The 52553-nt window shown below is 37.5% G+C and carries 46 protein-coding genes and 1 pseudogene; 38 read left to right on the top strand and 9 right to left on the bottom strand.

Translation table 11 applies throughout. From position 1 onward, the window contains the following. The first annotated feature begins 154 nt into the window (after positions 1-154). The 17 genes from KI210_RS06550 (at position 155) to KI210_RS06630 (ending at position 21204) form a co-directional block, all read left to right on the top strand. Positions 155-2419 carry an LPXTG cell wall anchor domain-containing protein gene (locus tag KI210_RS06550; protein ID WP_212781091.1) on the top strand — a complete coding sequence of 755 codons (2265 nt, stop codon included), beginning with the start codon at positions 155-157 and terminating at the stop codon, positions 2417-2419. 455 nt (positions 2420-2874) lie between these two features. Further along, on the top strand, positions 2875-4215 hold the full coding sequence (locus KI210_RS06555; protein ID WP_212781092.1) for a family 4 glycosyl hydrolase: 1341 nt from the start codon (positions 2875-2877) through the stop codon (positions 4213-4215). Between the two features lie 68 nt (positions 4216-4283). Then, positions 4284-6155 carry a PTS sugar transporter subunit IIBC gene (locus tag KI210_RS06560; protein WP_212781093.1) on the top strand — a complete coding sequence of 624 codons (1872 nt, stop codon included), beginning with the start codon at positions 4284-4286 and terminating at the stop codon, positions 6153-6155. A gap of 73 nt (positions 6156-6228) precedes the next feature. After that, entirely contained in the window at positions 6229-7017 is a 789-nt protein-coding gene (locus tag KI210_RS06565; protein WP_212781094.1) for a MurR/RpiR family transcriptional regulator, read from the top strand. A 3-nt stretch (positions 7018-7020) separates the two neighbouring features. Beyond that, positions 7021-7518 carry a hypothetical protein gene (locus KI210_RS06570; protein ID WP_212781095.1) on the top strand — a complete coding sequence of 166 codons (498 nt, stop codon included), beginning with the start codon at positions 7021-7023 and terminating at the stop codon, positions 7516-7518. 18 nt (positions 7519-7536) lie between these two features. Further along, positions 7537-8028, top strand: a complete 492-nt coding sequence (locus KI210_RS06575) for a PTS sugar transporter subunit IIA (protein WP_212781096.1) — start codon at positions 7537-7539, stop codon at positions 8026-8028. Positions 8029-8214: 186 nt separating this feature from the next. After that, the gene (locus KI210_RS06580; RefSeq protein ID WP_212781097.1) at positions 8215-8940 is read left to right on the top strand and encodes a hypothetical protein; all 726 of its coding nucleotides are present in this window, start codon (positions 8215-8217) and stop codon (positions 8938-8940) included. A 172-nt stretch (positions 8941-9112) separates the two neighbouring features. Next, a complete protein-coding gene (locus KI210_RS06585; protein ID WP_212781098.1) occupies positions 9113-9421 on the top strand; it encodes a helix-turn-helix domain-containing protein in 309 nt (102 codons plus the stop codon). A 126-nt stretch (positions 9422-9547) separates the two neighbouring features. Further along, on the top strand, positions 9548-13921 hold the full coding sequence (locus KI210_RS06590) for an Eco57I restriction-modification methylase domain-containing protein (protein WP_212781099.1): 4374 nt from the start codon (positions 9548-9550) through the stop codon (positions 13919-13921). Continuing rightward, on the top strand, positions 13921-14592 hold the full coding sequence (locus KI210_RS06595; RefSeq protein ID WP_212781100.1) for a DNA methyltransferase family protein: 672 nt from the start codon (positions 13921-13923) through the stop codon (positions 14590-14592). The genes KI210_RS06590 and KI210_RS06595 overlap by 1 nt, the downstream gene beginning before the upstream one ends. A gap of 420 nt (positions 14593-15012) precedes the next feature. Next, the gene (locus tag KI210_RS06600) at positions 15013-15822 is read left to right on the top strand and encodes a hypothetical protein (RefSeq protein WP_212781101.1); all 810 of its coding nucleotides are present in this window, start codon (positions 15013-15015) and stop codon (positions 15820-15822) included. Positions 15823-16077: 255 nt separating this feature from the next. Then, positions 16078-16878, top strand: coding sequence for an SDR family oxidoreductase (locus tag KI210_RS06605; protein ID WP_212781102.1), 801 nt, complete (start codon positions 16078-16080; stop codon positions 16876-16878). 12 nt (positions 16879-16890) lie between these two features. Then, the gene (locus KI210_RS06610; protein ID WP_212781103.1) at positions 16891-18717 is read left to right on the top strand and encodes a BglG family transcription antiterminator; all 1827 of its coding nucleotides are present in this window, start codon (positions 16891-16893) and stop codon (positions 18715-18717) included. A 1-nt stretch (position 18718) separates the two neighbouring features. Beyond that, entirely contained in the window at positions 18719-19222 is a 504-nt protein-coding gene (locus KI210_RS06615; RefSeq protein ID WP_212781104.1) for a transcriptional regulator GutM, read from the top strand. Positions 19223-19239: 17 nt separating this feature from the next. Then, the gene (gene srlA / locus KI210_RS06620; RefSeq protein ID WP_212781105.1) at positions 19240-19788 is read left to right on the top strand and encodes a PTS glucitol/sorbitol transporter subunit IIC; all 549 of its coding nucleotides are present in this window, start codon (positions 19240-19242) and stop codon (positions 19786-19788) included. A 25-nt stretch (positions 19789-19813) separates the two neighbouring features. Beyond that, complete coding sequence (gene srlE, locus KI210_RS06625; protein WP_212781106.1) at positions 19814-20818, top strand: PTS glucitol/sorbitol transporter subunit IIB; 1005 nt, start codon at positions 19814-19816, stop codon at positions 20816-20818. An 11-nt stretch (positions 20819-20829) separates the two neighbouring features. Continuing rightward, the gene (locus KI210_RS06630; RefSeq protein WP_212781107.1) at positions 20830-21204 is read left to right on the top strand and encodes a PTS glucitol/sorbitol transporter subunit IIA; all 375 of its coding nucleotides are present in this window, start codon (positions 20830-20832) and stop codon (positions 21202-21204) included. Positions 21205-21288: 84 nt separating this feature from the next. Here KI210_RS06630 and KI210_RS06635 read toward each other — a convergent pair whose 3' ends face one another. From KI210_RS06635 to KI210_RS06645, 3 genes are all read right to left on the bottom strand, one after another. Then, positions 21289-21780: a sigma-70 RNA polymerase sigma factor region 4 domain-containing protein gene (locus tag KI210_RS06635; RefSeq protein ID WP_212781108.1), complete on the bottom strand. Its 492-nt coding sequence runs from the start codon at positions 21778-21780 to the stop codon at positions 21289-21291. 248 nt (positions 21781-22028) lie between these two features. Continuing rightward, positions 22029-23264 (bottom strand): alcohol dehydrogenase catalytic domain-containing protein, encoded by a 1236-nt coding sequence (locus tag KI210_RS06640; protein ID WP_212781109.1) that lies wholly within the window; start codon positions 23262-23264, stop codon positions 22029-22031. Between the two features lie 112 nt (positions 23265-23376). Beyond that, positions 23377-24342: a sugar-binding transcriptional regulator gene (locus KI210_RS06645; protein ID WP_212781110.1), complete on the bottom strand. Its 966-nt coding sequence runs from the start codon at positions 24340-24342 to the stop codon at positions 23377-23379. A gap of 166 nt (positions 24343-24508) precedes the next feature. Here KI210_RS06645 and KI210_RS06650 point away from each other — a divergent pair, with 166 nt between their 5' ends. The 6 genes from KI210_RS06650 (at position 24509) to KI210_RS06675 (ending at position 29420) form a co-directional block, all read left to right on the top strand. Further along, on the top strand, positions 24509-25309 hold the full coding sequence (locus tag KI210_RS06650) for an SDR family oxidoreductase (protein ID WP_212781111.1): 801 nt from the start codon (positions 24509-24511) through the stop codon (positions 25307-25309). A 4-nt stretch (positions 25310-25313) separates the two neighbouring features. Further along, positions 25314-25727, top strand: coding sequence for a PTS sugar transporter subunit IIA (locus tag KI210_RS06655; RefSeq protein WP_212781112.1), 414 nt, complete (start codon positions 25314-25316; stop codon positions 25725-25727). Next, on the top strand, positions 25727-26218 hold the full coding sequence (locus KI210_RS06660; RefSeq protein WP_212781113.1) for a PTS sugar transporter subunit IIB: 492 nt from the start codon (positions 25727-25729) through the stop codon (positions 26216-26218). Before KI210_RS06655 ends, KI210_RS06660 begins: the two co-directional genes overlap by 1 nt. Positions 26219-26229: 11 nt before the next feature. Further along, on the top strand, positions 26230-27039 hold the full coding sequence (locus KI210_RS06665; protein WP_212781133.1) for a PTS mannose/fructose/sorbose transporter subunit IIC: 810 nt from the start codon (positions 26230-26232) through the stop codon (positions 27037-27039). 23 nt (positions 27040-27062) lie between these two features. After that, positions 27063-27893 carry a PTS system mannose/fructose/sorbose family transporter subunit IID gene (locus KI210_RS06670; RefSeq protein WP_212781134.1) on the top strand — a complete coding sequence of 277 codons (831 nt, stop codon included), beginning with the start codon at positions 27063-27065 and terminating at the stop codon, positions 27891-27893. A 369-nt stretch (positions 27894-28262) separates the two neighbouring features. Then, the gene (locus tag KI210_RS06675) at positions 28263-29420 is read left to right on the top strand and encodes a GNAT family N-acetyltransferase (RefSeq protein WP_212781114.1); all 1158 of its coding nucleotides are present in this window, start codon (positions 28263-28265) and stop codon (positions 29418-29420) included. 401 nt (positions 29421-29821) lie between these two features. Here KI210_RS06675 and KI210_RS06680 read toward each other — a convergent pair whose 3' ends face one another. The 4 genes and pseudogenes from KI210_RS06680 to KI210_RS06695 form a co-directional block, all read right to left on the bottom strand. After that, positions 29822-31393 (bottom strand): hypothetical protein, encoded by a 1572-nt coding sequence (locus KI210_RS06680; protein ID WP_212781115.1) that lies wholly within the window; start codon positions 31391-31393, stop codon positions 29822-29824. 253 nt (positions 31394-31646) lie between these two features. Continuing rightward, positions 31647-32519, bottom strand: coding sequence for a hypothetical protein (locus KI210_RS06685; RefSeq protein WP_212781116.1), 873 nt, complete (start codon positions 32517-32519; stop codon positions 31647-31649). A gap of 61 nt (positions 32520-32580) precedes the next feature. Continuing rightward, positions 32581-32742: pseudogene (locus tag KI210_RS06690) on the bottom strand (site-specific integrase); the annotation flags it as partial. A gap of 536 nt (positions 32743-33278) precedes the next feature. Further along, entirely contained in the window at positions 33279-34034 is a 756-nt protein-coding gene (locus KI210_RS06695) for an IclR family transcriptional regulator (protein WP_212781117.1), read from the bottom strand. 143 nt (positions 34035-34177) lie between these two features. Here KI210_RS06695 and kduD point away from each other — a divergent pair, with 143 nt between their 5' ends. The 5 genes from kduD to KI210_RS06715 all read left to right on the top strand — a co-directional run bounded on the left by kduD (position 34178) and on the right by KI210_RS06715 (position 38010). Beyond that, a complete protein-coding gene (gene kduD / locus KI210_RS06700) occupies positions 34178-35005 on the top strand; it encodes a 2-dehydro-3-deoxy-D-gluconate 5-dehydrogenase KduD (protein ID WP_212781118.1) in 828 nt (275 codons plus the stop codon). Between the two features lie 35 nt (positions 35006-35040). After that, entirely contained in the window at positions 35041-35619 is a 579-nt protein-coding gene (locus KI210_RS09100; RefSeq protein WP_281412874.1) for a PTS transporter subunit IIC, read from the top strand. Next, positions 35616-36167 carry a PTS transporter subunit IIC gene (locus KI210_RS09105; RefSeq protein WP_281412875.1) on the top strand — a complete coding sequence of 184 codons (552 nt, stop codon included), beginning with the start codon at positions 35616-35618 and terminating at the stop codon, positions 36165-36167. Before KI210_RS09100 ends, KI210_RS09105 begins: the two co-directional genes overlap by 4 nt. Positions 36168-36393: 226 nt before the next feature. Beyond that, complete coding sequence (locus KI210_RS06710; RefSeq protein ID WP_212781119.1) at positions 36394-37356, top strand: sugar kinase; 963 nt, start codon at positions 36394-36396, stop codon at positions 37354-37356. 27 nt (positions 37357-37383) lie between these two features. Further along, positions 37384-38010 (top strand): bifunctional 2-keto-4-hydroxyglutarate aldolase/2-keto-3-deoxy-6-phosphogluconate aldolase, encoded by a 627-nt coding sequence (locus KI210_RS06715; RefSeq protein WP_212781120.1) that lies wholly within the window; start codon positions 37384-37386, stop codon positions 38008-38010. Positions 38011-38753: 743 nt separating this feature from the next. Here the strand turns inward: KI210_RS06715 and KI210_RS06720 are convergent. Next, positions 38754-39506 (bottom strand): DeoR/GlpR family DNA-binding transcription regulator, encoded by a 753-nt coding sequence (locus KI210_RS06720; protein ID WP_212781121.1) that lies wholly within the window; start codon positions 39504-39506, stop codon positions 38754-38756. Between the two features lie 155 nt (positions 39507-39661). Here KI210_RS06720 and KI210_RS06725 point away from each other — a divergent pair, with 155 nt between their 5' ends. From KI210_RS06725 to KI210_RS06755, 7 genes are all read left to right on the top strand, one after another. Beyond that, positions 39662-40525 (top strand): class II fructose-bisphosphate aldolase, encoded by an 864-nt coding sequence (locus KI210_RS06725; protein ID WP_212781122.1) that lies wholly within the window; start codon positions 39662-39664, stop codon positions 40523-40525. Between the two features lie 308 nt (positions 40526-40833). Continuing rightward, positions 40834-41031 carry a DUF1659 domain-containing protein gene (locus KI210_RS06730; RefSeq protein WP_212781123.1) on the top strand — a complete coding sequence of 66 codons (198 nt, stop codon included), beginning with the start codon at positions 40834-40836 and terminating at the stop codon, positions 41029-41031. Positions 41032-41190: 159 nt separating this feature from the next. After that, the gene (locus KI210_RS06735; protein WP_212781124.1) at positions 41191-41577 is read left to right on the top strand and encodes a hypothetical protein; all 387 of its coding nucleotides are present in this window, start codon (positions 41191-41193) and stop codon (positions 41575-41577) included. Further along, the gene (locus KI210_RS06740) at positions 41561-44755 is read left to right on the top strand and encodes a hypothetical protein (protein WP_212781125.1); all 3195 of its coding nucleotides are present in this window, start codon (positions 41561-41563) and stop codon (positions 44753-44755) included. The genes KI210_RS06735 and KI210_RS06740 overlap by 17 nt, the downstream gene beginning before the upstream one ends. Continuing rightward, positions 44742-45695 (top strand): hypothetical protein, encoded by a 954-nt coding sequence (locus tag KI210_RS06745; RefSeq protein ID WP_212781126.1) that lies wholly within the window; start codon positions 44742-44744, stop codon positions 45693-45695. Before KI210_RS06740 ends, KI210_RS06745 begins: the two co-directional genes overlap by 14 nt. A gap of 38 nt (positions 45696-45733) precedes the next feature. Then, positions 45734-47080, top strand: coding sequence for a hypothetical protein (locus KI210_RS06750; RefSeq protein WP_212781127.1), 1347 nt, complete (start codon positions 45734-45736; stop codon positions 47078-47080). 132 nt (positions 47081-47212) lie between these two features. Then, complete coding sequence (locus tag KI210_RS06755; RefSeq protein ID WP_212781128.1) at positions 47213-48046, top strand: hypothetical protein; 834 nt, start codon at positions 47213-47215, stop codon at positions 48044-48046. Positions 48047-48147: 101 nt separating this feature from the next. On the opposite strand, the gene KI210_RS06760 is transcribed toward KI210_RS06755, so the two are convergent. Beyond that, on the bottom strand, positions 48148-48819 hold the full coding sequence (locus KI210_RS06760; RefSeq protein WP_212781129.1) for a prepilin peptidase: 672 nt from the start codon (positions 48817-48819) through the stop codon (positions 48148-48150). Between the two features lie 208 nt (positions 48820-49027). On the opposite strand from KI210_RS06760, the gene rpsL reads away from it, so the two are divergent. Genes rpsL through fusA form a run of 3 tightly spaced genes read left to right on the top strand, consistent with a single transcriptional unit; the run spans position 49028 to position 52041 of the window. After that, entirely contained in the window at positions 49028-49435 is a 408-nt protein-coding gene (gene rpsL / locus KI210_RS06765; RefSeq protein ID WP_212781130.1) for a 30S ribosomal protein S12, read from the top strand. Between the two features lie 18 nt (positions 49436-49453). Continuing rightward, on the top strand, positions 49454-49924 hold the full coding sequence (gene rpsG, locus KI210_RS06770; RefSeq protein ID WP_212781131.1) for a 30S ribosomal protein S7: 471 nt from the start codon (positions 49454-49456) through the stop codon (positions 49922-49924). Between the two features lie 23 nt (positions 49925-49947). After that, complete coding sequence (gene fusA / locus KI210_RS06775; protein ID WP_212781132.1) at positions 49948-52041, top strand: elongation factor G; 2094 nt, start codon at positions 49948-49950, stop codon at positions 52039-52041. Positions 52042-52553 lie beyond the last annotated feature (512 nt).

Below are 52553 nucleotides of genomic sequence, written 5' to 3' on the forward strand. Positions count from 1 at the left end.
GATGTTTTTGTGGTCATTAACATTCTATCAAACAGGTCCAAATGGACTTTTTTATTTTTCTAAAGTGTTCAATTTGATTTTACAATCGGCGTTTTTTTTTTTTATTGTAATATGATGGTGTGTTTTTATTAACCATAATGGAGGAAAAGATACAATGGAAAAGAAATTAATAACTGAACTGGCAGTTCTGGGATCTGCCGGCCTGGCTTTAGCTTCTACCACTGGACAAGCTAAAGCTGCAACTAACGATAATCAATCAGATGCAGCAAATGCTGAAGCGAGTCAAAAGACGACTTCATCTTCAGATGCTTTAGCCAAAGCAAAAAGTGACTATAAAAAAGCACAAGCTGATGTTTCTAGTGCAGAAGCCCAAGCTAAGTCTGCTTCTAAGGCAGAATCATCTGCTCAAGCAAGCTACGACCAAGCTGTTGACAATTACAATCAAGCTTCTGCAGACGTTGAACAAACCGTAAGCAGTTCCGATGTGCAAAATGCGCAAAATGATGTTAGTCAAAAGCAACAAGCGGTTGACAACGCCCAAAAATCTGCTGATCAGGCGCAAGCTGACGTACAGAAAAAGCAACAAACCGCAGATCAGGCACAACAAGCCGTTAACACGGCTCAACAAACGGCTGATGCCAGTGCTCAGGCACAAAAGACTGCTCAAAACAAAGTTGACGATCTAAAGAAGCAAACCGCAGAAGACCCTACTGCGATTGCTGATTCGCAACTAATTCACTACTCGTCACCAGCTGACCAACAATATTACCAAGATCAGTTGAAAAACAATGTTGATTTTTTACAACTAAAAGATCCATCTCAAAAAACCGCCCTTCAACAGACCAGTGTAAGGCAAGCTATTTATAACATAGATAACTTCAAGGCCTCTGAAGCAGACGAACACCGAATGCTTCATCTTGATAAGCTTACCAGTGAAGAAAAAACTGAACTTAATAATTTTGTCTTGCGGGCAATCAACAGTGCTAGAAAAGCAGCAGGATCAAAAGAATTGGCGACTAACTCAACAATTCAAGCAATGGCGCAAGACATCGCAGACGGCTATAAAGCGGATAACTGGAAGTATGGGCAAGGTCATGATACAAAAGCCATCTACAAAGTAACCAAAAATTATGGTGTACAAGGTACGCCAGAAATGCAAGGTGTTGAAAACTTAGCTACCTTATTTGTTGCACCTGGTTTTTATATAACAGATCCTACTATAGAATATGAAAACGGCAAAGCTGCAATGGGTGGCACAGGACGCCAATTAACTCCTAACAACCCTTACTACATGTCAATGGCTTCCGCTAAGCGCTTAATTTATTCTGGTATTCTCAGCTTTCTTTTCAATGGCGACGAATGGGCTCATGCTCGTTCTCTTGTGTTTGGATTTAACGGTAACAATGGCTTGGCAGGTGTCAGTGTTGAAACCTACAATACACCTGAAGATTCGCTTTCCCCAGAAAATCTTCGCCTTCACGTCATTTCCTTGGACGACACGTTATTAGACCATGATGCCCATGGCAAGATTGAAAGCTCAATGGCTAATGTTGAAAAAGTTAGTGGTACGCCTGACGTATCAGCAGAAGAACTTGCAAATTACCAAAATGCCAAGGCACAACTGGCTTCCGCAGAAACAGCTTTGGCAACCGCAACTGTTAATGCTTCCAATGCTAATGCACAACTTGAAAAAGCTAAAACTGCCCTATCCTTTGCTAAGCAAGAATTAGCTAGTGCAACTTCAAACTATGATGCTAAGGTCACTGCACTTTCACAAGCAAAGACTGCTTTAGAAAATAGTCAAAAGACGTATGCTCAACTGAAGGACGCCTACGAAAACCCAATTGCTAATAAGGCTAAACGTGAAGAAGCCAAGAAGCAAGCTAAGGCAAAAGTTGATGAAGCTAAGAAAGTGTTAGATAGTGCCAAGAGTGCATTGAGCGCAGCTAAAGCCAATCTTGCTACCGCTAAATCTAAGCTTTCTAAGGCTAAGAAGAACCTTAGTGTGGCACAAAGCGTTTATGACCAATACAACAAGCAAAAAGCAGACAAGAAGAAGTCAACCTCCAAGAAGACTTCAGCAAAGACCAGTTCAAAGAAGAAGTCAACTGCTAAGAAGTCTTCAGTAAAGACCGATTCAGCAAAGAAGACCACAACTGCTAAGGAACCTCGTGCTGAGAAGTTGGTCGTTACGCCGACTGAAAAGCAGGTTGCAGTTAAGCCTGTTGTAAGTCGTGTCGCAAGCAATGCCGGCAAATCAGCTAACTTTGCAATGCCTAAGCGAGTTGTAAATTCTAGTGAAGAATTGCCTCAAACTGGTGCAAAGACTAACCGTGGATTTATCTTTTTAGGCTACTCATTGATTTTAGCTGCTTTATCTGCCTTTGGCTTTGAAGCTGCTAGAAAGCGTAAGCATTAATTTAGATAGTATTTAAAAATATCGTCATGTCGAATTTGTTAATTTTCGATATGGCGGTATTTTTGTTGGGCAATAAGTTATCTGTAGAAAAACCCCAGACTTTACGATCTGGGGTTTCTTTTGTCTCATTATTCTTTTGATATTTTGGGCTAAACCAATCGCATTTTCCTTGTTTCAAAATCTGAAATATCTCGCAAAAGTAAATAAACAGCTTAACATGCACAGTTTTTGGCTAAAAAATCCCCCAATATCAATATTTAGTGCCCATTTATTGACCTCTGACTCGCTGTTCAGTTCTGAAATATATTTCACTATTTGAAATATTGTCCCAAGCTCCGAAATAGCCGTTCCATCAACTATGAAAGCGGATACAAAAGATTTGATTAATGGTATAAATATAACTGTAAGTTAGCTGACTTGAGTTATAGGAATTAATTATTAAGGAGTAAAGAGACATGGCTAATGACAAACGTTATTCGGTTGTAATTGCTGGTGGGGGCAGTACTTTCACGCCAGGTTTTGTTTTGAACTTGATCCAAAACGAAGACAAGTTCCCATTAAGAAAGTTGAAGTTCTACGACAATGACGCAGAACGGCAAAAGAAGATTGGGGATGCTTGTGCCATTATCATCAAGGAACGGGCACCGCACATTGAATTCGAATACACGACTGATCCTAAGGAAGCCTTCACTGATGTTGACTTCGTCATGGGCTCAATCAGAGTTGGTAAGTACAAGATGCGGAGCTTGGATGAAAAGATTCCTTTAAGATACGGCGTCAATGGTCAGGAGACCACCGGACCCGGGGGCATGGCTTATGGTTTGCGTTCAATTCCTGCAATCCTGCAAATTATTGACTGGATGGAAGAATACTCACCAAATGCTTGGATGATTAATTACTCCAACACGATTGCGATTGTTGCTGAAGCTTGTCGGCGCTTCCGTCCAAACTCAAAAGTCATCAACATCTGTGATATGCCAATTGACATCATGACCAGAATGGCTCAAATTTGCGGCTTGAAGGACTTCCATGATATTGACTTCAACTACTATGGCTTGAACCACTTTGGCTGGTGGAAAGAAGTTCGTGACAAGAAGACTGGTAAAGACTTAATGCCTGAACTTAAGAAGTATGTTGCCAAAGACGGCTACTGGGTAGGTGGCGACTTTGACAAGGATACTGAAGCTAGTTGGGAAGAAACCTTTAAGAAGGCTGCTGACTGCTACGCTCTTGAACCAGAAACCTTGCCAAACACTTACATGCAATACTACTACTTCCCTCAATATGAAGTTAAGAATGCTAACCCAGAGCACACTCGGACCGATGAAATTCTTGAATATCGGCAAAAGATCGTCTTTGGTGAATGCAAGCGGATCGTTGAAGAAGGTACGGCAAAGAACAACATGTGGGACCGTAACGCAGTTCACTCAGAATACATTGTTGATATCTGCCACGCCATTGCCTACAACACCCATGAAAAATTCTTAGCCAACATTCCAAACAATGGTGCAATTGCCAACATGGATCCAGATTCAATCGTTGAAGTTCCTTGCTACTTTGGTGCTGATGGGGTTCAACCAATGGCCACCGGTATGGCAGGACGCTTCCAACGCGGCATGATGATGGAACAACAAACTTGTGAAAAACTGGTTGTAGATGCTTATGAACAAAAATCATACGACAAGATGCTGCAAGCCTTTGCTTTGAACAAGACGGTTCCAGATGCTTCAGTTGCCAAGAAGATCTTGGATGACATGATTCCTGTTAACAAGCCATACTGGCCTGACTTGAAATAATCTACTAGAAGCTTTGAACGAGGGATGGGGCACAGAAGGGTGTCTCATTCTTTTATGAGGTGATAAAAATGATGCAAAAGCTTCAGAGATTTGGGGCTGCGATGTTCGTCCCAGTTCTCCTATTCTCATTTGCCGGTATTGTTGTCGCTTTAGGGAGTTTATTCAACAATGCCACTATTTTCGGCTCACTCGCTACTCCAGGTTCAACTTGGTATAACGTGTGGGACACTATTTCTGCCGGTGGTTGGACGGTGTTCAACCAAGAAGCAATTCTGTTCGTGGTTGGTTTGCCAATCGGACTTGCTAACAACTCTAAGGGCCGGGCAGCGATGGAGTCAGTTATTACTTATTTGACTTTTAACTACTTTGTTGGTGCTATTTTAAGCCACTGGGGAGCTGCTTTTGGGATTCCTAACTATGACAAGATTCAAATTGTTGCCAATGCTACCAACCATGGTTTGACTAACATTGCTGGGATCAAGACTTTGGATACCAGTATCGTTGGTGCCTTGGTAGTTGCCGGAATTGTTGTTTGGCTGCACAACCGTTACTTTGACAAGAAATTGCCAGAATGGTTGGGGACTTTCCAAGGTTCAACCTATGTTTATGTTCTTGGCTTCTTTGCCATGATTCCGCTGGCCGTTTTAACTTGCTGGCTATGGCCTAAAGTTCAAGCTGGCATTACTGCCATGCAAGAATTCATGGTAGCTAGTGGCTACATTGGTATTTGGCTGTACAACTTCTTGAACCGGGTCTTGATTCCAACTGGTTTGCACCACTTGGTATACATTCCATTCCAATACGGTCCAGCTGTTGTTGCTGGTGGTTTGCAACCATACTGGTTAAAGCACTTATCAGAATATGCTGCCAGCACCAAGCCATTGAAGCAATTAGCTCCACAACTTGGCTTCCAACTTTACGGTAATGAAAAAGTCTTCTTAGTACCGGCAATTTGTTACTCATTCTACGTAACTGCTAAGAAGAACAAGAAGAAGCAAACGGCTGCTTTGCTGATTCCAGCCGCTTTGACCTCAGCTTTAGCTGGGATTACGGAACCAGTTGACTTTACTTATCTGTTTGCTGCACCGCTGCTGTGGATTATCTACTCCTTGCTGTCAGCAACCATGAACACGATCATGAACGCCTTCGGTTTGGTTGGTAACATGACTGACGGTGCGATTGGGATCGCTGCTCAAAACTGGATTCCATTATGGGCTAACCACTGGAAGGTCTATGTCATGGAATTCATCGTCGGGATTGCCTTCGCTATTCTTACCTTCTTTATATTTAAGATCATGATTGAAAAGAACAACTACATCACTCCTGGTCGAGAAGCTGATGACGAAGATGTTCACCTGCTCAACAAGAAGGAATACAAGGAAAAGAAAGCTGCTCAAGCAGAAGCTGAAAGTGACCCATACATTGGCCGGGCTAGAGCTTACCTGGAACTTTTAGGTGGGGCTGACAACATTGAAGAATTGTCATCATGTGCCACTCGTTTGCGGGTAACGGTTGCAGATCCTAATAAACTGGGCTCAGATGCTCAATTTAGAGCTAACAAGGCTGTCAATGTGGTACACCACGGCAAGGCCATTCAGGTTATTGTTGGTTTGGACGTTGCCCAAGTCTTGGAAAAGATGCAGGGCATCATTAAGGACCAATCAGGCAAGGATATAACCAGTCAAGATGATGATAACCCAGTGATTGAAAAAGCTACTGCTTACGTTGACTTGCTAGGTGGAGCTGGCAATATTCAAGATATCATCGCTTGCTCAACTCGGGTTCGCGTTCATGTTGTTGATACTGCTAAGGTAGCCAGCGACGAAAACTTCAAGAAATTTGATGTTTATGAAGTTCAGCGGCGTGATGACCAAGAAATCGACCTGGTAACCGGCCTGGATGCCGATCAGGTTGTGGAAGAAATGAAAGGGCTTATATAAATTGGTATAGGAACTATGTTATTATTCTATTAGGCAATTTTTGTGTGACAACCAATAGAATAAGGACATGGATATGGCAAATTTGAGATCAATGGTATATCGAAATAGTGACAAGCTCAATTCCTCTGAAAAAGAAGTCTTGCAGTTTGTCATGGCTAATCCCGAAGAGTGCAGCAAGTTAAGTTTGGCCGCACTAGCCAAAAAGCTGTATGTCTCAGAATCGGCGATCTTCCGTTTATGCAAAAAGATTGGCTTGAGTGGCTATAGTGAACTCCGCTTTGGTCTGGAGGATATGGCACAAGCAGCTAAAAATGCCGCTTCGATGAATTCCAATTTTCCTAAAGAACTTAAAAATGCCAGTGAAACTGCTATTAAATATTTTGAGACGCTAGATTTAGATGGCTTATACACCGACCTGGAAGCCGCCCCGATGATTTATCTCTATTCGACTGGCTGGCAGCAAGAATTGATCGCACAATACTTGCACCATGAATTATTTATGATTGGTAAAAATGCTACTATTTTGCCATCGGCTTTAGATGAATTAAAAATTGCCAGCAGCCGAGCTAAGGCCCATGATGTTTTCTTTATTATTAGTTTTTCGGGCGATAACCAGGAAATAAATGATGAAATTGCGCACATGGAATTGACCAACAGTCAGTTTAAATATGTGTCCTTCACCAATTTGCGCCAAAATAAGCTTTCTTATTTAGCTCAATACAACTTATATTTTCCTGCCATTACCTATGCCAGCAGCAATGCTTTGCCCAATGGTTATGCAGCATTTGCGCCAGCCTATATATTAATTGACTTGTTTATCAGCCAATATTTAACCTGGCGACAGAAGAACGGAAAGGATTAGATTATGTTGGCAGCAAGCAAACGTAAATTTTCAGGATTTTTAGATCGCATTGCAGCCGGTGCTAAACTGGATGCTAAAAGATTGCTCAAAACTTACGCTTACGTCCTAATGGCGATCCCTCTGGCTTTCTTTCTGCTGATTGCAGTGCAAAACGCAGCGCTTAAACGCAGCTTCAGTCAGATGCTTACGAAATCGCCAGTTAGCGCAGTGGGAGTGATTATTGCGATTGTCGATTTTATCTTGGGTTACTACTTGCTGCTGTCAATTGATAAGGTGATGAAAAACCGCCTGACTTACCGTTTCTTCATGTGGACGCAATTGATCAGCCAGCTTTTGGTGGGCAACTTATTCTGTGCCTTTTTCGCCGGACTGGGAATCCACCAAGGCAAGCAGTTGGAAGATGATGGCAAAATTCCTAATCGTACAATTGAAGCAGTTGCGATTGTCTGCAGCTTGCTCTTAATTGTCTGCTTCACTCTTATCTTAGTAATCAGTTTATAGAAACCGAGGTTTATACAGATGTTTAACTTTTTCAAGAAAAAGCCGAAAGATGACGGCACCAAAATCGCAGCAGCAGTTGATGGCCAATTAATGCCAATTACTGATGTCAAAGACGACGTCTTCAGTACGAAAATGTTGGGGGACGGCTATGCGATTAAACCAGCCAGTGACGATGTTTATGCACCCGTATCAGGGAAGATTTCAACCTTGTTTCCTACCAAGCACGCCGTTGGCATTACAACTGATCAAGGACTCGAAGTTTTGGTGCATTTGGGACTTGATACGGTTGAATTAAAGGGTGAACCGTTTGAAGCGGCTATTCAAGAAGGGCAAACAGTAAACCAAGGCGATAAAATTATAACCATGAACCGTGCGCTTATCGCGGACAAGGGCTATGACGACAGCGTAATTGTGGTTTATACCAACATGGACTTGTTGAATTCAGTCAGCGCTGTTGCTGCCAAGACGGTGGCGCACGGAGATGAAATCCAGACTATTGAATATAAGTAAATCTTGATCCCCTCTACAGGATTTAAACTTAGAGCAAACCCCAGACTTTACGGTCTGGGGTTTGTTTTGGTTTCTTTAGAAATTCGCTGGTAGAGAGCGATACTTCGATCCTTATTTGTTTTGGTAGAATAATATTTATACAAAAATAAAAAGTGAAATAAAAAGTACGACACAGGAGGAAGTCGGATGGAGGAATTGTATCAGAAATATCGAAAATGGTATTTATTGCTAGTTTTTGCTGCTGCGGCCTTTTTGATCTATAGACAGGTTTATTTGATTTTTGATATGTGGAGGAATAGATCGTTTGTAATAATTTGGGGTTACTGGGGAGCTGCTATCATATTTCTGGTTGTTTGCGGATTGATCACAATGACAGTGATTTTTGTAAGCCTTTTGAGGGCAATAGTCCTTGCTGAGACAGCAAAAATTAGCTATACGGATGATGGCTTTGAAATTGTTGAGGATGAAGATGTTGAGGAAGAAGAGGGGCTCAAAATTAGCAAGGAGCAGATCGGCCTTCTGATAGCTGTTCCTTTATTATTATTTTGTGCGGAATCGTTTTTTCTTTTAAGGCCAACTATATTTGCCGAAAGTTCAAACATCAACAGCAATTTACAAGGTGTGGTACAGGCAATGCATTCAGATGAACAGCTAACTTTTGCCTATTATGCTAGTTCACCGGAAGCCCACTCGCTGATCTCCAGCAGTTTTATTGCCCGCATTCCCAGTATGGAGATGATTAACTTGGATCGCTTGTCCAAAGCGGAAGCGGCCAAAATAACGAAAAAGCAAAAGAAGGCACCAGCGTATTTTATTTATGATCGTAAAATATATCCAGTAGCAAATAAACAAGAGGTTGATGCTGCCTGCGATAAAGCATTGTTAGATGGGTGGCTATTAGAATACTATTGAGTGAACAATTTAGTGGAGATAGGTATTGCTGCCGATTAGGTTAGTTTGCAATATAAAGATAAAATTAAAATATTTAGCTATAAAATGATAAAATAGTTTGCAAAATACTTGAAAAAGGTGGAGGTAACCGACTAGAATATACTTACAAGCCAATAGAAAAGAGGCAAAGAGAATGCCAGAAACAAGACCGAATCCATTCATAAAAATTAAAGCATTTGCTGATAAAGCGGGAATTACCATTTCCAAGCTGGCTGAACTGGCGGATGTGGATGAAAGTTATATCAGATCCAATGACTGTACCTATAAAGAGTGCATTCGCATTGCTGACGTTCTGGGGGTCGATATTAAGGATTTTGACTATACGTATGAGCATTACGTTAGTATCGACCAGCATGAGTTTAAAGAAGAAGAATTCCTCCGTTTTGCCGATCAATATGTGGCAAACGAAGAGGAAGAAGAGAAGCATAAGCAAGTAGAATAAATAAAGTCGCCTGGAAGGGCGACTTTTTTGATATTGATTTGTGATTTAAAGTATTGAGAGAGCATATCTTAACCCCGTATAATAGTACATAACTACTATTCTTTTAGGGAGTAAGAGGATGAAGTAATGAAGAGTAATTTTGAATTCTTAAATGATGCTCAAGACTTGCGTGTTTTATATGGCACAGCAAAAAATGTAGAAGAACTATATACAGAGGGAAATTTCAGCGATGAATTTGAATCTATTCGTAAAATCACTGAATATGTTGCACGTAAAATTTTAGATTTAAATTATGTTGATGTTCCTCCCCAAACAACTCTCGATGCTTGCTTAACCACGATAAAGCAAGAAAAAATGGCAGAGAATAGTGTGCTAAATATTTTTTACGAGTTAAATAAATCCGAAAATCCAACAATGCACACGTATAGTAAAAATGAATCTCTTAAGGGATTAGAAGATCTACATAAACTCTTGGTTTGGTTTGCTAAAAGCTATGACATGATTAAAGATTTGCCTGCAGCTTTTGTAGAGCCGGTAAGAAAAGATTATTCTACTTCAGAACGAAAAATAATATATGTTCAAACTGCAGATAATTCTGATGGAATGTGGCCTGCATATGATGGAGCAGAAAAAATTGGGGATGCATCAATTAATGGATTTGAAATTGATGCTCGGCCAAATAGTCATGATTTACAAGAAGTAGCTCGAAGAAGAATTCAACAGTACATGGGAACGGCCGGTGTGCCATTTAAGGTACAGTGGGCTGAATTAGCTTATCGTCAAAGTGATAATACTTGGTTTAGGGATTACGATGTCCATGAAGTTCTGCGGAGATCTGGCATAAATAAGAAGGAATTAGGCCAAGGCCAGGAATGGTACGAGACTGATGTTGAAACTGCTAAAAAAGCTATCGCTGCAGTAAAAAATGGTCAAAGTGCAATTGATACTCCGATAAACACTCAAAATGTTCCAAAAAAGATTGTACTCAGACCGGAGCAACAAGAAGCAGTCAGAAAGACTCAAAAAGCCTTTAAACATGGTAACAAGATGTTATGGAATGCTAAAATGCGCTTTGGTAAGACCATGTCATCTTTAAATTTAGTTAAAGAAGAACATTATCGTCACGTTTTGATTATGACTCATAGACCGGTGGTTGATGAGGGATGGTTTGACGATTTTAAAAAAATTGGTATGCCAGAAGCAGGGTATTTATATGGCTCAAAAAAGGCTGGCGAAGATTTTAACTATTTATTACACAGTAATAGGCCATTTGTTTACTTCGCTAGTTTACAAGATTTACGTGGATCTGAACTTATTGGTGGTAAGGCTGGGGATAAGAATCGCGACTTGTTTAATACTCACTGGGATTTAGTTATTATTGATGAAGCTCATGAAGGGACGCAGACTGAGTTAGCTGAAGCGGTGACGAAGCAGGTTGTTAGCTCAGATACTAAGTTGCTTGAACTATCTGGCACGCCATTCAACATTCTTGATCAGTATGATGAGAATACCACTTATACTTGGGACTATGTCATGGAACAACGTGCTAAGCAGAATTGGTATACAGAAAAACCTGAGCAACCCAATCCCTATGAAGGTCTCCCTCGTTTATCCATGTATACTTTTGAAATGAGCAAACAATTTAAAGATGCAATATTTATGGGTGAGGGGAGTCGTTCATTCAACTTCAAAGAATTTTTCCGCACAAATGATACTGGAAAATTTGTATACGAAGACAAGGTTAAGCAGTTCTTACGTAATATTACAACTCCTAATTCAGAAAGTAATTATCCATTTTCTACGAAAGAATTTCGGAACCAGTTGAGGCATACATTATGGATTTTGCCAGGTGTAAAAGAAGCCAACGCTTTAGAAGACCTGATGAAGTCAGATCCAATTTTTGGTATGGATTATGACATTATCAATGTCGTACGTGATGGTGATAACAATGGGGTAGCATCAGAAAGCGATGTTGATCGAGTAAAGGAGGCAATTGGTGACAATCCTTCTGAGACTAGGACAATTACGTTGACAGTTAGAAAGCTGACTACTGGTGTGACGATTAAACCGTGGACTGGCGTTGTATTTTTATCAAATACCAATAGTCCTACCCAATATTTACAAGCTGCCTTTCGCGCACAGACACCTTATTCCGATAAAAATGGTCAGAAGACCAATTGTTATGTCTTTGACTTTGCACCTGATCGAGCTTTAACAGTAATGGCTGCGTCAAACAGACTTAACACTGGTGTAGGCAAGAAAAATAGTCATGATCAGAAAGTAGCGATGAGCAATTTATTGAACTTCCTGCCTATTATTGGTGAGGAAGGTCAGTCGATGAAACCTTATTCGGTTGACAGCTTAATGGCCAAGATAAAACGAGTTTATGCTGAAAAGGCAGTTCGTAATGGCTTTGATGATGATTCTTTATATAATGACGAATTGCTTATGTCGGACAACGTTGACTTGAAAGATTTTAATGACTTGAAGCAAATTGTTGGGACAACAAAAGCTGAGAAAAAGCCGATGGGGATTGATGTTAATAACCAAGGCTTGACCGATGAAGAATATGACGAAGCTAATAAAGGCGAAAAAAAGCCAAAGAAGGAAAGATCTTCAGAAGAGCAGGCTGCAATTGATAAAATGAAAAAGCTCAAGAAGCAACGTAGGACAATGATTTCGATTTTGAGGTCAATTTCCATCAGAATTCCACTTATGATTTACGGCATGGATGTTGATTTTGATGAAGATATCAGCATATCGAAATTTGTTCAGCGAGTTGATGATACTTCTTGGGAAGAATTTATGCCTGAAGGTGTAACTAAGTCCTTATTTAGAAAATTTTCTAAGTACTATGACGCTGACGTCTTTATCGAAGCAGGGAAGATAATTAGGCAGCAAGTTAAGGAACTAGATCAGGAAGATCCTCTAGAAAGAACTAGAAATTTGGCCAAAATTTTTGCTACCTTTAGAAATCCAGACAAGGAAACTGTTTTAACACCTTGGCGAGTAGTAAATATGCAGTTGGGGATGACTATTGGCGGATATAATTTTTATGATAAAAATTATAAGTATACAACCGCAGATGGCGTGCCAGCTGAACATTGGATAAAGACCGACTACACTGATTCTGCATTTTCGCAAAATAGTCGCATCCTTGAAATCAATGCCAAAACAGGTCTATATCCGCTCTATGCAGCCATAACCCTTTATGCACCGGCTTACAATAAAATGAAACAAGAAGAGGCAAGAAAGATTAGCCTTGAAGATAAGTGGATGTTGTGGCAAAAAATTCTAAGAGAGAATGTTTTTGTTGTAGCTAAAACACCTATGGCTAAGAAAATAGCGCAAAGGACGTTGGTTGGCTATCGCGACATTTACACTAATATTGAGTATGTGGAAAATATTGTGGCAGATGCTAAAGAGGATGTTGACGATGAAGCTACTAAAATAAAGAGGTTATTTGGAAATATGAAATTTGATGTTGTGATAGGTAATCCGCCGTATCAAGACCAGTCTCATGGCGATCAGGATAACTATAAACCGCCAATATATAATGAATTTATGGATCTATCCTATCAACTGTCTGATTTAGTAACTTTGATTACGCCAGCACGCTTTCTATTTAGGGCAGGTCGAACACCTAAACAGTGGAATGAAAAAATGTTAAATGACACTCATTTCAAAGTGGTAATGTACGAACAAAGAAGTGAAAAGATCTTTCCAAACACAAGCATCAAGGGTGGGGTAGTGATCTCGCTAAGGGATGCGAATAAAGATTTTGGAGCCATAGGCACTTTTACGTCATACCCTGAATTGGATAGCATAGCGAAGAAGGCAGCTCCTAAGAAAAAGGAAAATCGATTATCTGAAATTATTTTTGTACAAAATAAGTTTGATCTAAAAGCTTTGTATAGTGATCACCCTGAATATAAAAAAATTATAGGGAGTGAGGGAAAAGATAAAAGATTCAGAAATAACATTTTTGATAAGATCGATTTATTTACCAAAAAACAGATTAATCAAGATGATATTAAGATAATTGGACTGGTAGATAACAAGAGAGTATGGAGATATATTCCTCGAAAATACGTGGATATGGACCATGAAAATATTTATAGCTACAAAGTCCTTGTACCACGTTCAAATGGATCTGGAGCTCTTGGAGAGGTTCTCAGTACACCCCTAATCGGGGAACCCCTAATCGGGTACACCCAAACCTTTATTTCTATCGGCTCTTTTGAAGTCAGAGAAGAGGCTGAAGCTGCATTCAAGTATGTAAAAAGTAAATTTGCAAGAGCAATGTTGGGAATAAAAAAGATAACTCAAGATAATAATAGAGAAGCATGGACAGAGGTTCCTATCCAAGACTTCACTCCTGATTCTGATATTGACTGGACTAAGTCAATTCCAGAGATTGATCAACAGCTATATCATAAATACAACCTTTCCCAAGATGAAATTGACTTTATTGAATCGAAAGTGCAGGCTATGGATTAATGTCAGAAAAAATCATTAAATCTGCAGATAGAGTTAAGGATATTGGCGAGGTTTTTACACCGAAGCGTATCGTTAATATGATGCTTGATCAGCCAGAGATAACAGCTAAAATTAATGACTTAGAGGCTACTTTCCTTGAACCTTCAGCCGGAGAGGGGGCATTCTTAGTTGAATTATTAAAAAGAAAGCTAGCTGTGGCTGAACAAGAAGGAAATAGCATTCAGGATCGACAGGATAAATTTTTACTAGCTCTCTCTACTCTTTATGGTATTGAGTTGATGGAAGACAACCTAAACATGTTGATCACCAATATGCGTAATACTTTTCAAGACTTATATAATCATGCCTTTAGTCCAGAGGAGCAAGATAATAAAGTAGTTAAAAGTGCTAATACAATTATCGCAGCTAACATGTTGCAAGGGGATGCTCTGAAAAGAGTAAATAAGCAAGGTATGCCTTTAATATTTAGTGAATGGAAGCCTTTACCAAAGGGAAAAGTAATGCGTACAGAATTTACTTTTGATTCGATTCTGGAGAACGGTCCCTCCACTGGAACTGTTAGTTCACAATACGAACAATTAGACTTATTTAGCGATTCCGAGGATGAGTCAAAAAAAATGCAGTTTCAGCCATGTAAATGGCATGATATTTATAAGGAAAAACTCAAATAACAATATTAGCATGTGAAAATATCGTCTAAGTTTATTGCTTAGACGGTATTTTTTTGTATGGTCGTCTAGTGTTATTAATAAAACTATTGCTGTATCAGTGTTTATTTAAAAGAAGCATGGTTTTTAGGGAGCTCATGGAGAAAATTGTTAGTTTTTACATAAAAAACGTAATTAAGTGAAGTTATTTTTTCTGTTTGTAAATATAGTGCTGATTTTTAACTACAATTTGCAATCAAATGATTACGGCTTATACCAAACTGTTTTATCGTAAAAGATGTTGGTTATTTGTAGATTTGATCATCTAAAACTATAGAAAAATAAATATTATACCTGTTATATAACAGTTGACTATATATACTTTGGTACACTAATTTGATATGATTTTGCTTATCAAAATTTGTGTAATGGAGGTAAACAATAGTGACATTTGCTGCTGAAGGAGGCAACAACGTGCCATTGATTCATTTATGTAAAAACAGGGTGTGTGACTGGTGGGAGAAACACCAGTCTGAATTATTTAATTTAATCGAGGATCATAATTACACACTAAGTAATAACTCGGTGCTGCTGTTTAATGTGAAAGATCGTCTAGCACATCGTGGTATTAAAACCCTGCTGTTCGATCAAAAGCTAGGCCTGGTGGCGACGAAGAAGAGTACTTATTCATTGATTAGCGAGAAGATGAAAAACAGCGTGCTGGGGATGAATGTCCAAACAACAGTTGAACGAGAGTTGGTTAAATCAAGTCATCGACATGGGATTTTGGTGCCAGGATGTGGCTTTGCTTTCTCGTTACAGGGATATAGTCGTAGATCAACTGATTGGATCTTTTTGGATAAAATTATTGATTATCGTAAATTCGGCGATTGTCTGGTAGCTTTTAAGTCTAAAGTTATTGATGGGCGGCAATTTGAGTGCGTGATGCGAAGCAAGGCGGTGCGCCCGACTGGGTGTGTTTCAACCAGAATTACGCAATTCCATGCGCTAAAGGAGATGGCGCGGCAGAGTCGTTTAATCATTATGACGAATAAAAAGTCGGTTTTAGATAATCCTGATTTGAAACGCAATTTGAAGATGGAAGGCTTTGAGGGAGTACCTGAAATAGTCTCTGAGCATCGCGCAAAACTGATTAGCCGCATTTTAAAGAATGAATATGGCTTTGAACAATTCGAACTTGATGCCGTGAGGCTTGCTTTAGAAATGGTTGATAAACGCAACGGCAACATATAAGAAAAGGGAGGTATCCAAGTGGATATCTCCCTTTTTGTTGTATTTTTGAAAGTGCTATATATAATATAGACCTAATAAAATTATTAGATATAGACCTAATAAAATTATTAGTTTATACTTCGTATGTAAAGCTTTAATTAAGCATGTTAATTGATGGTACATACTTTTCTTCCCACCTCGAAAAATGTGTCTTTAAGCAATGTAAGCGAATACATTAGTATTGGAAATGTAAATAAAAGAAAGAAGGACACAGAGATGGAAGATTGGTTGAACTTAGAAGGTAAGGTTTTTATTGTTACCGGAGGATCATCAGGTATCGGCAAAGCCATTGTTAATGATTTACTAGGTCATGGTGCAAAAGTTGTAGATGCTGACTTGAATGATACAGATGTTAAGGATGACAACTTAAAGTTTATTCATACCGATGTCACGAATGAAGAAAACGTTGAACAAACAGTAAAAGCTACAGTTGATATGTTTGGGACAATTGATGGTGTTGTAAATAATGCAGGTATCAATTTGCCACGTCTGTTAGTTGATAAAAAAGACGCACATGGAAAATATGAATTGCATGAAGGCGACTTTGAAAAGATGTTTGCTGTAAATGTAAAAAGCGTATATCTAATGAGTCAAGCAGTTGGTCGCTACTTAGTAGATCAACACCATGGAGTGATAGTTAATATGTCATCAGAGGCAGGGCTAGAAGGCTCACAAGGCCAAAGCGTATATTCTGCTACTAAAGGTGCTATTAATGGTTTTACTCGTTCTTGGGCAAAGGAATTAGGAGAACATGATATCCGTGTAGTTGGAGTTGCACCTGGGATTATGGAAGCAACTGGACTTAGAACGCTATCTTATGAAGAAGCATTAGCATACACAAGACATAAGACTGTTGAAGAACTTCGTGCCGGATATAAGAGTACTTCCACAACTCCTTTGGGTCGTAGTGGACATCTTTATGAGGTAGCTAACTTAGTTTCTTATTTATTATCAGAGCGTGCAAGTTATATTACCGGCGTAACCATAAATGTTGCTGGGGGTAAGTCTAGAGGATAGGAGAAGAACGTTGTGAATAACGCTTTATTCAGTATTGTCAAACTATTAATTGAAAATGGCCCCTTAACTACTGATGAAATTGCATTTTACGAAAATGTTAGTACACGAACAATAACTAACCGAATAGGTGATTTACAAAATATTTTAGATCCAGTAGCAGAGATAGAGCGACGAGGCAATACTTATAGCTTAGTTATTCATGATTATGCTCGTTTTGTGAAGTTAGAGTCCAGTTTTTTAAAAGAAAAATTGGATCTAAACGATCCCGAAACAAGACGAGCATATATATCTCTTGAGTTAATAAAACATATTGATTATGTGTCATATGATGAATTAGCAGATCTAACTCTACTGGATAAGAGAGCAATATCTAAATATCTAAAAGAAATAGAAGTCTATTTTTCCAAGTATGGTGTAAAAATTGATGTACGGCCACGCAAGGGGCTGAAGTTAGAAATAAGTCAGCCATGGATGATTCTCACTTGTGTGCGAAATATTTTTGCGAATAATCCTAAGTTTATGGATTTTGAAAAACTTGAGGCTTATAAAAAGCAACTTAATAATTGTCAGCTATCAGTTCATTTGCGTAAAAGTATTGCTCACAATTTGCTTGCTCTCGATTTTGTGCGAATTTATCGTGGAAAGGTTCAAAAGTTTAATCCTAATTTTACACCTCTTTGGGATATGGAAGAACTTAATACTGTAGATAAGGCGATAAGACAAATTTTCCCAGATATTGAAAATGGTGAAATGGAATTCGTGTTGTCTCCTCTGAATTTAGAAAAAAATAAGTTTCTTGATAGTTCGCGTACCAATCAAAAATTTGAAGAACTACATCAATTGGTTATTGATTTTATCAATCAGACTTTGCGAGGCTACAATATCAGACCTGAAGGTTTCTATGAAAAAATAAAATGGCACCTATTGTTTTTGGTAAATAGAAGCCTAGTTCAAGAACCTGTAACTGATGTTTTACCAAATAATATAGCTGAGAAATATCCAATTTCTCTGGACGCTGTTTTAAAACTCAAAAAGCGAATTGAGAATAATTATGATGTTACTGTTAGTTCAAAAGAAATAGATTATCTTGTCATCTACGTTGAAATGTTGCTACAGGATGCTGATATTGAACGAAATCACAAGATAATTAATATTGCCCTAATTGGAAATATGAGACATTCAGTCGTGGAATTCATTGAGGCAGAGTTAAAGAGAGTATTTCCAGATTATCAACTCGATAAATATAGCAGTGTCGATGAGCTACATAAGACTGGAAAAAAATATGCTTTTATAATTTCACAATTTCCATTCAGATATGAGGATACTCCGGTAGTAAGTATAAATTCTATTTTTAAAAAGAATGTTATTTCTAAAATAGCTGCTGTAACTGAAATTAGTCGGAGCATCGATGAAGGAAGGTTATTAGTTACGATTGATCATTTAGCTGAACCTAATTACACAAAAGCTGTAGTTCAGTTAATTGAAAAACAAATTAAATGTGGTTATGTAGATAGAAGTTTTTTAGATGCGATCAAGGCCCGTGAAACCCAAAACGTAGTTCACAATAGAATTGCAATGCCACATGCTTCAGATAGCAGTGGTCGAAAAAGAGTGTTGTTAAGTTTTGGAGTTCCGGATAAGAAGATGAGTTTCAATAATCTTCCAGTCGATTTAATTGCGCTAATTGCGATTCCAGATAAGATTGATGATGATTTGGTAGAGGTTGCTTCGCAGGTATATGATCTTATACCAATGATTTCACAAGACCCTACTTTGTTTGAAAATATTACTCAATATCAGTCAGAACGTCCATTTATTCAAATTTTAGAAGGTGTGTAACATGAATTTATTGGTAATAGGTTTGGGATTAGGAATAGCTTTTTTATTCCAAAGTATTCTAGGCTTTTTTCAGATAAGGAACTTTTCTAAAATTTTCCATGAAATGAGCAAGCAAGGGAAAGTATTAATTGGAAAAAATCCTAAGAAAATTCAATCAGGAAGCATTATCCTGCTCAACATTGATGATTCTGGAAAAATTTATGACGGGCAATTGATGAAAGGCTATTCGGTTTTTGCAAAGTTTCGTCATTTTACTAAATTAAATGGTAAATCTTTGCCTGAGGTAGCAGCTTCGTATGACGAACTAAATAACTTTGATAAGCTCACTAAAGAATGCATACTTAATGCTTATCGCAATTTTATTAACTTTAAAACTGGAAAAATGAGTAGATCTGATTATGACACAAGTGTCAATTTCTTAGACATGCCAACTTTTAGGCTTTGGAAAAACAACATTGTACTTTGGATAAATGATCTAAAAAAGAAACTATCATTTAATAAATGAAAGGAATGAATACTATTATGAAGATCCTTGTTAATTTTGCATCTGGGTTTATAGGTCTCTTTAAGTCAGGTGCTTCAACTTTTATTGACTGGATGTCTTCCATTGTACCGCTAGTACTTCTATTACTGGTTTTGATGAATGCGATTATTTCCTTAATCGGGGAAGAAAAGATGAACAAATTTGCTCGCTTTTCTGCTAAAAATCCATTTACGAGATATTTGGTTTTGCCATTTGTTGCTGCGTTTATGCTAGGTAATCCAATGGCACACTCAATGGGTAAGTTTTTACCTGAATACTATAAGCCTAGTTACTATGCTTCTGCTGCGCAATTTTGTCACACTAGCAACGGTTTGTTCCCACATATTAATCCAGCTGAATTGTTTATTTGGCAGGGAATTGCTCAGGGGGTTTCTAAGTTAGGATTAAACACGACAGAATTGGCTATTCGCTATTTATTAGTTGGTTTAGTAATGAACTTTATTGGTGGTTGGATTACTGACTATACTACTAAGTTTGTTTGCAAATCTACAGGCATCCAACTTTCTAAGACTGTTGATTTGAAATAAAGCGGGTTTTGAGAGGTAGATAATTATGGAATTTCATAGCGTAAAAGTTGTTAAAGGTACCGGTGGTTGGGGTGGCCCGTTGGTTATTACTCCAACAGAAACTAGAAATAAGATTTTATATGTTACTGGTGGAAATCGTCCTGAGATAGTTGATAAGCTGGTTAAACTGACTGGAATGAAGGCTGTGGATGGTTTTAAAACTTCTATACCAGATGAAGAAATTGCAGTTGCAATAGTTGATTGTGGTGGAACGTTAAGATGTGGGATTTACCCTAAAAAGCATATTAAGACTATTAATGTTCTGCCAACAGGTAAATCAGGACCGTTAGCAGAGTATATTGTGCCTGAATTGTATGTGTCAAACGTAGGAGTTAACCAAATCAGTCTAGCTGATGAGGCAGAAGCAGCTTCTGAAACACACGCTGATGCAGAGACGGAAAATACAGAACCCGAAGAAAAATTTGATACTAGTAAAACAATTACTCAACAACAGAAAACAGGATTCATTGGTAAGATTGGTGTAGGGGTAGGTAAAGTTGTTGCCACTTTTAACCAGGCTGCTAAACAGGCTGTTAACACTGTATTAACCACGATTATCCCATTTATGGCTTTCGTTTCGTTAATAATTGGTATTATTAATGGCTCTGGTATTGGTAAAGTCTTTGCAAAAGTCATGACTCCTCTAGCAGGTAATATTTGGGGCTTGCTTTTGTTAGGATTCATTTGTTCCTTGCCATTCTTATCACCGTTATTAGGGCCAGGAGCTGTTATTGGACAAATTATTGGTACATTAATTGGTGTTGAAATTGGTAAAGGGAACATTGCTCCTCAGTACGCTTTACCAGCATTATTTGCTATTAATACTCAAAACGGGTGTGACTTTATTCCTGTAGGATTAGGATTAATGGAAGCAAAACCTGAAACTGTTGAAGTTGGTGTTACCTCTGTTCTTTACTCTAGATTTATTAATGGTGTACCTAGAGTATTTGTAGCCTGGTTGGCAAGCTTTGGCTTATATTCAGGTAAATAGGAGAAGTAGTTATGGAAAGTATAAGAAACAAGTTGATTTATAAAACTGAGGTTGTTGAGATTGGTAAGGATGCAAAAGAATTTAAAGATATTAATATGCTAATATTCTTTGGTGAAGAAGCACCTGATACTTTGAGAGACTCATGTTTTATTACAAAGGTTACTCCGGTAAATGGCCAAATTGAAATTGGAAAAACACTTCAAATCGGCAACGAAACTTATAAAATTACTGCTGTAGGTAATGAAGTTGCTACAAACTTAAATAATTTGGGACATATTGCCGTTCGATTTTCAGGAGAAACAAAAGCAGAATTACCAGGCTCGCTTTATGTAGAATCAGGAAAATTCCCGGAGATTACTGTAGGAACTGAAGTTTCAATATATTAAAAATAATACAATAGTTTTTCCCTCCTCTTTTTATAACTATTGTAAAAGGGAGCTATCCACGCGGATAGCTCCCTTTTTGCGTTATTAAAAAAGTTTTTCTCGTAATTGATTGAGTAGCTTCTTTTTTCGTCTGGTTAAAGTTCTAACCGTAATGCCAGCTTCAGCAGCAACCTGCTTCTGTGGACGATTGGCGATAATTTCTTCTAATAGGATTTGCTGATCTACTTTATCCAATTGAGCGAGTAATTCTTTAATTCCAATCAAACGGTCGGAATTTTCTGCATAACCTTGAAAGAGCAGTTGGTCATCGCTGTCTTGACGTTCGGTATCACGCTGAACTTTGCGTAGTTGGTCAGTTGTGCGCCAAACAATTTTTCTAAAGGAAAGTTTGTCGATTTCTTCTTGGGATTTATCTTCGTTGTTTGCCAGCATTTCCGCATAAAGAATAAGGCCCTCATGTAGATAATCCTCGTAATTCTGACTGTAGCAGTGGACGTGAGCCACCTTTAGTGCTCCGTGGACCAGCCGTTGGTTCTTCCAGGCTGCTTCTAAGTGTTCAGGTTTAATTTCGTTCATGTATTTGTGACTCCTAAATATTAGTCACAAGCGCTTGTGCACGATTAATTTACCTGAATATTGGGTGATTTAGAAATACGGCTGGAGAGGCGTGAAAGTCCGACGGGATGGGGATGTGGTGGAAGAGAATGTAAAATTAAATCTGCGTTTATTATATTAGAAGTAGTGATAAACGTATATTAAAAATGGAAAAGCGCGAAAAATCACGCTTTTCCATTTTTTTGACTAATTGTGAAAGAATAATCTAATTAAATATCAGGCATGTTGTTTAAGATCCAACTTTCAGCTTCATGTGACCATACACCGTTATGCTTGGCTAAGATTTTTCCTAATTCACTTTGTGGATCTACTTTGGCTAATTCAATCCTGTTGAATTTTTTATGGGTATAAACTAATTTTTTTCCGCCGCCAATCTCTGGTTGACTAAGGGTCGTTTCAGCAGCAGCATCCAGTCCTAAAACGTGTGTAATAACCTTAGCTACATCCAATCTGTGTTCAGCAATTAGTTTTGCGGCCTTAGCCTCATTTTTAGCATTACCACCAGAAGTTCCTACAACGTGGGTAAAGTTATAGTGAATGTCATAGAAATTTAGTTTTGCAGAAAAGTCTTTACTTACAGGACCTGCGAACTGATTTAAACACCCATCACTATTCAAAAGTCGTCCTGCCATTTCTGCAAGAGGAGCAACACTAATCATTAAGAATAAGTCATCAAATCCTTTACCGTTAGTTTCAGCTCTCAATAATTTTTCTTGTTCTTCAATAGATAATCCTTTAGTATTGATAAATTTTACGTCTACATCGTTTGATGGGTAAAGTTGTTCTGCACGGTCAAGTTTTTGTTGATCGATATCGGTAATAATTAATTTACTTGGTTTTTTATCAGCATGAAGAGCATAGTCGATTGCTAATAACCCCATTGGACCGCTACCACCAACGATCAACATGTTTCCTCCATCTTTAATTCCCATTTCATGGTCATAAGTATGTGGAATTAAGTGAAATTGTGCGTCAAAAGCTGCAATCACGCAACTTACCGGTTCACATAGAGAGCCTTCGTAGTATGAATCACCATTAAATGGGATGAGGCAACCTAATTCCATTACCTCATTTGGAATAATGATTTTCGTCGCATCCCCGCCAATATATGGATATGAATAACCAGGGACAAAGGGCGTATCATCTCTTGCCAAGTTAGGCTGAACTACAAAATCTTCCCCTTCTTTGTATTGATCAGCCCATTTCTTTCCAACTTTCAGTATCTTTCCAGAAAATTCATGCCCAACCATAACAGGGTTGTTCTTAAGATCTGAAGGAGTCTTCTTGTGATCCTCACCCTCTTTTGCTAATTTCCAGGATGACATGCACATTGAATCAGAGATAACTTCTGCTAAAATTTCATCATCTTTGATTTCCGGCAATTCGATAGTATCAATTCTCATGTCTTCTTTACCGTGAATTCTCAACGCTTTGCTTTGAACCATAATTAAATCTCCTAATTTTTAAAATTAAATTGTACAGAATAGATGATAGCGCCGACTTCACATTTGATGATATTATCTAATGCCTATAATTACAATACTTTTATGAGCTTAATCACAATTGTGATTTATGCTCATAAATACTTTTTATTCTCATTGCAGTTGTATCAGTGGTAATAAGTACATCAAGAACACCTGTTTTTAGAGCTCCTAAAATTGCTTCGGCTTTATTTTGGCCAAAGGCAACAGCAATTACATTTGGTACTTTCTTTAAATCTGGTAGATCCATGCCAATAATATTGAATTTATCTGAAGATATTAGCTTTCCATCGATGGAAAAGGGACGAGAAAGCATATCACCAACGATACTTTTATCTTTAAAAGCATCGATAAATTTGGAATTCTTGTAAAATTCTTGCCACTGACTTAATTCGGTAATCAGACTACTACCAATACCTAAAACTGCATAATCTAATTGAGTCCAATAATTAAAGATTAATTCATTATTTGGATTTGAAATTAATTCATGTTTTAGTTCCTTAGAGCCCACTAAAGCTGGAGCTGCAATAGCTTCGCTTTTTGCGTTGAATTTTCTGCTTAAGGAATAAACTAATTTGCTTGACTGATAATCGTTCTTTAAGCGACCTACAGGACCTCCTATTAAAGAAACAACGGTTATTCCCTTTTTGTCAGTTGTTTCAGGTATGGCATGAATTGTGTCAGCTAAAGTGTGACCCCAAGATAAACCTACAACTGAATTGTTTGAGATGTTTTGAACTAAATAATTGCTAGCATAGTTACCGATATTTTGAAATGGATTAGTGTCAGTTGGCTCTGGAACTACTAGTGCATCTTTCAATCCAAAATTGTCTATTAGGAAATTTTGGAGAGACCCGTCCAATTTTATATTTGAATTAACTTTAATCTGAACAATTCCTAGTTTACGTGCTTGCTTCAACATTCTACTGATTTCACTTCGATGAATATGAATAGTTGATGCAATTTCTTGCTGAGTAAGTCCATGGTTGTAGTATAATTCGGCTACTTTTGTTAGTCTTTCCACCATATTATTGCTTGCCATATTAATCACCTCTAGAACTATATTACCACCTTTCCTCCAAATCACAAATGTGAATAAAGCTTAATTATATTTGAAAATATTACAGCATATGCTATTATGACAGTGATGAAAGCGCAGACATAAAAGAAAATATACAAATCACAAATGTTAAAGAAAGGGCGAGATTATGAGCGATTGGTTAGGCATCAGTGGTAGAACGTATGTGGTAACAGGAGGATCTTCTGGAATTGGAAACTCGATTGTCAAAGAACTTTTGGAAAATGGAGCAAACATTATTAATGCAGATCTTAATCCAAGCAAAATAACAAATGAACGTTTGCTATCAGTTAAATGTGATGTTACATCTGAAGAAGATGTAAACGCAGCTGTTGCAGCGGGAAAAGCAAAGTTTGGAAAAATTGATGGTTTAGTAAACAATGCGGGAATAAATCTCCCAAGAATTCTGGTTGATCAGAAGCAGCCCGATAGCAAATATCAATTTAAATTATCTGAATTTCAAAAGATGTTCAGTGTAAATGTACAATCAGTCTTCCTGATGACGCAAGCAGTCGTAAAAGAACTTGTTAAAAATTCGGGTGGCGTAGTTGTAAATATGTCTTCTGAAGCTGGCTTGGAAGGCTCTCAAGGGCAAAGCATCTATTCCGCAACTAAGGGAGCAATAAATGGATTAACTCGCTCATGGGCTAAAGAACTTGGAAAATCGCATGTTAGAGTTGTGGGTGTGGCACCCGAAATTATGGAAGCAACCGGGTTAAGAACTCCTGCTTATGAAGAAGCTCTTGCTTACACAAGAAATATTACGGTAGATCAGTTGAGAGAAGGGTATAAGAGTACTACTACGACCCCTATGGGGCGAAGTGGAAAACTCAGTGAAGTAGCAGATTTGGTGAATTATTTATTATCTGATCGTGCTAGTTACATTACAGGCGTAACAATTAATGTAGCTGGAGGAAAGTCAAGAGGCTAAAAAAATGAAGGTCATTTTAATTGGACATGGTAAAACTGGGGTTGCCTTTAAAGGCGCAGTGGAGATGATTTATGGAAAAGTAGATGATTTCCTACCTCTAACGTTCATGCCTGGCGAAGGTATTAAGGATGTGGAAACAAAGATCCAAAATGTTATAAATGATTCTAATGAAGAAACTCTTGTAATTACAGATCTGTTTTCCGGCACGCCTTATAATGCTGCATCAACCTTAGCTTTACAGCAGAAAGTTACAGATGTTGTTGCCGGTATGTCTTTACCGATGTTGCTAGAAGTAGCTCTGAATAAGGACAAAATGAAAGTAGCAGATTTGGTAAAAATGCTAGCCCAAGACTCAAATTCATATGTAAGAGTCTTAAGTTCAGAAGTTGAAAAAGAAGAGAAAGAAGACGATTTCTAATGATTATTAAATTTGCTAGGATCGATGATCGATTAATTCATGGTCAGGTTGCCACTGTTTGGTCAAAGCAGGCTGATGCAGAAAGAATTATCGTTGTTAGCCAAGAAGTTTTTAATAATGACATAAGAAAAAAATTGCTTAAACAAGCAGCTCCGGCAGGCATGAAGGTAAACGTAGTTGATGTAAAAAAGGCTGTTGCTGTATATAATAATCCGAAATATGCAGATACTACCGTATTCTATTTGTTTACTAATCCTGAAGAAGTTCTGGAACTAGTAAAAAGTGGAGTCCCGTTAAAGTCAATAAATATCGGTGGTATGAGATTCGAAGAAGGAAAGACCCAAATAACCAAGGCAGTATCAGTAACTAAGGAAGATATTGCGGCATTCAAAGAATTAGATAAATTGGGTATTGAATTGGATCTTAGAGTTTTGGCAGATGATGCAAAGAAAGATTTGCTTAAGTTGATAGACCAGAAAGTTAAAGAATAGAAGTCGAGGAAATAGTTATGTCAACTTTACAAATAATTTTAGTGTTCCTGTGGTCTTCGATTGTTGGATGTGGTTCTGTCTTGGACGAATGGCAAACTCATAGACCGTTGATTGCATGTTCAGTAATGGGAATAATTTTAGGTGATCCTGCTACCGGTTTGGTGTTAGGAGGAACTTTGGAATTAATTGCACTAGGCTGGATGAATGTTGGTGCTGCTCAATCGCCAGACTCAGCCTTAGCCTCTACTATTTCTACGATTTTAGTAATTGTGGGGCATCAAAGTATTTCTAAGGGGATTGCTATTGCTTTACCAGTTGCGGCAGCTGGGCAAGTGTTAACTGTTTTTGCAAGAACGATTACGGTTGCTTTCCAACATGCCTCTGATAAGGCAGTTGAAAATGCAAACTTTAAAGCAATCGAAATGTTACATTTTTCAGCCTTGGGAGTTCAGGCTTTAAGAGTATCTATTCCGACTACATTGGTTGCTATTTTTGTCAGCCCAACAATGGTCCAATCTGCGTTAAATGCAATACCAGATGTTGTAACTAATGGCTTATCTGTAGCGGGTGGTTTCATTGTAACAGTTGGTTATGCAATGATTCTTAACATGATGTACGTTAAGTACTTAATGCCATTCTTTTATTTAGGTTTTGTATTGAGCGGCTACTTAAAATTAAGCTTGTTGGCTTGGGGTGCTGTGGGTCTGATTTTGGCATTAGTCTATGTTCAACTTGATCCACAATTCCATAAAACTAGTGGGGTTACATCAGCTGTTCAAGTGAGTGACGGAGATTTGCCGGAAGATGAGTTAGAGGACTAGAGAGGTATCGATATGAGTGAGTCATCAAAAAAGTAGAAAATAAACTTACTAAAAGCGATATTTTCAAAACTTTTGTTTTTGAAAACTTTCAACAAGCTTCGTTTAACTATGAACGTATCCATGCATTAGCTTTCTGTGTGGACATGATTCCTACTATTAAACGTATTTATAAGAACAAAAAAGATCAGGTTGCCGCTTTGAAGCGCCATAATACTTTTTTTAATGTAACTCCAGCGTTCAGTGGACCTGTAATTGGAATGACAAGTGCCCTTGAGCAGGCAAAAGCCGACGGTGAAGATATTGATGAAGCGACCATAAATAGTATTAAAATTGGTCTAATGGGCCCACTATGTGGTGTAGGTGACCCTGTCATGTGGGGCACTCTGAGACCTATATTAGCAGCTTTAGGAGCTACTCTTGCAATGCAGGGATCGTGGTTAGGGCCGCTGATCTTCTTTGTAGCCTTCAATGCAGTTAGATTAGGTTTGAAGTGGTATGGATTAAAGTTAGGTCTTAATAGAGGATTGGCTTTAGTCCAGGATCTTTCTGGAGACTTATTAAAGAAATTGACCGAAGGAGCCACAATTTTAGGACTATTTATCATGGGGTGTTTGGTAAATAAATGGACGACTATTAATATTTCTTTGGTTGTTTCCAAAACCACCACTAATGGAAAGACTACCATTACTACTGTACAAAATATTTTAGACGAGTTATGTCCTGGATTGGCAGCCTTGGGTTTGACCTTGTTGATGATGTATTTACTGAAGAAAAAAGTAAGTCCAATAGTTTTGATTTTCATCCTTTTTGCGGTTGGAATTTTGGGCTATGCTTTAGGAATTTTAGGAAAATAGGTGTTGATAATGTCTAATGTAGTAATTACATATTCAGTGGGCACACTTCTATTTTTTACAGGATTCTTTTCAAAAAAATGGTTTGGAAAGTTTGATTGGTTATATACCATTCTGGGTTTCTTAATAATAGTAGTTGGAGTTCTAAAAAACAATGGGGGTGGTTAATTATTGAAATAAGTAAATTATAATTGATGTACAACCTCTATGATTATAAATGTGTATCCAATTTTATTGCACTTCTGTGAAACAACACTTAAGAAGTGCTTTTTTATTTGAATAATTAAGTTTAAAGTAAATGTTATGTGATTAGTGTGTACCTACATAGTTGACAGCATTTTAATAAGTATTATCGATAACGGAGGCGACCAAATGCCAAACTTTAAACACCTCGAACTATCCAACTTGAATGAGTTTTATCATCTATACTTATATGCTTTTAACCGTCAAGATTCAGAGTATCGGCGAAAGTTTTTCACTGCTAGGTATAAAATGGCGCACTGCTATGGCCTGGTTGATAACGAAAAATTGCTAAGCGGGATGTACGCCCTGCCATTTACTGCTAGATTGCATGAACGCGACTATAAAGCAGCTGGTATTGGGGATGTAATGACATACCCTGAAGCTGGTGGCCGCGGTTATGCCACTAAGATGTTGCAAAAGGCTTTGCATGAATTGCACGAGGACGATTATGCTTTGGCTTATTTAGCTCCCTTTTCCTCTCAGTTCTATCGGCGACTTGGCTTTGAAGATGTTTTCCAAAAGCATGCAGCTAAAGTTTTCAGTCGTGATATTCATCAATTGAATTTAGATCGCTTCACTGGAAAAGTTGAACGGGGTACCATTCCTGAAAATGTGGCTGTTTTGCAAAAATTGTATCAACCGAAAAATGGGATGATCTACCGTACTGCGGAATGGTGGAATTATCTGGCGCTAAAGATTGGCTGGAAAACTGCCATTTATTATAATGCTGCAGGTGCTCCTGAAGGTTATATTTTGTATGAGTTGGAACAAAAAATGCACATCCAAGAATGGGTATGTGCAAGTTCTGATGCCTATTTTGGTTTGGCTAGTTTTATCACTGGTCATAGCTCGGTGGTGGAAGAAATTGATTTTGACTTTGTAGATGATAATTTTTCAGCTTTGTTTGCTGAACCAGCTGTTGTGCAGCAAGATATTCAGCCGTATATGATGGCCCGAATTGTGAATGTAGAGCAATTTCTTCAAAATTACGATTATTTGAGTAACTTCGATCAAGTTAGGGTAAAAGTTGTTGATCGTGTTTTGCCAGCTAATGGTGGTGTCTATCTTTTGAGTCGCAAGAATGGGCAGAATACAGTTGAACACAGTAACGACGGTGATCTGGATTTAGCAATAAGCGTAAATGAACTGACTGCACTGATGCTCGGAGCACATGATTTGGAGTGGGCTAAGTTTCATCGCAGCCTTGATATTCAGAATAGAGAAGCAGCAATGGACTGGGGCAGGAGTCTAAGAAGAGAAAAGCCAGAAATTAGGGACTATTTTTAGGAAAGAAAAGTATTCCATATTGGTATAACCAAAAAATGGGATAAAATAACTTTTTTACTGATAAAGAATCTGATTCTTTATCAGTTGAAGTAACTTATATATTCTGTAATTTTTCTCTTAAGATCCTCAATGTATTTAAAAGTGTCTTCAAGGCCTTAGAACAACTGTTTGAGTATCCCCCAACCCCCCAAGCGTCTAATGAATTTCCTTTACGAGACATGGATTGCGTAATACCATGATTATCAAGCTTTTTGAGTGTAGTGGTCGATAATTGAAAATAAAAAAGCCCCTAAACTAGGCTTTGTATTAGTTTAGAGACTTGATTCATGATATGGTACTTTTTTAATTGTATACGTTTACCCATTTTTTTAGTTTTCGTATATAAAGTTCATCTGACCAAGTTATCTTTTTAGAAAGCCATAATCATAGATGTAGCCATTTATTTTCTGTTCCAAATTGTTGTAACTTGGCTTGAAATAATCGTTATAGCTGGCTGAAGCCTTCGTATTATGAATTATGCGTCTTATTTGTTCCCAGCCGGCATCCCAACGAAGCAGGTTAAATTCAGGATAGTCTTCATCCAATAAAACTCTGTATCGAAATGTTTCTTTGAGAACGTTTGTTGCATCGGTCAGTACAATTTTAGCTTCGTTGCTTAAAAACTCTCTGTGCGAATTTAGCCAAGAAGCGACAAACCGCTCATCATCATCCATTATTTCAAAACCCATATCTGAATTTTTGTTTTCTGCTGCAATCTTTCCTATTTCTTGTTTTGTAAGCCAGAAAAACTGATTTTTAATATCGTATAAATTATTCTTATATTCAACATTTTTTAGAGAAACTTGATAACTATAGGTGTTAAAGAGAGAATAGACAACACAGTCTGCTAAAACTTGATTATAAGTCTTGGGATCGTCTAACAATTTTCTGGAAGGCTTAGAATAATTATCTTTATCGAATATCCAGCTGTGTTTTGTGGCTTTTCTGATTGCAAAGTTGATAATAACTCTATCAAAGTTTTCTTTCATTATCGGAAATCCATTTCCATCTCTGTAACAGGCGCTGAACAAAGCGGTTTCTAATTTAGACTTTTCAACATTATTGGCCTTATTCCATGCATATCCTAAAGCTTCTTTTGGATATTTAGGTGGTTTGTGAGCTGACTTTTCTTTTGTCTTAAACGCGCTAGTAAAAGTAGGATAGGTATCAGGTTCGCACCAATCAATTTCTTTTGCCTTGGGTAAGGCATCCCTGACCCACTTAGATAAGAAGTCTTTAGTATCAAGGTTTTGAAGCATATGTTCTGAAATATTTATAACACCAAACCGTGGTTCAATTGCTTTAACAGTTAAAGGAAATTCTTCAGGAACAGAATATTTTTGATTATTTCTAGATTCTAAAATTGTAAATGAGATACCCCATTCGGAAGAAGTATCATTAAATTCTCCTGCATTTAACAAGAAACCAGACTTATATTCATATCTAGAGAATAAGTAATCAGTAAGTTTACCAAAATAGTTTCCTCCAGCCATAAACTGACTTTTGGTAAAGGTAGCCAATACAACATGCGACAGATGGAATCTTTCTCTGAACATGTTACATCTATAGAAAAATTGAGAGTAAAGATTTTCTGACGCATGACCAATATCTGCCTCCTTCATTAAATCATGGGTAGCCGAGTTTGCTACTCCTGCTTTGTGGTGAACAGAATCAAATCTCAAGTCTCCTGAAGTTGCGTAGGGAGGGTTTTGGTAAAAGACCAGGGGTTTGTCAGATAACATCGCTTCTACCAGTTCTGGTGCAAACCTATATAATTTAGACCTTTTAGCGTTATCAGGATTGATATCAATATCATCATTTAAAAAATCATACTGAAAGGCTACGTTGTTTTTGTTGAACATTTTACATAAATCAAGTTCATTTTCAAAAAGAGTAGAAGAAAATAAATGCTTGAACTTAAAGTCACGGGTCAAATTTTTAGAACCCGCGGACCCATCCCAAACATAGTAGTGATCACGCCAATTTTCATGATTTAAAGCTTTGCCTATAGCATCAATCGCTTCATTTGCCCAAATGGTTGGAGTCCAAAATTCCCCCGATCTTCTCCTTTGAACTTCTTCTAATAGAGCATCCCCAACAGCAACAATCTTTTTAACTTCAGAGGCAGAGTAGTTAGTATCGAATCTTGAGAAAAATGCATACCAATTTCTACCGTTAATTCTGTAGTCATGATACGTTCCATCGTCTTTTTTTAGTGTAGCAGTATTGTTTTTTTATTAGGAAGGAATCATGATCAGTAAGAGCTGTAATGAACATTCCAACTTGTTCTTGACTAGTGAGTTTAGTTTTTCCTTGAGTAACTAACCGAGAAAATTCATCAAAAACTCCTCTAATGTTGGCATCTGTAACTGGGATTTTTGTCAGATTATGAACATCATCTGTTACCGCTAGATCAGCAATCAGTCCAATAACATCATTGACATCAAAATCCTTTGCTTCAACATCATAAACATAAGGATTAATGTTTCTGTCTTCTTCAAGCCTCTCATAAAGAATTTTAGGTTCTAGATTATCGTAAACGTATCTAGGGTTTAATTTTTCCCAGTCGGCGCCTAATGGTAGCTTTAAATAATCCCACAGTACTCTGGCATTAATAACAAATACTTGATCAACGTCTGCAGCGAGTACTACATTAGGCATTTCAAGATGCAGCGTATTGCCTTCAGCAATATGCTCTTCAATACGCTTCAAGTAGTAAATTACTTGTGCAAGGATCTTTTCTTGTTCAAGTCTCTTTGACATGCTGACATCGCTCTTGAACTCGGTTATCAAGTTCATCGATACGGTAATATTACGGACAAACATTAGGCCATCAGTTTGAAGTAGCTTTTCAATGTGAGTCGCATAATCTTTGTTTTCTTTGTAGTCAGCAAAACAGTAATTCAAAACCGCATACCATTGTGCTTGAACATTATCTTCTTGTTTAGTTCCCTTTATCTTCTTTATATTCCTGAGCGCACTTAGAAAATCTTTTTGTCGTGTTTTAGGATACTTTCGCCAACCAATCAATGTCTTGGAATCTTGATCTACATTTTTCACTTCTTATTCCTCCAATTTCTTTCACATTAAAAAGTAAACATTGATATCTGTTATTCAGGTCTCCAAAGTCCACCTTATCTAACATATGCTCTCGACTTTCCTGGTCTAATTCCAAATAGGCTAGCGTCATTGCTTCACTACAATGGTTCAACAATTTCATTACCAGGCCGATATTATGATTGGATTGTTCATACACACGGTATGTTTCAGTTTTTCTCATGGTTTGAATAAAATCTTAAGGCTTTGAAATGTGTGACATGACTTGATGGTACAAATGCTCACCAACCATAGCGCATTCCTGTGTTTCTGAATGACGAAAAAGTCCAGGCCAATAATAGACTTTAGTTGCTAGATTTTTTTCACATCTCTCAAGATAGTCAATAAATATTTTAAGGTCCTGTCTACAGTGTTTCAAATATGCAGGTTTTTTAAAGCGAAGAATATTGCTGTCTTTAAAAAAGTGAGCTCTATCAAAGCAAAAAAATGCAGTTTCTTCCGTCAAATCGAAAGCTATTCAGAAGATGCAAAAAACTCTTTTAGAATGTGTGTTTCTTTTATAAGCTAATTATCTTTAATAATAATTGGCTTATAAACATTTTGGAGAAGAGTTTTTATTTACCTTTATAGTTGCAGTAATTTATTTTCCCCCCTAACCAGGTATCTACCTGATTAGGGGAATTTATTAATATGTGACGTAAATTATTGATGGTATTTTAGATAATTCCACTTTTAATGTGAAAACAAACACTATTGTGAGTATCAAAGTTTATCTAAAATTTGCTTTTGAGTCTGAAATCCCAGCGCAATCCAATCATTGATTTTTTCTTGATTTGTTCTAAATAATGGAGCACTGATACTGAAGGCTCCGAATATGTGTTCGTTTTTCATTAATGCAAAGCCGATACAGTATATTCCGTCTTGATTTTCAACATTATCAATGGCATATCCTTGTTTTCGAATTATATTAATTTCACTAAGAAGTTCATCTCTACTGATAATTGTGTTCTTAGTCATTTTTACTAGTGCTGTGTGGTCAATGTAACTATTGATGGCTTTATCTGAATAGCAGGCAAGAATTGCCTTTCCCATTGCAGAAGAATACATGTTCATAGTTCCACCCAGAACCAAATCAAATCGTATATTATTGGTGCTTTTTGCTCTATCAAGTAGAACCACCTTATTATTTTCAACGATGCCTAGGTTAACTGCCTCGGTAGTTTCATCACGTAGCTTATTAAGAAACGGCATTGCTACTTCTTCCAAATTAAAACTATGCACCGCCTGATCTCCGTATTTTATAAAAATAGTCCCTAGGCAATATTTTTTATTAACCCCAGTTGCTCTGACTAATCCACAATATTCTAGTGTTTGAAGAATTTTTAAAACTGTAGATTTTGAAATCGTCATCTTAGAACTGATCTCCTTTAAGGTAAGTGGTTCTTCAGAATCTGAGATTATATCCAACAAATCCTTGGCTTTTAGTATAACAGCACCGTATAAGTTTTTTTCTGTCATAGAATCCTCTCCTTATTAGACTATATGTTTATTTTATCAAAATTATCTTGACTATCTATTATTAAGCGCTTACAATCTACGTGTAAATAAGAAATGGCATTTCTTAAATGGAAATAAACAGATTTGATAAAGGAGTTATTATCATGTCAGAGATTCATGAAACAGAAAAAGAAATCAAGCAACATGAAGAGGAATTGAAGAATAATTTTAGTATGGATAAATTCAGCCTCAAAGGTAAAGTGGCCGTTATTACCGGTGGAAATACTGGGTTAGGACAAGGCTACGCAATTGCTATGGCAAAGGCAGGAGCTGATATTTTTATTCCAACTTTCGGAAAAAAAGAATGGAAAAATACCCAAGAAATCATTGAAAGTGTTGGGCAAAAGGTTGAATTTTTAGATTGTGACTTAACTAAACCTGGTGAACCAGAAAAGGTTATTGAAGAAGCGATTGCAAGAATGGGCCATATTGATATCCTTGTAAATAATGCAGGAATGATTAAACGTAATCCGATACTTGAATCTAAAGATGAGGATTGGGATAAAGTTATAGCAATCAATTTGAGTGCTGTTTATCACATGTCACTTGCAGCTTCTAAGGTTTTTGCTAAACAGAATAGTGGAAGAATTATTAATATTGGTTCAATGCTTTCCTTCCAAGGCGGCAAATTCATTCCTTCATATACGGCTTCGAAACATGGGGTTGCTGGTTTGACTAAGGCTTTTGCTTCTGAAATGGGGGCATACAACGTTACTGTCAATGCTATAGCTCCAGGATATATTAAGACTGAAAATACAGCTCCGATTAGAGCTCAAAAAGAAAGAAATGAAGAAATCTTAAGCAGAATTCCTATGGGACATTGGGCAGATCCATATGAATTAATGGGACCTGCTGTATTCTTAGCAAGTGACGCAGCGGCTTACATTAATGGTGCAATCATTCCCGTAGATGGTGGATATTTAGTTCGTTAAAATAACTTTTTTATTTTAAGGAAGGTAATTCTAAAATGTCCGTTATAAATTACATTATGTCCCTTGGTGCAAGTGTCATGATGCCGATAATATTTCTTATATTGGGACTAATTATAGGAATGGGATTTGGAAAATCTCTAATATCCGGGCTAAAAGTTGGGGTTGGATTTGTGGGTTTGAGCGTAATTACACAGTTACTTTCAGACAATATTGGTCCGGCTGTTAATTCTATGGTTAAAGCTTACCATTTACACTTGTATACGCTTGATATCGGCTGGCCCGCAGCTTCACAAGTTGCTTTTGCAACATCAGTAGGTGCAATAATCATCCCATTAGGTTTACTCGTTAATTTGGTTATTTTGCTTATTGGATGTACTAAAACTTTAAATATTGATCTTTGGAATTATTGGCATTTTGCTTTTATAGGATCAATTGTATACTTTGCAACTAAAAGTTTTTGGTGGGGGATGTTTGCGTCAATAATAACCATTATTGTTACGCTTGTTGGTGCAGATAGATCCCAAAAAAGAGTAGAAGAGTTCTATGGAAAGGACTTGACAGAATTTCAATTCCACAAGCTTTCTGCATTAGTTTTATTCCTTTTGCAATTATAATCAATTGGATAGTGGATAGGATTCCTGGGTTAAATAGAATTGATATTGACGCAGATAAAATGAAAGAAAAGTTTGGAGTATTAGGTGATCCGATTGTTTTAGGAGTTATTGTTGGAATAATTATAGGAGCGTTGGCCAAATATTCTGTTGCTAAGATTCTTCAGTTAGGTGTCATTCTAGCTGCAGTTATGGTTCTTATCCCAAGAATAACCGGCTTGTTTATTGAAGGTCTTTCCCCTATCGCAAAAAGAACTCAGGAAATTGTTAAGCAAAAGTTTAGAGGAAAAGAATTTAATATCGGAATGACTCCAGCTTTAGTAATAGGTCATCCAGTTACTTTAGTAACCAGTTTGCTTTTAATCCCAATTATTCTCTTTCTTTCAGTAATTATTCCTGGTAATCAATTTTTGCCTTTAGCAAGTTTGTCTGGTTTAATCTACATTTTTCCTTTAGTTTTACCTTACACCAAAGGAAATGTCTTAAAGTCACTACTAGTAGGCATCGTAAGTTTAATCTTTGGTGTATTATCAGCTACTGCACTTGCATGAATTTTTACTCACGCAGTAAAAATGGTTCAATCTAGTTTGATACCTGCAGGTACAAATTCAGTTGCAAGTATAGATTTTGCAGCTAGTCCATTAGCTTGGTTAGTGTACGAGACAACAGTAAATCTTCCAATTATTGGTGCAATATTGTTGACAATTTTTGCTTTAATTTTACTTATTTGGAACAAAAAACAAATAAAGAAAGGTTTGTAAAGAAAACTGTGATTTTATGTCAGAAGTTATAACAATAGGGGAGCCGTTAGTAGTCTTCTGTTCAACCGAGCCAGATATTAGTTTGAAGGAAGCCGTAAATTTTAAAAGGGTTGTAGGTGGTGCTGAATTAAACGTTGCTATTGGCCTGAATAGATTAGGGCACACTGTCAAATACATAAGTCAAATAGGTAGAGATCCTCAAGGAGACTTTATCGAAGATCAAATTAATAAGCAAAAATTGGATTCATCAGTTTTGAAGAAGACGTCTCTCTTCATAACTGGATATCAGATGAAACAACTTGTTACTGAAGGGGATCCAAAAGTATTTAACTTTAGAAAATCTTCTGCTGCTTCACACATGACTCCTGATATTCTCAAACGAGTTGATTTAACTAATGCAAAATTTGGACATCTAACTGGGATATTTCCCGCATTATCAGATAGTTCACTAGAAACGAGCATTTTTTTTGCAAAACAGATGAATAAGCGGAAAATCACTTTGACGTTTGACCCAAACTTAAGACCTAGATTGTGGAAAAATGAAACATATATGGTGAAAACCATTAATAAATTGGCCAAATATGCCGATATTATGTTACCTGGCATAAAAGAAGGAAAAATATTAACAGGCCTTGATTCTCCCCAAGATATTGCTGATTACTATCTTCAAAATCCGCAGACAAAAGCTGTATTTGTAAAGCTGGGCCCTGATGGAGCTTACGTTAAAACAAAGACAAACGATGAAAGGGTAGTTCAAGGTTTTAAGGTAGCTAAAGTAGTTGATACAGTTGGAGCGGGAGATGGATTTGCTTTAGGGGTTATTAGTGCTCTTTTGGAAGGAAAATCATATTTCGAAGCGGCTAATCGAGGAAATGCTATAGGCGCCCTTCAATTTCAAACTCATGGCGATAATGACGGATACCCAAATAGAGGAGAATTAGGAAAGTTTTATGAAAAGAACAGTGAACATTATGAATAAAATATCCAAATTTATTTCCTTAAAAAAATGTACCAAGCTGGAATTGTAGCAGTCATAAGAGGTACTTCAGATGAAAATTCATATAAAACAGCTAAGGCATGCATTGCAGGAAATGTGGTGGGTATTGAATTAGCCTTTACTTCTCCAGATGCAGAAGTAACCATACGAAGACTGGTTCATGAATATAAAGATGATACTCATGTGGTTATTGGTGCTGGAACTGTATTAGATAGTCAAACAGCAAGAATCGCAATATTAGCTGGAGCTCAGTTCATTGTAAGCCCATCCTTTAGTGAAGAAACTGCAAAAGAATGTAACCTGTATGGAGTTCCTTATATTCCTGGGTGTTATAGTCCAACTGAGGTACAAGATGCTCTTACTTTTGGTTCAGACTTGATAAAAATATTTCCAAGCTCCCTAGTGGGTAGTAAGTATATTTCTGAAATACATGGACCTTTTCCTTATGTGAATGTAATGCCTAGTGGTGGTATAACGTTGGACAATATAGAAGAGTGGTTTAAAAATGGTGCATTTGTCATAGGCGTGGGAGGAAACTTGGTGTCCCCCGGAAAAGAAGAAAAGTATGAATTAGTGAAGAAGAATGCTCAATGTTTCAGTGAAAGCGTCTATAAGATAAAAAATACTAATTACTGATATGAAGCCTAAAATTGAAACAAAATATTTATACTACTGATTAAGAATCTGATTTCGATATTCTATCGGAGTCAGATTTTTTGTCTTAAATATTTCATATATGTTTTTTATTTTTAGATTGCTTTTACTCTTACCGAATTTTTAAAACATAGAATCTTTTGCAACTGAGTTATCCAATGATTCCTTCAATTAATACATCATCTAATGAATTTCTTTTACAATAAACAGATCGTACCATGATTCTCAAGCTGCTTTTGAAATACACTATGCTGATATTATTAACCTTGATCTGTTTGAAAAAAATAGGTCATTAAGGCAGGTAAGACTCAGTTATTATGGCTCTCGATATCATGCTTTGAATTTTGACTCTCAGAAAAGTGGTGAACAAGATACTCTTGAGTAGAACCATCGATTATAGCTGATAAATACAGTCTTGTATTTAAGATAACATTCTGAAATATCTGAATAATTGCAGTAGACTTTGCTTCTTAAGATTATCTAGTACTTGGTTTATCTAAAATTGCAGAGGGGGTAAAAGTCAATCATTTTAACTAAATAGGTAACTCTGCTACCTGTTTCAGAACCTTCTTCTTAAGAAAGCATATTGATATCATTCGTTTTATAATCTAAAAATTCAATTTTATATTCTTTTGAGAATTTAACCATAATAAAACCCTAAACTAGATTTTTTCCTAATTTAGGAGGTGGTTCAAAATAGCTGTCGCTTATATACCTATATGTTTTTAGAACATGACTTTTATGTGTTTACTTCTAAATAAATTGAGATATTCATTACTTGGTTTTTTGTTGGTTACCACCACATCAACCATAGATAAAGAAAGATCTTTAAAATTCAGGACTTCATCAAATTTAGAATCATCTATGAGTAAGACAATTTTTTTAGCATGATTTTCAAGTGTTCTTTTTAAGATAGCTTCCTTCTCAAGTCGATCAGTTATACCAAATTTTTTATCTAAACCTCTGCAAGAAAGGAAAGCAATATCAAATACATGTTGTTGTAGTTGAACGATGGTTTGATTGCCACCAGCTTCAAAATCATACAATTCTCCTCCGAATATAGTGACAGAGAAATTGCTGTAATTTCTTATTAAATAGCCGGCGGTATCAATATTTGTGGTGTATAAAGTCAAATTGAGACTAGGATCTAAAAACTGACAAAGATTAAACGTGGTAGAAGAACCATCAATAAAGATAGATTGATTCTTATTGATTAAATTACTTGCTAAAGCACCAATATGCCTTTTTTCATCTAGATGTATTCTCTTTTTAATGTCTACTGGAGCTTCTGTGAATTTAGATTCGATAAGTAAAGCACCACCGTTTACTCTTTGAACTAAATTTTGTTGTTCCAGAGCAATAAGGTCTCTTCTTACTGTAGAAGTACTATAGTGCAAAATTTCAGCCATTTTACTTATTCGTAAATACTTATACTTCTTTAGTAATTCCAATATGATTCTTTGACGTGACTGAAACATGATCTTCTCCAATGTTACATTTTGAATAATAACTACCAAAAAATGAACTTAATTTGATTATACGTGAAAAGTTTGCAATGTACCATGCAAGCCTTTACATAGACGATATATAAACTTAAGCTGAAGGTGAAAAGTGAAACAAGGAGGACGAAAAAATGGTATTAGCAAATCTTAATGATGTATTACCTAAAGCAAAGAAAGATGGTTACGCAGTAGGCGCATTTAACTATGCAGATTTGAACACTGCCAGAGGAATTGTAAAAGCTGCTGAAACTGAAAAAGCCCCAGTGGTATTACAAATTGCTGAATCGCATTTTCCATATTTACCACTAGATATAGGTGGAAAGATTGCTTTAGATTTGGCGAAACAAAGCTCTGTACCGGTAGTAGTTCACTTAGATCACGGTACTGATATAAAAACCTGCATGATTGCGTTGCAAATGGGATTTAAATCAGTCATGATTGACCAATCTTTAAAGCCGTTGGATGAAAATATTGCAGCGACCAAAAAAGTAGTAGAAGTTGCTCATATGCTTGGCGCAACCGTTGAAGGAGAGGTTGGTGTTATGACTACTGATGTTGGTAAAGGAAAAGCTGACTATTCTAACCTTTCGGATAATTATACAACGGTTGAGGATGCTAAGAGATTTTATGAAGAAACTGGCGTTGATGCTGTTGCTATTTCATACGGTACTGTTCATGGTATTTATCGTGAAAAGCTAAGTTTAAACTTTGAAAGATTATATGAAATTTCAGAGGCATTGCCAATTCCTCTAGTTGTACACGGTGGATCAGGATTATCCGATGAAGAATATCATAAATCTATTTCCAATGGGATAAGCAAAGTAAATTACTACTCTACGATGTCCTACAATGTAACAAACGGATTGAGAAATTACTTGAACGAACAAAAAGACAAACAAACATTTCTTTTCAATGCAGATCTAAAAATTATGGAGTTAGTCCAAAAAGATATTAGCGAAAAGATAAGAATTTTCGGTTCTAATAATAGAGTTTGAGTAAAGCTAACCCTTAAAGTAATATATTTTGCTAAGTCGAGATTCCAAGGCGGAGATTTCTCTCTTCCTTAAAACTAAAAATATCGTCATACCAAGCTTTTGTAAAGGCAAGGTATGACGACGTTTTATTTTAGAGAGGTTTTCTTAGATTTTTATCTTCCAATCGCCATCTCAGCCTCAAAACAGGTTGGATCTAGACCCAATAATTAACCCCCGCCATGTCCATTTTTCTCCTTTTCAAACGTTAGTAATAGTGTAAGAGCTGCGCAGCCTTATGAAACTAACATTTGAACACAGAGGAGCTAAACATGAATTTAGTACAACAAGAAGTAGTATTCACTTTCGAAAACGCACGTTACAAAGAAGGTGCAGACCAAAAGACTTACAAGAACGTTAAGTTGGATGCGTCTGCTGAAGCAATTAAAGCAGTTGGTCAAGCAATTAGTGACTTGCAAGGCGATGGCTTTGGCAAAGTAACTTTGATGCAACACCAAGAATTAGCCTAAAGATAAACTAAATACCCATGCCTTAACTAGTCTGAATTATCAGCCCCGAGATCATTACGATTTCGGGGCTTTTTTGGTGTTTATTTTGCATATTTAATAAAATTACTATATGATTTATTAATGTGAAGGGTTACAGCACTGGCTAGAAAGGATTATCGCATGACCCAGCAATATAAAAAAATGGCCGACTTAGTTGCCAAAAACTCAAAGGGAATAGTAAGAATTCAGTGCCCAACTGGTAGTGGCAAGACAGAAAAAGTTATTGAAATGATCGCGGATGATCTTTTATCTGATAAGAAACATTCGTACATAGTTCCGATTGTAGATCGTAAAGCTAGGGATGAGTTTTACGATCGTTTAATGGCTAAGCTTGTTGATAATCCTAAAGAACAGCAATTAGTCGTTTGCATATATAGTCATGTAGATGCACTAGATCATTTTTATTGTGATAACTTTCCAAAACTAGATTTTAATGACAAGGTTAGCCTTAGTGCTGTGCCGGATAGGGCAAATTTAAAAAAGAAACTTTTTGGAAGTCATCAGTGACGACAGAGTAAAGAAAAGTCCGATCGAAAATGCTGTTAAGAGTGTTGCCGATAATTACTGGACTTACTTAATCGACCAAAAACAAGAACTACCAAGGAATAATTTGGCACGGTCAATTACCCACTTGTTGCATGTGTATGTTAGACAAGTAGATAGTATCCTTCGCAAGGACCGACCGATGTTATCCGGAAAGGACTTAACTCATGCTTGTCAAAAATATGTTGAAGAATATCCAGATCTAACAAAAATTTGGACAGAACTAAAACCCGCAAATCAGTATAAAGTTTGTTTGTTGACTACTGATAAATTTTTGCTTCCGAGTATTAAGTTTACCAACGTTGGTGGCCACTTTTGGCAAACTGAAGATCGGGATCAGCCAATATTGATTATTGATGAGTTTGATGGACAAAAGCAGGTTTGGCTGAATCGAATGATTACAGATGCTTGTACTTCAGACTTCGATAAATGTGGTTTGCTGCAGTTAATGAAAGATCTTAAAAGTGCATTATCTCCGGCTCGCCTAGATGCTTTGCCTAATGAATTTAAACACGATCATTCAAGGGATGAGTTGGAAAAATATAATAAGTGTCTAAATAAAAACTTTCGAGGCTTAGTGGAGAGCGAGACTGGCAATAGATTGAGATATGATCCTAGTTTGCAGTTTAAACTTGATGACCAGTTAACCCAAATTTTGCAACCGACGTTTCTGTTTAGAAGTATCGATCACCCTCTAGTTTCCCACAAGCAAGAGCTTTATTTTTACTATGATGAAAATAGTAATGTATATAAGCTCAATGCTGAAGCAAAGGGTACAGAACTAGGAAGGTTTCTATTTAAAATAGTAGAGCTAACTCAAAAATTTACCAAGACTGCGTATAAAGTTGCGCTTAATGCACTCAAAGCTCAACATTCTGATATCGAAGATACAGAATTGCTAATGAAAAAAGTTGAGTCATTTTTTAACGTGATATTCAATCAGCACTTTGCTGAAACTGAGCAAATGCTGACATATTTTTTGTCCAAGTATGAAAGAACAAATGTTAGTCTTCCTAGAATTAATCAAAGACTACAGCATCGTAATAAATTACTGGACACAGATCCATATTTACAGTTAATTGACTTTATAAAAATTGATCGAAAATCTGGAGATGAATATGCTGTAAGTTTCACTGCTCATCAATTGAATCAGACGCCTGAAGCTTTACTAACAGAATTGGGCCGAAGACAATTAGTTATCGGCTTGTCTGCAACCAGTCGAAATGATTCTTCGATTGCCAATTTTTCGTCTAGACACATTGAAACAGAGGTTGAATGGGATGATTTGAAGTTAATTGATGCAGATATTGAAGATTTACAACAGTCCGCTGACGAAATAAAAAAGCAATTGGAAGATAGCAAGGCTGAGATCAAAACAATTTTATTGTCAGTTAGTGAACTTTCTGACCGGGTTGAGATATTTACTTCACTGCTAAAGCAATATAAAATATCGCTCCCTAGTAGGCAGATTAGCAAAATAATTGCCAAGCTTAATTTAGAAAATGATGATCGAAAAGACTTTTTGTTTAAACGTGAAATGCAGACTTTGGCAGCAATCTTAGATTTCTTGACGCAGCCAGATCCTCAACATAAAGCAATGATAATTTTTAAGAATGCTAAAGCCAATATTGCTTGGTATGAACTATTGCTAGAACAAGCTTTCCCTAAGCTTTCACCACAAATAAGGGAATTTTACTCTGGTGAAGATTTTGAATTATCTGACACGGCAGAACCGCAGTTAATTTTTACCACTTACGCGTCTGCAGGGCGGTCATTAAATATTACCTTGCCACTTAAAAGAGACCAGATTGCAAATTATGTAGTGGTAGATTCGCGCCGTTTAACAGACAGTGAAATCTTGCAACGAGATTTAGATGCTGCGTATTTTGAAAAGCCAAGAAACATTGGAAAATGGTACGTCAACCAAGATGGCAGGGTAAGGCCAGACGATGCATTACAAATAATATTGGAAAATGCTGGATTGGCGTACGATGGTGAAATTAGCGAAGAAACTGCAATCGAAAACGATCTAACTTATTTGGAACAACGTCCAATAAGTAAGAATTCAAAAAATGATCTGTATTCGGTAAGAGTTGCAGGTTCCGTTTTCCTGGAACAAGCCGCGGGTCGCTTGCAGAGAACGGTTATTAAGCCAAATATAACTCGATATTATTGGGATGAGTCAATTCTTGACCACCGTACCGGGATTGACTTTAGTTACCTTGAAGATAAGCAAACTATCCCAGCAATTGAAGCTTTACTTGGTAAGTATAATTGGACCCCTCAAGTAAAAGCTGCCAGCAATGTTGATGATATTAACAATGGCATTGAGTACATTTACCAGAATGAACTTCCATTTTTGCAGAAAAATGCAAAAAGTAGAAAATTCTGGAAAGATCTTAGAGCCTTTATTCTATTGAATTTATATGGCGATGAGCCAGGCGAGTTAACAAAATGGGGACAATTTTATTATGATTTTGGCAAACCGGTTATAGATTGGGAGTATAAAAATGGTCCTGCCAATGCCGACTATACACCTTTAGCAGCTATCGGCACTAATCTTTCAGGAGAGAGTCTGAAGAATCCATTTTTGAATTATCAAGCTGATATTAAAGCAATTTTGAACAACAATCCTGAGATTGCTAAAGAATTCAAAGATGCTAAATTTGATTTTTCAAAACCTCATCGTTATTGGCTGGTTCCACCAATGATATTTAATTTTTATCTTGCAGCATTTAGTGAAAAAGTAATCCAAATTGTTTTAAAAGGTTTGGGCCTTGATGTACATGAAATGCCAGACAGGGATTTTGAGCGTTTTGATGGATTGGTAATCAGAAAAAATAAGACGGGTTGTGAAAATATTTATTGGGATGCTAAATATTGGCGTCCAAGCAACCATCTTTCGTCTACAGGGGCTAAGCAAGATCGTGCAAAGACTTTAGCTAAGCTGCAGTCTGGGGAAAAAGTAATGATTATTAATTTAATTGCCGACGATAAGAAGTATGAATTGCCTAGTCATCCTAAGGCAGACCAAGATGGAAAATTAATAGTTGAAATTCCTGCATTGTTCGAGAAAAATGGACGTATAAATGTAGATGCTATCAAAGTAATAAAAGAGGTATGCAGTAATGGGGAAGAGTAACTCCAAGTTCACACAAGCAGAAGACAAGATAACGGAACATTATAGTAAATTAGTTGGTGGAGAAATTAATTTTGATAAGCTGTGTCAGAATTATAATTTCTTTTCAGCTGATGTGGAGGCTCTCGACCAATATGCGGTAATTTCCAGCGTGGCTAGTTTGAATAAAAATAGCAATGATAATTCTAGAGTTCTCTCCTTTACTATTGATGAAAAAAATAAAATAGCTGGTAGCAACTATTTTCATGCTTACATCTTTACTAATGCAAAAGTAACTCGTCTAGATATTAAAAGAGCATTGCGAAATTCGAGAAATGGCAGTCCTCACGTGATTAAGCTACACGAAAATGAAGTTAAAGAGCTGAAAAAGAATATTTTATATCGCTTGATGCTGAAGGGCTTGAACGGAACTGAAAGCTTTTTTAGTAGTGACAGCTTATTAGATCAGCTATATCTAAATAAGGTTAATTGGCTGAAAAAAGATAAAGAAGATTTTACTTTGTTGCAGGTAAACTTAAGTAACAGCTGTGAATTGGGGATTCGCCAAACAACCTTTACTACCTTAAAATGGTGGAATGATCTTAATAGACGTAAGGAGCTGGAAACAAATCAACGTAATAGGAGTCGCAATTTAGCTAATCGTATTCTGCTTGAATTCAAAGACAAAGACCAAATTGAGCGTCGATCATTGGAGAATCAGTTAAAACAAGAAGAGCTGAGCAAAAATGTTTATTTGAATGCCCCTAAATACCGTAACGATAAAAATACACAAGAAGATTATTGCATAGTAGATGATCCAGAAGCGGAAGCCCAAATAGTTAATCGTCTATATACTGTCTTAAAGCGGTTTAATCAGGTTTACCGTGATGAATTAATTTTGAGTTTGATTTTGCCAAAGAGTCGTTTACACATATTGAGGTGGGGATTGGCAAAAATTGGTTAGAAGACAATCAGACAAACTTCACAGACGGAATCTATTTATTGACGGATGCTATAACCGCTGAAGATAAGGAAAATGAAGAAGAACAAAAAAGTGATCTTGAGAAAGTGGAACAACTCAAGGACACCATACCTGATCTGTTGAGAGGAGCTGTGAGCTCTAAAAAACAGAAGGAGATAGCAGATGAAACTAGGGTAAGGGTAGCTAATGAAATACCTAACGATTCTGCAGGGTTTCTTTTGCGAATAATTCACTCACCGAAATATTACATGGATCGAGGCTGGTCTGACCCGCATAACGATCGTGATAATGGAAGTCGTCCGGTCCAACATATCATGCTTGAATCATGCAATAAAAAGGATTTAACGTCTTTAATTCTAAATTCGCTTTTAAATTACTTATATAAAAGAGATTTAGAGACGGGAAAAATGACCCAATTCGATGTAGAAATTTTAAGAAGTATTAACCAAGAAATGACTTTTGTTTGGAAAGATATTTCAGAAAAATATCCTCGTTATTTCCAAGCGGATTTGGAACCAGCAGGTAAAATTACTATAAAAGAAGTCGAGAAAAACGAAAGAAATGATTTTACAGAATACGATCATAATGATTTAGGAATCATTAAGGTTGGACAAAACAGCTTATTCCATATTAGGAATACCGAGGGGAGAATGCTACCGGATTTTTCCAAACGTGCTGAAGAGGCTGCCAAATTAAAAGATGAGGAGAGAATATACGCTCAACTAAAAGAGCGGATACCTAATTTTTCACAGTTACCGATAGAAATGTTGGTAAAAGAATTAAGTGAACAGCCTGATTTAAATCTCTCAACCAATTCATTGAAAACAGCAATGTATCATGTTATTTGGGAATCGAATAAAGATGAAGCACAAATGAGGGATGTTAAGGCTTGGGCTAATAGTGAACCTAAGACGGGTCAGATGGGTGAATTACAAAAAGAGCTAAAGACATTTTTGGAAACACATAATTCAAAGACCTATACGAGAACTTTACGTAATCAATTCGGAAAACATTGGCGAAGAGTAGAAAATTTGGAAAAATTCTATGGAGGCTTGGTCGGTATAAATTACTTAATTGATGCCAATGAATTAGTTTATGCTGTTGGCGTTCCTAAAGGAGTAAACCGTGCCATTACAAGAGCATCTGTAATTAAGCGAATTATTCCTTTCGATAAGGATGAAAAAAATATTTCTTGGTACCCAGATTTTATTAAATTGCTTGAAACGACGACGATACGGTTTAAGCAAACAACTGTCTTACCTTTTATTTTTAAGTATATAAGGGAATACGCACAGTTACATAAGCAAGATACAAAACCAGGACAAGAACCTGGTCCGTTTGCTTATCCTGTGGAAATGAGTTTTTAATACCGTTATAGCCCCGAGATCATTACGATTTCGGGGCTTTTTGTTGTTCATATTAGCTATATATTATCACGGGATTAGCATTATCAGATATAATAAAAGTAGAAACAAGCGATTTATTATGGGTGAAGAAAAATGAAAAAACAAAGCTTAATTTACTTGCTGCCACTGTGTGCACTCTTACTTGCTGGCTGTGGTGCAAATTCAACGTCAAAATCTAATAGCAGTCAAAGTTCCAGCAGTTCTGCAGTTTCATCCAAAAAGGCAAAAAAGCAGAAAAAAGCTAAGGCTAAGTCAACTAGCAGCTCTAGTTCAGCTGCCAAGTCTTCAAGTTCAGCTAGCTCGTCAACTGCTAAGACCCAAACGCGGATGCAGCAACTGACTAGCAATTTGCGCCAAGTATTTCCGGGGATGCTTTTGCCGACCCAAGATGGCTTAGGCCAAGGCGCAGACAAATTGAATGTGCGCTATTCCGCTAATAACGCCCAAAATGTGGTTTATTACAGTGTTGGCAATCAGCCATTGGCTTTTAACTCGCCGCAGGTTTCACAGGAATTGCCGTATGCGGTTTTGACGCAATACAAGCATGAACAAAATTCCGGCTTGATTCATTACCAGGCGCCCCAACGTGGTTTGCCAAAAGAAAATTTAGACGAAAATATTCAAGCAACGGTAGAAGGGGCAGCAGGGTCAACTTATGTCAATTGGAAGATCGGCAATTATTCATTTGTAGTTCGCGGGATCAATCAGTTTAATCATGATCCGGTAGCTTTTGCAAAAAAAGCCCTGCTTTACTATAAGATCTACGGTTTGCCCCAGACATCCACAAAAGCGGCCTTTTATGTCACGATGGGGGATGCTGCTGGCAGCCTGAATACGATTGTTACTTGGCAACATGGCAACACTGTCTATCAGCTGAAAGCTCATGATACGCAAACTGCGTTTAAAATGCTAAGCAGTTTAAAATAGCTCACCGTCGATGAATGGCCCACAGGAAAGTGCGCCAGCCGGCTTTTTTCAAAAATCAAGAGACCTCGTTTTTGCTATGATGGCGAAGGCGAGGTTTTCTTTTAGCTGAAAAATAGTGCAAGGACCAGGCCGCTAGTGATAAAGGGCAAAAATGGCAATTCTCCCTTGGGCTTTTTCCAAAAGGCCCAAATTATGCACAAAAGGCAACCAAGAAGCAGACTGAAATTGGCCCGGGCGGGGTGGTAGAACAGGGCAATTGCCAAGTAGATCAGCAAATCCCCTTGGCCGAACTTCCCCAAGAGAATGGAAATAACCATGGCGCCGACGATTGGCACCAGCTGCAGACAGTCTTGCCAGTCAAAGAAGGGGGCGGAAATACGCCGGAAAATCAAGGTCAGGACAATTGGACTCAGCCAAATAATATCAAAATAATGCTGTTTGATATCCATTAAGCTCAATAAAAGCAGACTTGTTAAGAAGAGAATCTCAACCCAGGCCGAAATATCAAAAAAGTTAAGGTGACTCAAAACTAGGCCGCCGCAAATTTCTACTATTAATAGTGTTTTGGGGATTAATTGCTGACAAAAACGACAACGCCCTTTTAATAGAAGAAACGAGAAAATAGGCAGCTCATCTCGCCAAGCCAATTGGTGCTGACAATTGAAGCAGTAGGATCTTCCCCAGATGAAGTTTTGGTCAGGATAGCGATCGGCGATGACAGCCATAAATGACGCTAAGCAGGCGCCGAGATAGAAATTGACAAAATAAATCATATTATTCCTCCTAATACTTATTACGCAAAAAGGAGGTTTTTTTCATGAAAAAGCAACAGATTGATGTTTTTGGAAAAATATCTCTTTGTTTTCCCGAAAAAAGGGAGTATAATTATGCTTGTATGTTTTGAACTGAACGCTTACGAGAGTAAAAAGAAACTCCCGGATGTGTGAACAAAAAGAAAGAATTACTAGGAGGACAATTTTAATGCCAACTATTAATCAATTGGTAAGAAAAGGTCGTCATTCAAAGACCTCAAAATCAAAGTCGCCAGCCCTTAACTACGGCTACAACTCAATGAAGAAGGAATTAGTATTCAACCCAGCTCCACAAATGCGTGGCGTTGCAACTCGTGTTGGTACTATGACCCCTAAGAAGCCTAACTCAGCTTTACGTAAGTACGCTCGTGTACGCTTGTCAAACTTGATCGAAGTTACTGCTTACATTCCAGGTGAAGGCCACAACTTGCAAGAACACTCCGTTGTTTTAATTCGTGGTGGTCGTGTAAAGGACCTTCCTGGTGTACGTTACCACATCGTTCGTGGTGCCCTTGATACTGCTGGTGTTGACGGCAGAAAGCAAGGTCGTTCTAAGTACGGTGCAAAGAAAGACTAATCAAGGAGGAGTTAAATAATGCCAAGAAAAGGTCACGTATCAAAGCGCGAAATTTTAGAAGACCCAGTTTACAACTCAAAGTTGGTTACTAAGTTGATCAACCACTTGATGCTGGACGGTAAGAGAGCTAAGGCATCTTCAATTCTTTACGATGCTTTTGACATCGTTAAGGAAAAGACTGGCAAGGACCCAATGGAAGTCTTTGAAGAAGCTATGAACAACATCATGCCAGTTTTGGAAGTTAAGGCTCGCCGTATCGGTGGTTCTAACTACCAAATCCCAGTTGAAGTACGTCCTGAAAGAAGAACTACTTTAGGCTTAAGATGGCTTGTTTCATACGCACGTCTGCGTAACGAACACACTATGGATGAACGTCTTGCAAACGAAATTATCGACGCTTCAAACAACACTGGTTCAGCAGTTAAGAAACGCGAAGATGTTCACCGTATGGCTGAAGCTAACCGTGCATTTGCACACTACCGCTTCTAATTAATATAAGGAGATAATTACTTATGGCTAACAAGCGTGAATTTCCACTTGAAAAGACACGTAACATTGGTATCATGGCCCACATCGATGCCGGCAAGACTACGACCACTGAACGTATTCTTTACTACACCGGTAAGATCCACAAGATTGGTGAAACCCACGAAGGGGATTCACAAATGGACTGGATGGACGAAGAAAAGGAACGTGGGATCACTATTACTTCTGCAGCCACTACCGCTCAATGGAAGGACTACAGAATTAACATCATCGACACCCCAGGACACGTTGACTTCACTATCGAAGTAGAACGTTCATTGCGGGTTTTGGACGGTGCCGTAACTGTTTTGGACGCTCAATCAGGTGTTGAACCTCAAACTGAAAACGTATGGCGTCAAGCTGAAAACTACGGTGTTCCTCGGATTGTTTTCGTTAACAAGATGGACAAGATTGGTGCCAACTTCGACTACTCAGTTAAGACTTTGCACGAACGTTTGAACGCTAACGCTCACGCCGTACAAATGCCTATCGGTGCTGAAGACCAATTCGAAGGTGTTATCGACTTGATCGAAATGGTTGCCGACGTTTACGACGAAGACAAGATGGGTGCTAAGTGGGAAACTATCCCAGTTCCTGACCAATACAAGGAAGAAGCAGAAAAGCGTCGTGGCGAATTAATTGAAGCTGTTGCTGATGTTGATGATGAAATCATGGACAAGTACTTGAATGGTGACGAAATCAGCAACGATGAATTAAAGGCAGCTATCCGTAAGGCTACTTTGGACTTGAAGTTCTTCCCAGTTTACGCTGGTTCAGCCTTCAAGAACAAGGGTGTTCAAATGATGCTTGACGGTGTTGTTGACTACTTGCCATCACCACTTGACGTTAAGCCATACGTTGCCCACGATCCTAAGACTGGTGACGAAGTTGAACTTTTGGCTGATGACAAGAAGCCATTTGCAGCTTTGGCATTTAAGATCGCTACTGACCCATTTGTTGGTCGTTTGACTTTCATCCGTGTTTACACTGGTTCATTGCAATCAGGTTCATACGTATTGAACGCTTCAAAGAACTCACGTGAACGTGTTGGTCGTTTGATGCAAATGCACGCTAACGACCGTAGCGAAATCCCAGAAGTCTTCTCAGGTGATATCGCTGGTGCCATTGGTTTGAAGAACACTACTACTGGTGACTCATTGACTGACCCAGACCACCCATTGATCTTGGAAAGTCTTGATGTTCCTGAACCAGTTATCCAAGTTTCTATCGAACCTAAGTCAAAGGCAGACCGTGACAAGCTTGATGTTGCTTTGCAAAAGTTGACTGAAGAAGACCCAACTTTCAGAGCTGAAACTAACGCTGAAACTGGTCAAACTTTGATCGCCGGAATGGGTGAACTTCACTTGGACATCATGGTTGAACGTATGAAGCGTGAATTCCACGTTGAAGCAACCATCGGTGAACCACAAGTTGCTTACCGTGAAACCTTCACCAAGGAAGCTAAGGCTCAAGGTAAGTTCGTTCGTCAATCTGGTGGTAAGGGCCAATACGGTGATGTATGGATCGACTTCACGCCAAACGAAGAAGGTAAGGGTTACGAATTCGAAGACGCTATCGTTGGTGGTGTTGTTCCTCGTGAATTCATTCCTTCAGTTGACGCTGGTTTGCAAGAAGCTATGCAAAATGGTGTTCTTGCAGGCTACCCATTAATCGACATCAAGGCTAAGCTTTACGATGGTAGTTACCACGAAGTCGACTCATCAGAAGCTGCCTTCAAGGTTGCTGCTTCACTTGCATTGAAGAATGCTGCTGCTAAGGCTGGTGCCGTAATCCTTGAACCAATCATGAAGGTTCAAGTAATCACCCCTGAAGAATACTTGGGTGATGTAATGGGTTCAATCACTGCACGTCGTGGTACTATGGAAGGTATGGATGACCGTTCAGGTGCCAAGGTATTGAACGCTATGGTTCCATTGGCAGAAATGTTTGGTTACGCAACTACTTTGCGTTCATCAACTCAAGGTCGTGGTACGTTTACTATGGTATTCGACCACTACTCACCAACTCCTAAGTCAATCCAAGAAGAAATTATCAAGAAGCGCGGCGGCAACGCTGACTAATTCCTGATATAATAGATTTGATCTTTGTTGGATTACGAAGGTTCTAATGTTGAATTACAAGTAAAAAAAGACAACTAATTTCAAAATATTAATTTTGATCGAGCTATTGGTAGAGCCAATAGCTCTTTTTTTTACTTTTTTTGCTTAAAAACAAAATATCCTTTGAATATTGCACGATAAATGTAAAACGCTGCATATAACTAATAATGAAGAAAAATCAACGAAGACTGATAAGAAAAGCTAAAAACGAGAAAGCTATTATGTTATTGGCATTTTGCTGCAAGGTTAGGTGCAATTTGTTTATAGGTATTGATCGAAATAAGAAACGTAACAAAGTAAGTGATTTAGCACGACTTTTTTTAAAAACGCAAAGGTCGTATTTTTATTTGAAAAAAATTTTTCGCCGATTGTAAAATCAAATTGAACACTTTAGAAAAATAAAAAAGTCCATTTGGACCTGTTTGATAGAATGTTAATGACCACAAAAACATCTATTGGAGGTCACAAATGGA

It is taken from the genome of Lactobacillus corticis (assembly GCF_018327645.1).
In the GTDB taxonomy this organism is placed as follows: domain Bacteria; phylum Bacillota; class Bacilli; order Lactobacillales; family Lactobacillaceae; genus Lactobacillus; species Lactobacillus corticis.

Bases quoted from the DNA above. Each gene is read 5' to 3' on its own strand.
- fusA (WP_212781132.1), top strand. From the start codon at position 49,948: ATGGCTAACAAGCGTGAATTTCCACTTGAAAAGACACGTAACATTGGT.
- KI210_RS06695 (WP_212781117.1), bottom strand. From the start codon at position 34,034: ATGACAGAAAAAAACTTATACGGTGCTGTTATACTAAAAGCCAAGGAT.
- KI210_RS06635 (WP_212781108.1), bottom strand. From the start codon at position 21,780: ATGAACGAAATTAAACCTGAACACTTAGAAGCAGCCTGGAAGAACCAA.
- KI210_RS06560 (WP_212781093.1), top strand. From the start codon at position 4,284: ATGATGCAAAAGCTTCAGAGATTTGGGGCTGCGATGTTCGTCCCAGTT.
- KI210_RS06550 (WP_212781091.1), top strand. From the start codon at position 155: ATGGAAAAGAAATTAATAACTGAACTGGCAGTTCTGGGATCTGCCGGC.
- KI210_RS06710 (WP_212781119.1), top strand. From the start codon at position 36,394: ATGTCAGAAGTTATAACAATAGGGGAGCCGTTAGTAGTCTTCTGTTCA.
- KI210_RS06760 (WP_212781129.1), bottom strand. From the start codon at position 48,819: ATGATTTATTTTGTCAATTTCTATCTCGGCGCCTGCTTAGCGTCATTT.
- kduD (WP_212781118.1), top strand. From the start codon at position 34,178: ATGTCAGAGATTCATGAAACAGAAAAAGAAATCAAGCAACATGAAGAG.
- KI210_RS06640 (WP_212781109.1), bottom strand. From the start codon at position 23,264: ATGGTTCAAAGCAAAGCGTTGAGAATTCACGGTAAAGAAGACATGAGA.
- KI210_RS06565 (WP_212781094.1), top strand. From the start codon at position 6,229: ATGGCAAATTTGAGATCAATGGTATATCGAAATAGTGACAAGCTCAAT.
- KI210_RS06755 (WP_212781128.1), top strand. From the start codon at position 47,213: ATGAAAAAACAAAGCTTAATTTACTTGCTGCCACTGTGTGCACTCTTA.
- KI210_RS06555 (WP_212781092.1), top strand. From the start codon at position 2,875: ATGGCTAATGACAAACGTTATTCGGTTGTAATTGCTGGTGGGGGCAGT.
- KI210_RS06745 (WP_212781126.1), top strand. From the start codon at position 44,742: ATGGGGAAGAGTAACTCCAAGTTCACACAAGCAGAAGACAAGATAACG.
- rpsL (WP_212781130.1), top strand. From the start codon at position 49,028: ATGCCAACTATTAATCAATTGGTAAGAAAAGGTCGTCATTCAAAGACC.
- KI210_RS06590 (WP_212781099.1), top strand. From the start codon at position 9,548: ATGAAGAGTAATTTTGAATTCTTAAATGATGCTCAAGACTTGCGTGTT.
- srlE (WP_212781106.1), top strand. From the start codon at position 19,814: ATGGAATTTCATAGCGTAAAAGTTGTTAAAGGTACCGGTGGTTGGGGT.
- rpsG (WP_212781131.1), top strand. From the start codon at position 49,454: ATGCCAAGAAAAGGTCACGTATCAAAGCGCGAAATTTTAGAAGACCCA.
- KI210_RS06570 (WP_212781095.1), top strand. From the start codon at position 7,021: ATGTTGGCAGCAAGCAAACGTAAATTTTCAGGATTTTTAGATCGCATT.
- KI210_RS06580 (WP_212781097.1), top strand. From the start codon at position 8,215: ATGGAGGAATTGTATCAGAAATATCGAAAATGGTATTTATTGCTAGTT.
- KI210_RS06615 (WP_212781104.1), top strand. From the start codon at position 18,719: ATGAATTTATTGGTAATAGGTTTGGGATTAGGAATAGCTTTTTTATTC.
- KI210_RS06645 (WP_212781110.1), bottom strand. From the start codon at position 24,342: ATGGCAAGCAATAATATGGTGGAAAGACTAACAAAAGTAGCCGAATTA.
- KI210_RS06650 (WP_212781111.1), top strand. From the start codon at position 24,509: ATGAGCGATTGGTTAGGCATCAGTGGTAGAACGTATGTGGTAACAGGA.
- KI210_RS06675 (WP_212781114.1), top strand. From the start codon at position 28,263: ATGCCAAACTTTAAACACCTCGAACTATCCAACTTGAATGAGTTTTAT.
- KI210_RS06585 (WP_212781098.1), top strand. From the start codon at position 9,113: ATGCCAGAAACAAGACCGAATCCATTCATAAAAATTAAAGCATTTGCT.
- KI210_RS09100 (WP_281412874.1), top strand. From the start codon at position 35,041: ATGTCCGTTATAAATTACATTATGTCCCTTGGTGCAAGTGTCATGATG.
- KI210_RS06655 (WP_212781112.1), top strand. From the start codon at position 25,314: ATGAAGGTCATTTTAATTGGACATGGTAAAACTGGGGTTGCCTTTAAA.
- srlA (WP_212781105.1), top strand. From the start codon at position 19,240: ATGAAGATCCTTGTTAATTTTGCATCTGGGTTTATAGGTCTCTTTAAG.
- KI210_RS06730 (WP_212781123.1), top strand. From the start codon at position 40,834: ATGAATTTAGTACAACAAGAAGTAGTATTCACTTTCGAAAACGCACGT.
- KI210_RS06605 (WP_212781102.1), top strand. From the start codon at position 16,078: ATGGAAGATTGGTTGAACTTAGAAGGTAAGGTTTTTATTGTTACCGGA.
- KI210_RS06660 (WP_212781113.1), top strand. From the start codon at position 25,727: ATGATTATTAAATTTGCTAGGATCGATGATCGATTAATTCATGGTCAG.
- KI210_RS06725 (WP_212781122.1), top strand. From the start codon at position 39,662: ATGGTATTAGCAAATCTTAATGATGTATTACCTAAAGCAAAGAAAGAT.
- KI210_RS06720 (WP_212781121.1), bottom strand. From the start codon at position 39,506: ATGTTTCAGTCACGTCAAAGAATCATATTGGAATTACTAAAGAAGTAT.
- KI210_RS06575 (WP_212781096.1), top strand. From the start codon at position 7,537: ATGTTTAACTTTTTCAAGAAAAAGCCGAAAGATGACGGCACCAAAATC.
- KI210_RS06735 (WP_212781124.1), top strand. From the start codon at position 41,191: ATGACCCAGCAATATAAAAAAATGGCCGACTTAGTTGCCAAAAACTCA.
- KI210_RS06715 (WP_212781120.1), top strand. From the start codon at position 37,384: ATGTACCAAGCTGGAATTGTAGCAGTCATAAGAGGTACTTCAGATGAA.
- KI210_RS06595 (WP_212781100.1), top strand. From the start codon at position 13,921: ATGTCAGAAAAAATCATTAAATCTGCAGATAGAGTTAAGGATATTGGC.
- KI210_RS06630 (WP_212781107.1), top strand. From the start codon at position 20,830: ATGGAAAGTATAAGAAACAAGTTGATTTATAAAACTGAGGTTGTTGAG.